The sequence below is a fragment of the Arthrobacter sp. Y81 genome (assembly GCF_002929335.1).
Classification (GTDB): domain Bacteria; phylum Actinomycetota; class Actinomycetes; order Actinomycetales; family Micrococcaceae; genus Arthrobacter.
This window is the reverse complement of sequence record NZ_PJIL01000023.1, coordinates 1-57,671: the sequence shown is the minus strand read 5'-3', so window position 1 is coordinate 57,671 and position 57,671 is coordinate 1. Positions and strand designations below refer to the sequence as shown.

The 57,671-nt window shown below is 62.4% G+C and carries 50 protein-coding genes (1 of these 50 running past the window's edge); 19 read left to right on the top strand and 31 right to left on the bottom strand.

What is annotated here, in order from left to right:
- The 12 genes from CXQ91_RS21600 to CXQ91_RS21545 form a co-directional block, all read right to left on the bottom strand.
- Window positions 1-1,321: the 5' portion of an aldehyde dehydrogenase family protein gene (locus tag CXQ91_RS21600; RefSeq protein WP_104175929.1), read on the bottom strand. The gene continues 188 nt to the left of window position 1, outside the view; the window shows 1,321 of its 1,509 coding nt (coding positions 1-1,321); the start codon lies at window positions 1,319-1,321; the stop codon falls past the left edge of the window.
- A complete protein-coding gene (locus tag CXQ91_RS21595) occupies window positions 1,318-2,106 on the bottom strand; it encodes an HD domain-containing protein (protein ID WP_104175928.1) in 789 nt (262 codons plus the stop codon). Before CXQ91_RS21595 ends, CXQ91_RS21600 begins: the two co-directional genes overlap by 4 nt.
- Before the next feature lie 30 nt (window positions 2,107-2,136).
- The gene (locus tag CXQ91_RS21590; RefSeq protein WP_104175927.1) at window positions 2,137-3,444 is read right to left on the bottom strand and encodes an NAD(P)/FAD-dependent oxidoreductase; all 1,308 of its coding nucleotides are present in this window, start codon (window positions 3,442-3,444) and stop codon (window positions 2,137-2,139) included.
- A 2-nt stretch (window positions 3,445-3,446) separates the two neighbouring features.
- Window positions 3,447-3,767, bottom strand: a complete 321-nt coding sequence (locus CXQ91_RS21585) for a 2Fe-2S iron-sulfur cluster-binding protein (protein ID WP_024367748.1) — start codon at window positions 3,765-3,767, stop codon at window positions 3,447-3,449.
- Between the two features lie 61 nt (window positions 3,768-3,828).
- Entirely contained in the window at window positions 3,829-4,626 is a 798-nt protein-coding gene (locus CXQ91_RS21580; protein WP_258074205.1) for an SDR family NAD(P)-dependent oxidoreductase, read from the bottom strand.
- Entirely contained in the window at window positions 4,619-6,487 is a 1,869-nt protein-coding gene (locus CXQ91_RS21575) for a PEP-utilizing enzyme (protein WP_104175926.1), read from the bottom strand. Before CXQ91_RS21575 ends, CXQ91_RS21580 begins: the two co-directional genes overlap by 8 nt.
- 69 nt (window positions 6,488-6,556) lie before the next feature.
- Entirely contained in the window at window positions 6,557-7,636 is a 1,080-nt protein-coding gene (locus tag CXQ91_RS21570) for a PEP/pyruvate-binding domain-containing protein (RefSeq protein ID WP_104175925.1), read from the bottom strand.
- A 5-nt stretch (window positions 7,637-7,641) separates the two neighbouring features.
- Window positions 7,642-8,919, bottom strand: coding sequence for a cytochrome P450 (locus CXQ91_RS21565; protein ID WP_104175924.1), 1,278 nt, complete (start codon window positions 8,917-8,919; stop codon window positions 7,642-7,644).
- Window positions 8,920-9,072: 153 nt separating this feature from the next.
- A complete protein-coding gene (locus tag CXQ91_RS21560) occupies window positions 9,073-9,867 on the bottom strand; it encodes an IclR family transcriptional regulator (protein WP_104175923.1) in 795 nt (264 codons plus the stop codon).
- Window positions 9,868-9,995: 128 nt separating this feature from the next.
- Entirely contained in the window at window positions 9,996-10,919 is a 924-nt protein-coding gene (locus CXQ91_RS21555; protein ID WP_104175922.1) for a DUF6282 family protein, read from the bottom strand.
- Window positions 10,920-10,955: 36 nt separating this feature from the next.
- Window positions 10,956-12,341, bottom strand: a complete 1,386-nt coding sequence (locus tag CXQ91_RS21550) for an MFS transporter (RefSeq protein ID WP_104175921.1) — start codon at window positions 12,339-12,341, stop codon at window positions 10,956-10,958.
- A 44-nt stretch (window positions 12,342-12,385) separates the two neighbouring features.
- Window positions 12,386-13,192: an IclR family transcriptional regulator gene (locus CXQ91_RS21545; RefSeq protein ID WP_104175920.1), complete on the bottom strand. Its 807-nt coding sequence runs from the start codon at window positions 13,190-13,192 to the stop codon at window positions 12,386-12,388.
- Window positions 13,193-13,394: 202 nt separating this feature from the next.
- Between CXQ91_RS21545 and CXQ91_RS21540 the strand changes: the two genes are divergently transcribed.
- Window positions 13,395-14,306, top strand: a complete 912-nt coding sequence (locus CXQ91_RS21540) for a hypothetical protein (protein ID WP_104175919.1) — start codon at window positions 13,395-13,397, stop codon at window positions 14,304-14,306.
- A 37-nt stretch (window positions 14,307-14,343) separates the two neighbouring features.
- The gene (locus tag CXQ91_RS21535; RefSeq protein ID WP_104175918.1) at window positions 14,344-15,111 is read left to right on the top strand and encodes an HpcH/HpaI aldolase/citrate lyase family protein; all 768 of its coding nucleotides are present in this window, start codon (window positions 14,344-14,346) and stop codon (window positions 15,109-15,111) included.
- A gap of 227 nt (window positions 15,112-15,338) precedes the next feature.
- On the opposite strand, the gene CXQ91_RS21530 is transcribed toward CXQ91_RS21535, so the two are convergent.
- Together CXQ91_RS21530 and CXQ91_RS21525 are read right to left on the bottom strand one after the other, a co-directional pair.
- Window positions 15,339-16,520, bottom strand: a complete 1,182-nt coding sequence (locus tag CXQ91_RS21530) for a cation:proton antiporter (protein WP_104175917.1) — start codon at window positions 16,518-16,520, stop codon at window positions 15,339-15,341.
- Between the two features lie 39 nt (window positions 16,521-16,559).
- On the bottom strand, window positions 16,560-16,868 hold the full coding sequence (locus tag CXQ91_RS21525; protein WP_219816570.1) for a hypothetical protein: 309 nt from the start codon (window positions 16,866-16,868) through the stop codon (window positions 16,560-16,562).
- 1,038 nt (window positions 16,869-17,906) lie between these two features.
- Between CXQ91_RS21525 and CXQ91_RS21520 the strand changes: the two genes are divergently transcribed.
- The 5 genes from CXQ91_RS21520 to CXQ91_RS21490 all read left to right on the top strand — a co-directional run bounded on the left by CXQ91_RS21520 (window position 17,907) and on the right by CXQ91_RS21490 (window position 24,865).
- The gene (locus tag CXQ91_RS21520; protein WP_104175916.1) at window positions 17,907-18,599 is read left to right on the top strand and encodes a histidine phosphatase family protein; all 693 of its coding nucleotides are present in this window, start codon (window positions 17,907-17,909) and stop codon (window positions 18,597-18,599) included.
- A 24-nt stretch (window positions 18,600-18,623) separates the two neighbouring features.
- Entirely contained in the window at window positions 18,624-19,178 is a 555-nt protein-coding gene (locus tag CXQ91_RS21515; RefSeq protein WP_104175915.1) for a DUF3090 domain-containing protein, read from the top strand.
- Window positions 19,178-19,945 (top strand): SCO1664 family protein, encoded by a 768-nt coding sequence (locus CXQ91_RS21510; RefSeq protein WP_104175914.1) that lies wholly within the window; start codon window positions 19,178-19,180, stop codon window positions 19,943-19,945. Before CXQ91_RS21515 ends, CXQ91_RS21510 begins: the two co-directional genes overlap by 1 nt.
- Window positions 19,946-22,311: 2,366 nt before the next feature.
- A complete protein-coding gene (locus tag CXQ91_RS24600) occupies window positions 22,312-22,653 on the top strand; it encodes a hypothetical protein (protein ID WP_146072408.1) in 342 nt (113 codons plus the stop codon).
- Window positions 22,654-23,638: 985 nt separating this feature from the next.
- A complete protein-coding gene (locus tag CXQ91_RS21490) occupies window positions 23,639-24,865 on the top strand; it encodes a S8 family serine peptidase (RefSeq protein ID WP_104175910.1) in 1,227 nt (408 codons plus the stop codon).
- 379 nt (window positions 24,866-25,244) lie between these two features.
- On the opposite strand, the gene CXQ91_RS21485 is transcribed toward CXQ91_RS21490, so the two are convergent.
- The 3 genes from CXQ91_RS21485 to CXQ91_RS25835 form a co-directional block, all read right to left on the bottom strand.
- Window positions 25,245-25,802, bottom strand: a complete 558-nt coding sequence (locus CXQ91_RS21485) for an adenylate kinase (RefSeq protein ID WP_181038997.1) — start codon at window positions 25,800-25,802, stop codon at window positions 25,245-25,247.
- A 102-nt stretch (window positions 25,803-25,904) separates the two neighbouring features.
- Window positions 25,905-26,573, bottom strand: coding sequence for an NIPSNAP family protein (locus CXQ91_RS21480; RefSeq protein WP_104175908.1), 669 nt, complete (start codon window positions 26,571-26,573; stop codon window positions 25,905-25,907).
- A 643-nt stretch (window positions 26,574-27,216) separates the two neighbouring features.
- Entirely contained in the window at window positions 27,217-28,155 is a 939-nt protein-coding gene (locus tag CXQ91_RS25835; RefSeq protein ID WP_374953693.1) for an alcohol dehydrogenase catalytic domain-containing protein, read from the bottom strand.
- 540 nt (window positions 28,156-28,695) lie between these two features.
- Here CXQ91_RS25835 and CXQ91_RS21470 point away from each other — a divergent pair.
- Window positions 28,696-30,036 (top strand): MFS transporter, encoded by a 1,341-nt coding sequence (locus CXQ91_RS21470; RefSeq protein ID WP_104175906.1) that lies wholly within the window; start codon window positions 28,696-28,698, stop codon window positions 30,034-30,036.
- 73 nt (window positions 30,037-30,109) lie between these two features.
- Window positions 30,110-30,850 carry a GntR family transcriptional regulator gene (locus CXQ91_RS21465; protein ID WP_219816569.1) on the top strand — a complete coding sequence of 247 codons (741 nt, stop codon included), beginning with the start codon at window positions 30,110-30,112 and terminating at the stop codon, window positions 30,848-30,850.
- Window positions 30,851-31,423: 573 nt separating this feature from the next.
- On the opposite strand, the gene CXQ91_RS25830 is transcribed toward CXQ91_RS21465, so the two are convergent.
- The 8 genes from CXQ91_RS25830 to CXQ91_RS25825 all read right to left on the bottom strand — a co-directional run bounded on the left by CXQ91_RS25830 (window position 31,424) and on the right by CXQ91_RS25825 (window position 38,136).
- On the bottom strand, window positions 31,424-31,753 hold the full coding sequence (locus CXQ91_RS25830) for a YciI family protein (RefSeq protein WP_104175904.1): 330 nt from the start codon (window positions 31,751-31,753) through the stop codon (window positions 31,424-31,426).
- Between the two features lie 62 nt (window positions 31,754-31,815).
- Complete coding sequence (locus tag CXQ91_RS21455) at window positions 31,816-32,571, bottom strand: carboxymuconolactone decarboxylase family protein (RefSeq protein ID WP_104175903.1); 756 nt, start codon at window positions 32,569-32,571, stop codon at window positions 31,816-31,818.
- Window positions 32,568-33,545, bottom strand: coding sequence for an SMP-30/gluconolactonase/LRE family protein (locus tag CXQ91_RS21450; RefSeq protein WP_219816567.1), 978 nt, complete (start codon window positions 33,543-33,545; stop codon window positions 32,568-32,570). The genes CXQ91_RS21455 and CXQ91_RS21450 overlap by 4 nt, the downstream gene beginning before the upstream one ends.
- Entirely contained in the window at window positions 33,542-35,173 is a 1,632-nt protein-coding gene (locus CXQ91_RS21445; protein WP_104175902.1) for a class I adenylate-forming enzyme family protein, read from the bottom strand. Before CXQ91_RS21445 ends, CXQ91_RS21450 begins: the two co-directional genes overlap by 4 nt.
- Complete coding sequence (locus CXQ91_RS21440) at window positions 35,170-35,943, bottom strand: SDR family NAD(P)-dependent oxidoreductase (RefSeq protein WP_104175901.1); 774 nt, start codon at window positions 35,941-35,943, stop codon at window positions 35,170-35,172. The genes CXQ91_RS21445 and CXQ91_RS21440 overlap by 4 nt, the downstream gene beginning before the upstream one ends.
- The gene (locus CXQ91_RS21435; protein ID WP_146072407.1) at window positions 35,940-36,554 is read right to left on the bottom strand and encodes a hypothetical protein; all 615 of its coding nucleotides are present in this window, start codon (window positions 36,552-36,554) and stop codon (window positions 35,940-35,942) included. Before CXQ91_RS21435 ends, CXQ91_RS21440 begins: the two co-directional genes overlap by 4 nt.
- A complete protein-coding gene (locus CXQ91_RS21430) occupies window positions 36,551-37,708 on the bottom strand; it encodes a thiolase family protein (protein WP_104175899.1) in 1,158 nt (385 codons plus the stop codon). Before CXQ91_RS21430 ends, CXQ91_RS21435 begins: the two co-directional genes overlap by 4 nt.
- The gene (locus CXQ91_RS25825) at window positions 37,705-38,136 is read right to left on the bottom strand and encodes a Zn-ribbon domain-containing OB-fold protein (RefSeq protein WP_104175898.1); all 432 of its coding nucleotides are present in this window, start codon (window positions 38,134-38,136) and stop codon (window positions 37,705-37,707) included. The genes CXQ91_RS21430 and CXQ91_RS25825 overlap by 4 nt, the downstream gene beginning before the upstream one ends.
- Window positions 38,137-38,230: 94 nt before the next feature.
- Here CXQ91_RS25825 and CXQ91_RS21420 point away from each other — a divergent pair, with 94 nt between their 5' ends.
- The 3 genes from CXQ91_RS21420 to CXQ91_RS21410 all read left to right on the top strand — a co-directional run bounded on the left by CXQ91_RS21420 (window position 38,231) and on the right by CXQ91_RS21410 (window position 41,740).
- Window positions 38,231-39,364: a CaiB/BaiF CoA-transferase family protein gene (locus tag CXQ91_RS21420; protein ID WP_104175897.1), complete on the top strand. Its 1,134-nt coding sequence runs from the start codon at window positions 38,231-38,233 to the stop codon at window positions 39,362-39,364.
- A 79-nt stretch (window positions 39,365-39,443) separates the two neighbouring features.
- A complete protein-coding gene (locus CXQ91_RS21415; protein WP_181038995.1) occupies window positions 39,444-40,499 on the top strand; it encodes an MBL fold metallo-hydrolase in 1,056 nt (351 codons plus the stop codon).
- 29 nt (window positions 40,500-40,528) lie between these two features.
- The gene (locus CXQ91_RS21410) at window positions 40,529-41,740 is read left to right on the top strand and encodes an MFS transporter (RefSeq protein ID WP_181038994.1); all 1,212 of its coding nucleotides are present in this window, start codon (window positions 40,529-40,531) and stop codon (window positions 41,738-41,740) included.
- A gap of 85 nt (window positions 41,741-41,825) precedes the next feature.
- On the opposite strand, the gene CXQ91_RS21405 is transcribed toward CXQ91_RS21410, so the two are convergent.
- From CXQ91_RS21405 to CXQ91_RS21395, 3 genes are all read right to left on the bottom strand, one after another.
- Complete coding sequence (locus tag CXQ91_RS21405; RefSeq protein WP_104175894.1) at window positions 41,826-42,524, bottom strand: GntR family transcriptional regulator; 699 nt, start codon at window positions 42,522-42,524, stop codon at window positions 41,826-41,828.
- Window positions 42,525-42,621: 97 nt separating this feature from the next.
- Complete coding sequence (locus CXQ91_RS21400; protein WP_104175893.1) at window positions 42,622-43,494, bottom strand: CoA ester lyase; 873 nt, start codon at window positions 43,492-43,494, stop codon at window positions 42,622-42,624.
- Window positions 43,491-44,057 carry a MaoC family dehydratase gene (locus CXQ91_RS21395; protein ID WP_104175892.1) on the bottom strand — a complete coding sequence of 189 codons (567 nt, stop codon included), beginning with the start codon at window positions 44,055-44,057 and terminating at the stop codon, window positions 43,491-43,493. The genes CXQ91_RS21400 and CXQ91_RS21395 overlap by 4 nt, the downstream gene beginning before the upstream one ends.
- A 219-nt stretch (window positions 44,058-44,276) precedes the next feature.
- Here CXQ91_RS21395 and CXQ91_RS21390 point away from each other — a divergent pair, with 219 nt between their 5' ends.
- The gene (locus CXQ91_RS21390; protein WP_104175891.1) at window positions 44,277-45,452 is read left to right on the top strand and encodes an acyl-CoA dehydrogenase family protein; all 1,176 of its coding nucleotides are present in this window, start codon (window positions 44,277-44,279) and stop codon (window positions 45,450-45,452) included.
- A 730-nt stretch (window positions 45,453-46,182) separates the two neighbouring features.
- On the opposite strand, the gene CXQ91_RS21380 is transcribed toward CXQ91_RS21390, so the two are convergent.
- Window positions 46,183-46,710: an ester cyclase gene (locus CXQ91_RS21380; RefSeq protein WP_104175890.1), complete on the bottom strand. Its 528-nt coding sequence runs from the start codon at window positions 46,708-46,710 to the stop codon at window positions 46,183-46,185.
- Window positions 46,711-47,738: 1,028 nt separating this feature from the next.
- Here CXQ91_RS21380 and CXQ91_RS25480 point away from each other — a divergent pair.
- The 6 genes from CXQ91_RS25480 (at window position 47,739) to CXQ91_RS21345 (ending at window position 53,740) form a co-directional block, all read left to right on the top strand.
- Entirely contained in the window at window positions 47,739-47,957 is a 219-nt protein-coding gene (locus CXQ91_RS25480; RefSeq protein ID WP_308471424.1) for a hypothetical protein, read from the top strand.
- Between the two features lie 465 nt (window positions 47,958-48,422).
- Complete coding sequence (locus tag CXQ91_RS21365) at window positions 48,423-49,754, top strand: MFS transporter (RefSeq protein WP_104175889.1); 1,332 nt, start codon at window positions 48,423-48,425, stop codon at window positions 49,752-49,754.
- Between the two features lie 53 nt (window positions 49,755-49,807).
- Window positions 49,808-50,719: an oxaloacetate decarboxylase gene (locus CXQ91_RS21360; RefSeq protein ID WP_104175888.1), complete on the top strand. Its 912-nt coding sequence runs from the start codon at window positions 49,808-49,810 to the stop codon at window positions 50,717-50,719.
- Complete coding sequence (locus tag CXQ91_RS21355) at window positions 50,716-52,008, top strand: amidohydrolase family protein (protein WP_104175887.1); 1,293 nt, start codon at window positions 50,716-50,718, stop codon at window positions 52,006-52,008. The genes CXQ91_RS21360 and CXQ91_RS21355 overlap by 4 nt, the downstream gene beginning before the upstream one ends.
- Before the next feature lie 25 nt (window positions 52,009-52,033).
- Window positions 52,034-52,684 carry a GntR family transcriptional regulator gene (locus CXQ91_RS21350; protein WP_104175886.1) on the top strand — a complete coding sequence of 217 codons (651 nt, stop codon included), beginning with the start codon at window positions 52,034-52,036 and terminating at the stop codon, window positions 52,682-52,684.
- A 768-nt stretch (window positions 52,685-53,452) separates the two neighbouring features.
- Entirely contained in the window at window positions 53,453-53,740 is a 288-nt protein-coding gene (locus tag CXQ91_RS21345) for a hypothetical protein (RefSeq protein ID WP_104175885.1), read from the top strand.
- 875 nt (window positions 53,741-54,615) lie between these two features.
- On the opposite strand, the gene CXQ91_RS21340 is transcribed toward CXQ91_RS21345, so the two are convergent.
- Window positions 54,616-56,067, bottom strand: a complete 1,452-nt coding sequence (locus tag CXQ91_RS21340) for an FAD-binding protein (RefSeq protein WP_104175884.1) — start codon at window positions 56,065-56,067, stop codon at window positions 54,616-54,618.
- Window positions 56,068-56,126: 59 nt separating this feature from the next.
- A partial coding sequence (locus CXQ91_RS21335) for an aldehyde dehydrogenase (protein ID WP_219816565.1) occupies window positions 56,127-57,671 on the bottom strand: 1,545 nt, incomplete at its 5' end.

The window sequence follows — 57,671 nt, the reverse complement described above, 5'->3', positions numbered from 1 at the left end:
CGAACACCAGACCGCCCAGCCCGAACTCGGTGTTGTTCGCCAGCGCTACGGCCTCGTCGACATCGTCGTATTTCAGAATGCACAGGACCGGACCGAAGATCTCCTCGCGTGAGATCCGCATCTCCGGAGTGACGTCGGCGAACACTGTGGGCTCCACGAAGTAGCCGCCTTCAAGGCCACCGCCTAACGACGCCGCACGCCCGCCTGTGGTGGCCCGCGCGCCTTCAGCCAGGCCGGAGTCCACGTATTCCAGCACGGTGCGGTACTGGGATTCCGTGGCGCACGGTCCAAACACGGTGTCCGGATCGAGCGGGTCACCCTGCTTCCCGGCGGCAATCGTGGCCGTGACCATGTCCACGACCTCGTCATAGCGGCTCGCCGGGGCGAGGATGCGGGTGGAGATGTAGCAGGTCTGGCCGGTGTTGCGCATGGAGGACCGGATCAGCACCTTGGACATGGCGTCCAGGTCCGCGTCCGGCAGCACAACGGCACTGGACTTCCCGCCCAGCTCCAGCGTCACTGGGCGCAGCAGCTCACCGCAGGCCGCGGCAATTTTCCGGCCCACCGGCGTCGAACCTGTGAAAGCCACCTTGTCAACGCCCGGGTGCTTCACCAGCACATCCCCCAGCCTGCCGGAACCGGTGACGAGGTTGACCACGCCGGCCGGGACTCCCGCAGCGGCGACGGCATCGATGATCACCCGGAGCGAGAGCGGCGTTGGCGACGCCGGCTTGATCACCACGGTGCAGCCGGCCAGCAGCGCCGGGGCCAGCTTGATCACGACGAGGTTGATCGGGAAGTTCCAGGGCGCGATCAGCGCGCACACACCGATTGGTTCGCGTCGGACCACGGACTCGCCGCCGCCGTTGGGGAAAGCCCGCACGTCCTCGCGTTCAAGATAGCCGGCGAGGGTGGCGAAGTACCGGAAAATGCCCGCGGCGTTGGCCGCGGCCCCCGCGGATTCCGAGACCGGCGAGCCGTTCTCCCGGGTGTTCGTCAGCGAGAGCTCCTCGGCGCGCTTCTCCACTTCCTCGGCGATGCGCAGCAGGTACGCCGCCCGCTCGGACGGCGTCAGCCGCGGCCACTTGCCGTCGTCGAAAGCCCTGCGGGCGGAGCCGACAGCGGCGTCGACGTCTTCGGGGGTTCCGTCCGGAACGGAGCCCCAGACTTCGCCCGTGGCGGGATCGGTGACCGGGTTGCGGCCGGTGCCGCGTGCCGGGGTCCAGGCACCGTGGACGAAGATGTCCTCCACGTGCGTGTACGGCAGCTTGAGCCCGGCACGGGCGGCCACAGCGGGAGCGTCGTGCGTGGCCGCGGTCATCGGATCACTGCCGTCTTGAGCAGGGCGGTGGAGCGGTTCAGATCGGCCGCCGCCATGTCGTGGGCGGCCTGGGTGATGAGCTCGGGCACGATTTCCGCGGTTAGGCGGTCCGTGTAGGTGGCCGGGTCCATCTTGAACCAGGAGGAGGCCAGGGCAATCCCCGCCTGGTCGAAGCGCCACAGCCGGTCGGCGTCGCGCATCAGTGCGTCTTCCAGCGACTGTGCCACCGGGCGGGTGTCGTGGCCGTCGATGATCTCGCAGACGCGCTCAATGAATTCCTCGGAATAGCCAAGGCCCGGCAGCACCCGGCGGGCGACGTCGCAGCCCTGCTTCTCGTGTTCGAAGCGGATGGCGGCCTTGCGCCAGTCCCCCGCAAAGCCCTCGGAGATGATGCGGGATTCATCTACATGGGCCCAGCCGGTGTCGTGCAGCAGCGTGGCCACCCGGACCAGCCCGGCGTCGGCCTCGGGGTAGGCACGGCAGAGCCGCTCGGCGAAAGCGAGGGAGATCGGCAGGTGGATGTCGTTGCCGCGGGTGCGGGTCTCGTGCGCCACGGCCTTCCAGAGCCCGTCGAGTTCCTGGAGCGCTGCCGGTGTGGTGGCGATCGGGGCGGTGTCCACCGGTCCCGGTGCCGGAACGGGGCGGACCGGGTACGCGGCGGCGAAGCGGGCAGCAGCGGGACTGACTGCCGCCGGATTGGCTGCTGCCGGGTCGCCGGACACGATGTGGCCGGAATCCTGGCTCGCGGTGCCGGGGTCGGCAACCGGGGTCTTGGGGGTGGTCATAATGCTCCTTCGGGTGGGCCGGCCGGCTGGCTAGCTGTCCGTGGTGATCGTTTTGAGGGGGGTGGCCGGGTCCGCGGCGGCGTCGGCGGGGATGTTCTGCCCCTTGGCCAGGGCGTTTTTCACGGCCATGAAGTCCAGCGGCGCATTGACGCAGTCCGCGGCGATGACCTGGCCCTGGCGGTAGTAGAGGACGCTGAATTTCCCGCGTTCCTCGTCGCGCCGGAGCACGGTCCGGTCATAGCCGTTGCAGAGTCCGGCGATCTGGAGTTTGAGGTCGGCCTGGTTGGACCAGAACCACGGGATGCCGGCGTATTCCTCGCGCCGGCCGGTGAGTGAGTAGGCGGCCACCTTGGCGTGTTCGATGGCGTTGTTCACGCTTTCCAGCCGGATCCGCTCGCCAGGTTCTGATCCGGGCACGGGATTGGGCATGTTGGCGCAGTCGCCAATGGCCACCGTGGTGCCGTCCGAGGCCAGCGCGAAGCGGTCTACGACGATCCCGTTGTCCACGGTCAGGCCGATCTGTTCGGCGAGTTGGGTGTTGGGGATGACGCCGATGCCCACCAGCACTATCTGCGCGGGCAGCACAGTGCCATCCTGGAGTTCGACGGCGGCAACTGAAGTTCCGCCGTCGGCCCCGGTGAAGCGCGTGGCGCTGGTGTTCAGCCGGATGTCCAGGCCGCGGGCCCGGTGTGCCTGCAGGAAGTACTCGGCAGTCTCCTCGCCCACGGCCCGGCCAACGAGCCGGGGGCCGAATTCCAGCACGGTGACGTTCTTGCCCATCTTCTGCAGGCTGGACGCAGCTTCGAGGCCGATGAACCCGCCGCCGATCACCACAACGTCCTGCGCGTCCCCCACCCTGGCCTTCAGCGCCAGGGCGTCGTCGGCGTTTCGCAGGTAGAGCACGCCGTCGAGGTCCCCGCCCTCGATCTCCAGTTTCCGGGCGCGGGCGCCCACGGTGAGGGCCAGCCGTTTGAAGGGGAACTGCTGGCCGGAGGATGAGTGCGCCACGCCGGAGCCGTCGGCCTCCTTGTCGATCCTGACGATGTATTCGCCCTTGATCAGGTCCACGTTGTGTTCGGCCCAGTACTCGTTGGAGCGGAAGATCAGGGATTCGCTCTCCACCGTGCCCTGCAGGAACTCCTTGGACAGGGCCGGGCGCTGGTAGGGGCGGTGGTCCTCGTCGCCGAGCAGGGTGATGTGCTCGTCGAAGCCGAGCGCACGGAGGGAAACCGCGAGCTGGACACCGGACTGGCTCGCGCCGATGATCAGCAGGCCGGTGCGGGTGGGTACGCTTTGGTCCGCGACGGGAGCCGGCTGCTCGGCAGTGTGGGCGCCCATCGCTACACCTGGGTTTCCGGCGTGGTGACGAACAGTTCGAGCTCGTCGGTCAGCCGGAGCTGGCAGGACAGCCGCGAGTTGTCCTCGCGGTCCACGGCGGTGCCGTAGAGCATCTCGTCCTCCATATCCTCCATCGGCGGGAGCTGCGGGAGGCAGTCCTCGCGGACGAACACATGGCAGGTGGCGCAGGACAGCGATCCGCCGCATTCGGCCACGATGCCGGGGACGCCGTTGCGCACCGCGGTTTCCATGACGGAATCGCCGGGATTGCCCTGGACGTCGCGGACAGCGCCTTCGGCGTCGGTGAAATGGACCGTTGGCATTGGTCCTCCTTAGGGTTGGACTTGGGGTTGAAGTCGGGAAGTGGAGCGGGAAGTGGAGCTGTCAGATGAACTGGCGGCCGCCGTCGACCACCATGGTCTGCCCCGTGTAATAGGAACTGTCCGGCCCGGCCAGGAAGAGCGCCGCGCCCACAATGTCCTCCGGCTGGCTGGCCCGCTTGATCGCACCGCGGTCCACGCCATAGTTTTCGGCGTTCTCCATCAGCCCGTAGCTGGCCTCGGTGAGGGTGAACCCGGGGGCGATCGCATTGACCGTGATCCCCCGGCGGCCCAGTTCCTTGGCCATCACCCGGGTCAGGGCCACCACCCCGCCCTTGGAGGCGACGTAGTGCAGCCACTGCTCCGAGCCGCTGAAGATCGTGGCGCTGGAGAGGTTGATGACGCGCCCGCCCTCGGCCAGAAACGGGCTCGCGGCGCGGGTCACGAGCCAGGGGCCCTTGAGGTTCACGTTCATCACCAGATCCCATTCCGCCGGATCGATGTCCTCGAACGGGCTACGGGTCACCCCCGCATATACCGCGGCGTTGTTAAGCACGACGTCGATGCTTCCGTTGCCGAACTCCGCGCAGCTTTTCGCGAGGGCCTCGGTGGAGTCGACGCTGGTGACGTCGGCGTGGAAGGCTGCCGCGTCGGCCCCGGTGTCCAGGACCAGCTTGGCCGTTTCCTCCGCGCCGTCGAGGTTCACGTCCGCCACCGCGACGCGGTAGCCGCGGCGGCCGAAGCCGAGCGCGAACGCCCGGCCCAGACCGCCGGCGGCACCGGTGATCAGGACGGTGCGGGCAGGCTGCCCGCTTTGGCCCGAACTCGCATCGTCTGCAGGGGTCATCGATGCATCAGACATGGCTGTGACTGTGCGCGCCCGGTCCTGCGACGACCAATTCGTCTTCGGCGTCGAGGATCTGGACCGTGCCCTTGGTGCCGTCCACCCGCAGCCGCTGGCCGGTCTTGATGGTGGTGGACGCCGAGCCGGTCCCGGTGACGGCCGGGAGGCCGTATTCCCGGCACACGATCGCCGCGTGGCTCATCATGCCGCCAATGTCCGTAACCGTGGCCTTGATCTTGCCGAAGATCGGGCCCCAGGACGGTGCCGTGACGGTGGCCACCAGGATTTCGCCCTGCTGCACCTCGGAGAGCTGGTCCGCATCGGTGACCACGCGGGCCAGGCCTTCGACGACACCGGGCGAGGCGGCCATGCCGCGCAGGCCGCCGCCTTCCACCGCCTCGCCGGCGCCCAGCCACTGCTGGACCTGTTCCGTGGTGATACCCCAAAGCATCCGGGTGAAGGGTTCGGTGATGATTTCCGGGGGCGTGTTCAGAGCCGGGGCCGGGCGGGCGGTCTTGAGCGCATCCACGATCCCGCGGCGGCGCTCAATCTCCTCCGGCCAGTAGTCCGGGCCGATCGGTTTGGCGCCGACGCCCCAGCCGGTGACCAGGTCGAAGAGCGCGTCGCGGACCTCGTTGCGGCCCAGGTACAGCAGGTCGTCCGGTTCAGTCCAGAAGCCCTCGGCCTGCATCATGCGGCTGAGCTCACGGATCTTGCGCCAGAAGACGCCCATGGTCCAGTGCTCGATATAGAAGTTGTGGTTCTCCACGTACGGGTAGGCGGTGGCGGCAAGCCCGCGCTTGGCGTCGAAGAGCGCCTGGTTTTCGCCTTCCAGCAGATCCCGGTATTCCTCGATGATGCGGTCACGTTCGATGATCAGGGCCTCGATCGGGCGCATGATCTCCTGGCCCTCGTCCACCCGGCGGATGTAGTCCGCAATATAGCCGAGCGGGATTTCCTGGTGTTCGTTCCAGTACTTGTCGTGGCCGTAGAAGCCGTTGCCCACGGTGAAGTTGAACCACGGGTCCTTGGCGGCCTCGTACTGGGCCGTCCAGCGGTCCCCGCCCGGGGCCGCCGCGATGGCTGCCAGGGTGGCCTCGACGTCGTCCGTATTCCCGAAGTGGGCCTGCAGTCCGAGCTCAACGGCGAGTTTGGCGAGCTGCTTGAGCTCGTCATCGGGGCGGAAGAGTTCCATGTCCACACCCTGCACCATGGTGGCGATGGACTGGTCCGGGATGTTGGGAAAGACCTGCTTGCAGAAGTTGAAGAAGTCCAGGTAGGCGATGTAGCCGAGGTTGAGGAACTCGAAGTGGTACTGCCAGTTCTGATAGGCCAGCTGGATCAGCCGGTCGTAGCTCTCCAGCAGCTTCTCGGAGCCGTCCTTGCCCTTTCCGGAGAGGATGTCCTCCATCGGGACCATGTCCGGGAGTCCGGGGAAGGAGATGGTTTCCATCTCGTCGATGGTGCCCTTGACCTTGACGTGCCACTGCTTGAGGAGCTGGTCCCAGTTCTGGAAGTAGTGGCCCACGCGCTGTTCGAACAGGGGCACGCGGGCGGCGATCTGGTCCTCCGGCACGGGAATGGGCGACATGTAGAGGTATCCCAGGTGCACCCGGAATTCGATGCCGTTGGCGTTGGGGATCATCAGGTGCCGGGCGTTGTACTGGCCCAGGCACTTGACAGCGAATTCGCCGCCGATGGTCTCGAAGGGCTTGAAGACGGTGGGCCAGTGCTGGCTATCGCAGAACCAGAACTTGGCGTCTTCCTGTTCCTTGAGATTGTCCTGGAAGACCAGGTAATAGGGGTAGATCTTTTCCCAGCCCTCGGCGCCGGCGGGGACCGCAAGCTCGGAGGGTTTGGGGAAGGACTTCAGGGACATGGCGGTCCTTTCAATACGGGCTCGGCGTTGAGCCTGGGTGATGGAGCAGACGAACGGCAAAATCGGGTGTTAGGCGGACGGCTTGAGCGTGCCGGCACTGAATCCGCTGAAGTAGCCGCCGGAGACCACCGGCTGCGGGGCAGTGTGCGTGGATGCCTTGGAGGAGTGCACGGTTTCGGGGCGGGACTGCAGCAGCAGGAGGTTTTCGCCGTCGGGCAGGTCCGCGTCGAGGGCCCACTCGATGTCCTGCGGGCACTTGTAGTGCTTCTCCGCACGCTTGGCCATCTGCGCGACGGCGGTGAGCTCGGCGTCGCTGAGGCTGCGGCGGCCGCGGCGTTCGGCGTCGACCTCCTGCTCCACCAGCCGTCCCGCAACGGCATCCGGGACGAGTTCGGCGTGCTTGTCGCCGAGGTGCTCGGAGGTGACGGCCAGGGTGACCTTGTCCAGCATGATGTTGTCCGGGGTGACCTGGCCGGAGACCACCATCTCGCCGACCCCGTAGGAGGAGTCGATGGTGATCTTGGACCGGTCGCCGTTGGTGGGGTCCATGGTGATGGCGACGCCGGAGACACGGGCGTTGACCATCTTCTGCACCACGACGGCCATGGAGAGGCCTTCGTTGGGGATGTTGTTCTTGAGCCGGTAGATGATGGCGCGGGAGGTGAAGAGCGAGGCCCAACACTGCCGGATGTGCTCGGTGACGGCCTTGACGCCGGCGAGCCAGAGGTAGGTGTCCTGTTGGCCTGCGAACGAGGCATCCGGGAGGTCTTCCGCGGTGGCGCTGGAACGCACGGCCACCGGGACGGGTGCGTCAAAGCGGGACATCAGGGCCTCGTAGGCACCGACGGTCAGCGCCCGCATCGCTTGCGGTACCGGACGCGAGCAGATGTCCTCGCGGATGGCGGCAGAGACCTTGTCCACCTGGCCCATATCCTCGGGGTCCAGGTCGGCGAGGAGCTGGTGGATGTGCCGGGTGATGCCGGCTTCCTCCATAAAGGTGTCGAACTGGGCCGTCGTGACCACAAAGCCGGGCGGGACGGGCATGCCGGCGGAGGTCATGGTGACCAGGGAGGCTCCCTTGCCGCCAAGGTTTTCGAGCTTCGGTTCCAGGCCGCCGTCGAAGAACTGGATGAATTCGTTGCTTTGCATATTTCTCAGGCCTTCCAGCTGACGGGGACGGACTCAGGGACGCGGAACGAGAGGTTTTCCCGGAAGGTGATGGCTTCCGCGTTCTCCAGCTGCAGCGCCGGGGCGAGCCGGGCCACTTCCTCGAGCGCGATTTTGGCCTGGAGTTTGGCGAGCATGTTGCCCAGGCAGTAGTGGATGCCGAACCCGAAGGAGAGGTGCTCGCGAGCGTTGGGGCGGGTGATGTCGAAGTCTTCGCCGGCGTTGAATTTGTTCTCGTCGCGGTTGGCGGAGCCCATCAGGAGCAGCAGCTGCGCGCCCTCCTCAATGGCGACGCCGCCAACCTCGGTGTCCTTGAGGGCCTTGCGGCGCCAGCCGACGATCGAGCCGGCGTAGCGCAGGACCTCGTCAACGGCGGCGGGGATCTTCTTGGGGTCCTCGACGAGCTGCTGCCACTGCTCGGGCCGGGACAGAAGCTCGCGCAGGGCGTTGGAGATCAGCGTGGTGGTGGTTTCGTGCCCGGCGAAGAGCAGGCTGTAGAGGACGGAGGCGATCTCGTGGTCGGAGATCTCGGCACCTCCCTGCTGCGACTTCACCAGGTCCGCAGTGAGGTTGTCGCCGCCTTGCTCGTGGGCCAGCTTGACCAGCCGGAGGCATTCCTGCCAGTACTCCACGAGGTTGTGGGCGTGCGGAATTTGTTCCTCGTCGCTGAGGTCGCCCCAGGTCATGGCCGCGCGGGAGTCGCTCCAACGCTTGAAGGTGTCCACCTGGGAGACGTCCGCACCGATGAGGGTGAGGATGGTGATAGTGGGGACGTCGTAGGCGAGGTCCTTGACCATGTCGCCGCGGTGTTCCGGGCGCGCCAGCATCTTCTCGATCAGTTCGACGACGTTCTGCCGGATGAAGGGCTCCAGCGCCTTGTAGCGGCGCGGCGTAAAGGCCTTTTGGACCACGGCGCGGATGCGGGTGTGCTCCGGAGGGCGGCGGGCGGACAGGCCCGAGTAGGCGGTGAAGCCGCCGTCTTCCATGATTTTCGTCGCGGCGGGGCCGCGTTCGCGGACGGAGGCCTGGGCGTTTTCGCTGGAGAAGGTCTCCCAGTCCTCGAAGACGGCCTTGATGTCGTCATAGCGGGAGACGACGTAGAGGCCGACCCGCTCGTCGAACATCACGGGCTGCTCGGCCCGGAGTTCGGCGTACGCCGGGAAGGGGTCCTTCATCTGGAACGGCTCGTAGCCGTGGTGCCCTGCGGGTGCTTCGGCGCCGTGTCCAAAGGGACAGCGGCCGGCCGTTTCCGTCGAGGGTGACATCTAAGCTCCTTGGTTTTCGGTCCCGCCGGCAGCGCCAGTGCATGCCGGGGTTCTTATTCACCAGTGTGGCCCGCATTACCCGCCTCGGGCCGAACTTCTTCCACTGAGCGGAAGCGAGTTAGTCTGCGTGCCCGGCGGGGCGGGAAACGCGGCTCAGTCGGTAAGCGCGGCGTGGCTGCCCAACAGTGTTTCCAGCGGAATCCGGGCCGTGGCGCGCTCAATCTGGGCGGCGATCCCCCGCAGGACAGGAAGGTGCCGGGTCATCGTGGCAGCCTGGTCGGTGGGCAGCACGAGGCCAATCGACGCTCCGATCCTGCCAGTATGGAACACCGGGACGGCAATCGAGCAGGATCCCAGCCGTACTTCCTCCAAGGTGGTGGCGTAGCCCTGCTCACGGATCCGGGTCAGCTCTGCGGCCAGCTGCTTGGGGTCCACGTGGGTGTGCGCTGTGTGCCGCTCCAGCTGCCGGTTCAGGTAGGCGTCACGGACCCAGTCCTCTTCGAAGGCGAGGATGACCTTTCCGACGGCGGTCGCGTGCATGGGAAGCCGGCCGCCGATCCGACCGGCGCGGGGCACCCGCCTGGAGCCGTAGACCCTGTCGATGTAGAGCACCTCGTGGCCGGCCCTGACCGCCAGGTGCGCGGTTTCGCCGGTGAGCGAAAACAGGTCCTGGACAAAGGGCCGGGCCGCGTCGCGGAGCTGCCGCCCGGTGTTCTGGGCGAGCTCCCAGAGCCGGATGCCCAGCTGGTAGCGGCCGTTGGGTTCGCGGGACAGGAGTCCCCAGTCGGTGAGCTCGGTGACCAGCCGGTGGGCGGTGCTCAGCGGCAGCCCCGATTTTTCGGCAATGTCGGTCAGGCTGAGGGCGCCCCGGGACTGTTCAAAGGCCTCCAGAATGGCCAGCACCTTGGACGTCACCGTCCGGCCTGGTTCGCGGCTCCCGCCCGCCATCGCGACTCCTTGTCCGGTATGCGCCCATTGCAGACGGTCGCCGGGCCGTCCGATCAGAGTCTAGTTCGCGGGAGGGCGGCCGGATATCAGCAGCCCTCCTCCCCTGACGTGCATTTTCTGGGCCCGATTTATCCGTCCAGAACGCGTCCGGTGTTCACGGCAACGAGTTTTCGGACGTCTTCCCGGCTCACGCCGGCGTCGAGGAGTTGGCCCAGGACGCGCTCGTAGGCGTTGATGGGGAACGGGTTGTTTTTCTGGCCGAGGTCTGAACCGATGATGGTGTTGTCGATTCCCACGGCGTTGATGAAGCTGAGCATGGTATCCACGTTCCACTGGAAGAACGTTGTTCTGTCGTCGTACTGAACCAGTCCGTGCTCTACAACGGCGCCGAGCTCGACCCATTCCCTGGCCTGGGCGGGGTTGGCCTCAATTACGAAGTTCGGGTGGTTCACCACCATCCGACGCAGGCCCATCTTGTTTGCCGCGCGGAGCACGGCCGTGATTTCGAACGGGGACATGTGACCCGTGGAGAGGATTGCGTCCGCGTCCTTAACCAGCTGGAGGACTTCGAGCGTTTCCGGGAGCAGGGTTCCAGCGTCGTCGAGAACGGCGATGGGTGTGGTTTTACGCAGGGTGATGCTGGTGGAGGGGAATTTCAGGTGTTCTTCGCGTTCGTGGACGCAGATGTGCTGTTCAGAGGACACGGTGGGCATCCAGACCATGCGACCGCCCATTTGGAGGCTGAGTTCGACTGCGTAGGGGTTGATGCCGCCGACGTAGTTGTTCAGTGCCACGCCGCTGTAAACGGGGATGGGCAGGCCGCCGATTGCGTCGTCGACGGCGGCAATGTCGGTGACCATGCTGTGGTGGTGGGACTTGACCAGGATGGCCCTGAATCCCGCTGCGTGGGCCTGGTCGGCTACACCGCGGATGCCGATGTTGCGGGGGAAGGGCGAGGGCGCGGGGTGCACGTGGAGGTCGACGGCGCCGACGAGGAGTTCGGGGATTCTTTCGTCGGTGAAGACGTGTTCGTCAGTTGCAAGGGTGGTCATGGATTCTCTCCTTGGATGCGGGTGGAGGTTTGGCGTCTAGACCGGGGAGCTGGCCGCTTCGTCAGCTGGTGAGCCCATGTCGACGTCGCGGGTTTCGGGGCCGAGGTAGGCGCCGGCCGCGAGCAGCAGGCCGCCGATGACGATGAGGACTACCGGTGTGTATGCGATAGGCATGAAAGCGGTCAGCCCGCTGAGGTAGAAGGTGTAGAAGGCCGGGATGATCAGGGCGAAGCTGTAGCCGATGCCGTAGCCGCTTGCCCGGATTGCCGCGGGGAACCGCTCGGTGAGGTAGGCCGCGATCGGGCCGAAGGCCGAGATGGTGAAGACGTCGATCACGACGGCGAGGATGGTTACGGCCACGAGGTTCTCGGCCGGGGTGTTCAGCAGGACGATGAACGCGGCGGAGGCGACGGAAAGGGCTGTGAGGCCGAAACCGATGTAAAATCGCCGGCGGCCGAGTTTCTGGGAGAGCGCCGCGGCGCCCAGGAAGCCGCCGATGGTGATCACGGACGCGATCAGCATGATGACGCTGACGGTTTTGTCCGGCACGCCGACGGCGTTCTTCAGTGTTGCGGGGAGGATGGCGGCCGCGACGTTTGTGAGGAACCACAGGCCGGTCATGAGGATGAAGACCTGCATGAGGCTGCGGCGGTGTCGGCCCAGGAAGAGGGCCCGAACAGGCGATTCTTTCGCTGCCGATGCTTCAAAGTCCGGGGCCTCTTCGACGTGGCGGACGTAGTAGACGAAGACAGCGGCCGCGAGGAGTCCGCCGATGATGAAGGGGATGCGCCAGCCCCACTGGACGTAGGGCGAGTCGACGCTTCCTGCAGGGAGCACCATGAGCAGTACGAAGGTCAGCACGGCAATAGTGGCGTTGGCGAGGGGGTTGGTGGCCGTGATCAGGCCGCTGGCGAGACCGCGGCGTTTCTTGGGTGTCCATTCCATGGCCAGCGGGACGGCGGTGCTGTATTCACCGCCGAGGAAAACTCCACCGATGAAGCGCAGGAGGACAAGGAGCACGACCGACCAGATGCCGACGCTTTGGTAGCCGGGAAGGAACGCGATGCCCAGGGTGGCCAGTCCGAAGCCGGCCAGCGCTACGAGAGTGAGCTTGTGCCGTCCGAATTTATCCGCGAAGTGGCCGAAGATGGCCGAACCCAGCGGACGGGCGATCAGGGTGGAGGCAAAGACGAGGGCAGCGATCGTGGCCGCGGTTCCCTTGTCCATTTCCGGGGGTTGGAAGTAGATCATGGCCGGGGCCAGGGTGATGATGGGCAGGTAGATGTCGAACTGGTCCGCGTAGTAGCCAAAGATCCCGCCTTTGAGCGCGGACCGTCCGGGATTGGGTTTGCCGGCGCCAGTGTCCGATGCGTTTGGCAGGGCTTGCGGGGCAGGGGTTTCAAGGGTTTCGTGTGTGGACATCGTCGTCCTCCGTTGGGGTTTTTGGGGATGCATGAGCGTTTGGTTTAGTTGCGGCGTGCTTCAACAGCGGCCGAGCGTGCCGTGGTGGTGTTGCGCCTGGTTCCGCCGCCCAGCGCGGCCGACAGTTCCGCGGCCACTGTGGCCACGTCCCACGCCGCCTGCGAATCGCGTTCCAGGCCAAGGACGTGGTTGGTGGCGACAAGGGCGAGCGAGGCGCAGATGCCATGCTCATCGAAGGTCGGCGCCGAGACTGCGTTGACGCCGCCCAGGTCAGGGCTGGTGGCCACGCCCGTTTCCCGGGTCCGTTCGATTTCTGCCCGAAGAGCCTCCTGCTGTTCCGGCGGCAGGGCCGAGAGCATCCGTTCGGTCCGGAGCTGGTCCGAGGTGAATGCGAGGAACACCTTGGCCTGGGCCGAGCTCAACGGCAGCTGGGAACCCACCCGGACGGAGACCACCACGTTGCGGCTGGTGTCTTCTTCCACCCGAGAGACCACCGGTCCGGCGGAACCCCACAGGCTCAGGACGGCCGTCATATGTGCGCCTGAACTGAGGTCGCGCATCAGGGCCGGAGCTAGGTCAAGGACCTTGCGCTGGCTCAGTGCGAAGGTGCCAAGCTGGAGGAGCAGGCCGCCCGGAGCGAAGGAGCCGATGGCATGCCCGCGCTCCAGCAGACCGGCCGCAACAAGAGAGTTGCAGTAACGGTAGACCGTGGACCGGTTCATCCCCAGGAGCTCGGCAGCCTCGGCAGCCGTCAGCTGGGGCCGATTCGGACCAAACAGCTGCAGGATCTGCGCGGCCCGCGTGACGGCTTGGATATCCGACGCGGAGCCGGAGGTGGTTTCTTCAGACATGGGATGCTCTGTTCATTTTGTTCGTATTGATAATTTAAGGTTCGCCATGCGGGCCCATTAGTTGATACTCTAAGTGAACTGCACCACAAGTACAAGCACCTTCGCAGGTAGCAAGCCGTCGGCCCTCGGCCCGATGCGAACATCAAGTTCGCAATGTGATGGCGAAACAGTCAACCCGAACTGAACAAGGGAGAGATCCACCATGTTTGATAAGTCAGATCCACGCGCCGGTTTGGGACGCCCCCCGGCAACAACGAACTCCCTGGCGCCGGACGCCGCCATTGCGGCCGCCCACTACGCAGAGTTCGACGGCGAACCAAGCCAGGTCAGTCCCCTGGGCAGCCCCACTTGGATCGTTCGCGGCCAGAACTTCATCGTGGCCTACTCCCGCCTGTCGGCCGGGGACGAGTTGCACCGGCCGGCAGGCCAGAACGAATACGTCGTGATCCTGCACCAGGACGATGCGATGGTCACCATCGACGCAGCGGGCGCCCCGGCTACGGTCAAAGGCCAAAACCTCGTCGTGGTTCCCGCTGGCGAGTCCGTCATCAGGGCCGACCAGCCCACCGACGTCGTCCGGGTCTTCGACATCAACACCCGCGACCTCGCCGCACACGCAGCCAACGCCGCCGACTACCTTCAGGACCATCCCCGCGTGGCGCCCCTGGAGGCATGGCCTGCCCCTACCGACGGCGACAAACTGCGCATCTACCCGCTCGATGACATCGCACCCGAGCCAGGACGGTTCGGGCGGATCTTCCGCACCCGCACCCTCATGATCAACTACATGTACCCCACCGACGGACCGCGCGACATCTCGAAGCTCTCCCCGCACCACCACGACGACTTCGAACAAGGCTCACTCGCTGTCCGCGGGAAATTCACCCACCACATCCGCACACCCTGGACCCCGGACATGAACCAGTGGCGCGAGGACGAACACACCCCCGTCGGCAGCCCCTCACTCGCCATCATCCCGCCGCCGACGGTCCATACCACCCGGGCCACCGGCGCCGGAACGAACATCCTCATCGACATCTTCAGCCCGCCCCGGGAAGACTTCTCCGACCAGCCCGGCTGGGTACTCAACGCCAACGAATACCCACGCAAGTAGAATCCCCGCCGCTCACTACGTTCGAAGAAGGGCCCCTATGTCCATCCTCAACACACCCGGGTCGGTCGGCACCTGGGTCAAACTACCAACCATCGAAACGGTGCAGATCCTCGCCCACGCCGACTACGACTTCGTGGTCATCGACCAGGAACACGCCCCGATCGATATCCGCACCGCCTACCAGCTCATCAACACAGCAACATCCGAAGGCCTGCTCGCCCTGGTACGCGTCCAAGAGCTCAAGCCCTCGACCATCCAACGGATCCTTGACGCGGGGGCGGCCGGCGTTCTAATCCCGCACATCGACACCCCCGAGCAGGCCGAACTGGCCGCCCGGTCCGTCCGCTTCCCACCCAGGGGCATCAGAGGAGCAGGAAGCACCAGCCGCGCCGGACGATGGGGCACCCTCCCCACAACGGAATACCTCGCATCGGGCAACGAGACCGCACTCTGTATCCCCCAACTCGAAAGCAAACTCGCCATCGACAACGTCGAGAAGATCGCGGCAACCGACGGCGTCGACGCCCTGTTCATCGGCGTCGCCGACCTCAGCATGGACATGGGAACAACACCCACCGACCCCGAAGTCATCCGACTCTACCTCCACGCTTTGGACGCCGCCCACCAAGCCGGAAAACCATGCGGCTTCGCATCCGGAACCGCTGCCGGCGCCCGCGCCGCACTGGACCAGGGATTCGACTTCGTCATGGCCAGCAGCGACACCGCCATGCTCGTGACTCAAGCCTTGGATATTGCCAGAACAATCAAGAACAACAGGCCTAGTCAGGCTCCGCGGCGCCGGTGACTTTCCGTGGCGTATCCGGTGCGCTGCATTTTCATGCCGGCGAGGCTGCTTCCTGGGCATGGCCGGACCAAATTTGTTCCGCACACCCCAGAATTCCTTTCCTACAACTTCCAGGCCGGGGAATTTCTGAGATTCTGATAAGGGTCCCCGGACGATGGCTTCACGGGACCGGCCACAGCATGCAGCTCAGAGACTGGCGGAAGTTGCGCTGCCGCTTAGGCGAACTACTAAGCCAAGGTCGGGCCGTCCCCGGATGGGTTGCCCGCCGGCGCCGGGGCGGGCTGTGTAAACGAGCGGGCGGCCCGTGAGCCCGCGGCGGTGCTCGCCCCGATAGTGATCAGGGCGCCGAAGATCATGGCCGCGGCCTCTCCCGGTTCCAGGAGATGCAATTGTGAGCCGATAGTGGCGGCGGCAACGGGCACTCCTAACTGGGACGCTGCAAGCACCGCGAGCGGCAGAGGCTGGCCCAGTAGCCTCAGGCTTCCATGGACCAGCAACGTTCCCACACCAAGGCAAATCCCGAGGAGAACCATTTTGGGGCTTCCCGCAACGGCGCGCAGATCCAGCGATGCGCCCAGCCAGACGAAGAACACTGGCCCTAGAAAGCCATCGCTGACGGCGAAGAGTTGATGAGCCAATCGCCGCGGTTCGCCCACCGCTGCCACCACCAGACCGAAGGAGAACCCAGCCAGCATGATGGACACGTGGCCCGCCACAGCAAGACCGGAGAGCGCGAACAGCAAGGCAAGTTGGATCCTCAGCTCCAGGGCGAACTTCCGATCCTCGGACACGTCATGCATCCGTCCGCGCGTGCCGCTGCGCTCCAGCCAGCGAAGCACAAAAAACAAAACCGCGGCGCACGCCGCGACGACGGCTGCCCCTACGGCAGCCCTCGGCGCATTGGGTGGGTCGACGGCAAGCGGAAGCGCCACAATGCAGGCGATGTCCGCCACCGCCACTTGCGCCGTCGTCGTCAGGACCTTTGGCCCCCTCAGCCGCAGCGAATCGACGATCGGCAGGACCAAGGCAGCCGAAGAGGAAGCGAGCAGAACGATGTAAAGGGGAGCATGGCCGGTGCCGAAGGCAAAGGCAATGCCAATTCCGACGGCGGCCGCCAGCACTCCGGCGATGCCGGCACGCAGCACGCCCGCGCCCAGTGCCGGGCGGATGGCTTCGTCCCTCACTGGGACATGCGTTCCGGCGACGAACATGATGAGGGCGAACCCGACGTCCGCCACAAAAGTGAACGCGGGATCCGAGGAGTCCACCAGACCCAAACCCGTGCGCCCGACGGCGATACCAGCCAGCAACTGCCCGAGAACCACGGGAAGGTGCCATTTCCGGGAAAGTGCCAGCAGCGGCCCGAGTAGCGCGACCGCGGCGATCAGCGAAAGCTGAAAGAACGACACTTTCCTCCTTCCACCGGCATTGCGGCTGGCTTGCGGTAGTTACCGCGGCGCATCAGCCAGTTTGAGTGGAATGTCGGTGTTTTCGTCCGTGTAGTAGCTTGCGCATACCCGATGGTAGCCATCGGCCACCATTGCGGGAATCCCTCGGGCCAGGTCGCCCCTGACCATCAGGATGGGCGAGAGCTTCTTGCCTTCCTTGATCTTCTTCAGGTCCGAGGCGACGTGGGCGTTGTCCTCGGGCAGCAGCACCAGCCTCGCGGCCCGGAGAATGTCCTTGGCCTTGCGATGCTGGATGGGGGCGACCTTGAGCGACGCGACAATGGCGGCAACGACGTCGGCGGATTCCACTAAGGAAAGATAGTCCGCCGCGCCCGGATAATCTTGCTCCTCAGGCTGCGGTCATAGCCCGCCGCGGCCTCGCCCCGCGTACAGAATGTTCCGTCATCACGGCTTCATCATGCTGGGCAGGTGATCCGCAGTCCACCCCGACGCCTCAAAATGCACCAAACAGCCACTCCACGCCCCTGAGTGCCAGGCGCACCGAAGCTGGATCAGCGCCGGGGCGGCGCCAACGTGCTTCCGGCGGTAAAGACACGAGGGAAAAGCTCGTGCCGCACAGGCGCAGAGCGGCCGCGCATCAAGTCCCCCCAGGACTTCCAAGGCACGGCGGGCCACGGCTTCCACCGGGATACGGAGCGTTGCCAGCCCCAGAAGGTCCAAACCCATGCCCACCCCCACAGCCGGTGACCGACACATCGTTCGGCACGTCCAGGGACGCGGCCCGTGCCTGGCGCACGAAGGTCAAGGCCCGCACGTCGTTCGGGAACATCGCAGCGGTGACCTGGCCAACGCTCCCCCCAACGCTTTATGACCCACGGCTGCCTCGCGGACATGAAGTCCATTGGGACTTCCCTTCGCCAGGCGTGCGAGCAGTTCGAGTAGTTCCGAACCAAGATGGGCGCTGCGCTGGCGCAAGCCGCCATTTAGTAGGCGTTGAGGCGGGCCGTTCGGGCCGCGTCGTCGCCCGCCGTCGTCTCCAAAGAGTGCCCGCGCCCTGGTTCTGGGCGCACAGCGCGGGGTCGGTGTGGTCCACCACAATTAATGGCACACGACCCGCTCTGAGAGTGCGGGAACTACTGGATCCGACGCGGAGCGGGTACAGGACGTCCTCCATGCGGGGGTCGACTTCAACCGGGGGTTCTGGCAGTGCCGGTTCTTCCGGTTTTGCTGCGGCAGCCATGGGCTGGTCAATGCGTGCCGAGCCCGTCTGGGCGGCTCTAAGCGCGTCGGCGTGCTTGAAGGGTTCCCCCAGTGCTTTATCTGCCTGTTCGACGCGCGACCCGGTACGGTTCACACCGCCATCGAGCGGGTGGTTAGGCTGGGTGGATGGCGACAGTTATTCTCGTGCGGCACGGCCGCACCACAGCCAATGCCACTGGACTGCTGGCCGGTCGGGCCGTCGGCGTCAGCCTCGATCAGATCGGGCGCGACCAGGCGGCTCTGACCGGAGACCGGCTCGCGGCCGTGCCCGTAGTCGCGGTGGTGTCGAGCCCTCTTGAGCGTTGTCAGCAGACCGCCCAGCTCATCCTCGATCGCCAGGCTGGCTCGCCGTACGCGCCGGTCGATCTCGATCTCACCGAGTGCGATTACGGCCAGTGGCAGGGCCGCACGCTCAGTGATCTCGCGACCGAGGATTTGTGGCCGGTTGTGCAGTCCCAACCGTCGGCCGTCGTCTTTCCCGGCGGTGAATCCATGGCCGCGATGCAGGCTCGGTCGGTGGCAGCGATTCGACGCCACGATGCAGCCTTCGAAGCCGAGTACGGGCCAGGGGCCGTGTGGGTGGCGGTGAGTCACGGTGACATCATCAAGTCAATCATTGCCGACGCGCTCGGCATGCACCTTGACCTGTTCCAGCGTATTAACGTGGGCCCCGCCTCCGTATCGATCGTGCGCTACGGCGCTAGCCGGCCGAGCGTTTACGCGACCAACACCGACGCGGGTGATCTGTCGTGGCTGTCGAACGGCATCCATTCTGGCGATGCGCCGGTGGGCGGCGGTGCAGGGCAAAAGGCGCCATGAACCTCATGTGCCTAGAATACTGACATGCCTACACGTGTTCACGAGTTTGCCTGGCCTGATCGGGTCGTCGTTGGCACCATTGGACTTCCGGGGGCGCGCACTTTCTACCTGCAGGTGCGGGCAGGGACGCAGATCGTGAGTATTGCCCTGGAGAAGCAGCAGTCGGCTCTGCTCGCGGAGAAGATCGACGAAATTCTCGACCAGCTCATCACCGTCGAGGGCAACCCCTTCAGCGTTCCCACGAGCACTCCCATTGAACTTGTCGACAATGATCAGCTCGAGGCCGTTCAGGAGCAGTTTCGCGCCGGAGCCATGAGCTTAGGTTGGGACCCAACCACGGCCCAGGTCGTAGTAGAGGCCTACCCCATCACCGATGTCGAGGCTGATGACAACGACGAATCGCTTGATGAGGACGGCGCTAACGAGCCCGAAATGCTGCTGGTGCGAATGCCGGTCGGCGCCGCCCGCGCATTCGCCAAGCGCACCCGTGAGATCGTGGGCGCCGGGCGTCCGACGTGCTCGCTCTGCGGTTACCCCATAGACGCCGACGGGCACATCTGCACCCTTCCCGAGGCCTGATGCCAGCACCGGACCTAGTGACCGCCGAGCTGACGCTCACCGGCCGCATCACGACGGCTTCAAACGCTACATTTCTGGGCAGCATCGGCGACGTGGTGGTCGTCTATAAGCCGATAGCAGGCGAAAGTCCGCTGTGGGATTTTCCGCACGGCACCCTGGCTCAGCGGGAGGTGGCCGCCTACCTGGTCTCACAGGTCCTCGGCTGGGACGTCGTGCCGCAGACCTGGCTGCGCGATGGTCCGCTGGGCGAAGGAATGGTGCAGCTCTGGCAGGAGCAGGACCCCGCCCAAAGCGCCGTGAACCTGATCGCGGCGGACCACGTGCCGGAGACGGGCTGGAAACACGTTCTCGAGGGACGAGATGAGAACGGACGGATGCTCGCCCTCGTTCACGAAGACTCGCCAGCGCTCAGACGCCTGGCGGTGTTCGACATGGTCGTCAACAACGCCGACCGAAAAGGCGACCACATTCTGGCCATGACGGACGGACACCGGCACGGTGTGGACCATGGGCTCACCTTCCACCGTGACCACAAGCTGCGCACGGTGTTGTGGGGATGGCTGGGAGACGCTCTGACCACCGAGGAACACGACGGCATCGATCGTGTCAGCGAAGGACTGCGCGGTGGGCTGGGCCGAGACCTGGCGGACTTGCTCAGCGCCGAAGAAATCGCATCGCTCGCCGCGCGCTGCACCCGGTTGCGCTTGGCAGGGCGGTTTCCGGCTCCGAGCGGTGAGATGTCGGCGGTGCCCTGGCCGCTGTTCTAAGGGAATTACGGCTACGGGCTTCGCAGGCTGTGTCACGTTGATGGCATGGATCTTGACGTAGCGACGGAGCTCATCATCACTCAGCCCGGAGAATTGTTGGCGTAGCTGGACAGCTCGAAATGAACAGCCGGACTGTACACAGGACGCTTCAGAAATGCATCTGGGCGGGCGCGGACACGATGACCAAGGACTCCTTGGGGCCAGGCGAGACCTACCCGGATAGCCCAACAGCTTGCGGTGTCCCTCCCCCAGGCAGCGCCTTCTGGTGACCAATCATCGCTGGGCGGTGCCTGCACGCAACCCGGGCACTCATACCCAGCACGGATCTCCTCTAGCAAAGACACCACAAGAGCAGACGGCTAATTCGGACACGCTACATAAGTAAGAGCAGATGACCACGAAAACGCTCACGTCACCGCCACAGCCGATCTGATCAGCCTGATTGGCCGCAGCGTCCGGCCAGAAGCACGTGCCCGATTGTGACGGCGGCAGTCCGTCCGGAACTGGCCACGGCTTCATTCCCCGCCGGCAGACGGACTGGTGCCCATCAGTCGGGGCATGGCTTCAACCGATTCTCGCGGCTGATCACAATCGGAACAGAAATCGGAACTCATGCCGTCCCGCTCCCCCACCTCCACGAACCAGCAGAAGCAACTTCGCTGTTTGTCATTCTGATCCCCATCCTCGCTGGGCGGGTCCTCCTGCAACCAGGGCGCTGCGCACCGCTCACGATCCAAAGTTTCGTTCGGCGCTCCTCCGTCGCTTATTTCCTCGCGAAACTCTGAACGGTCCCCGGTTCCCCAAGTTTGCACTTCGGACCCTCAAACCCAGCGGTGACTCCGCTATTAGAACAACGCACAAATCTGACAGACACACCCGGTGCCCGCCAGCCGCCGACTACCTGTCCATGCCATTGCCGCCAGCGTGCTCGTCGCCGTGTTCCGGAATGACGGTCCGTGACGGTCCCGTGACTGAGAGGCGCGGCAGCCGCCTCGTCTACCGCTGGCCCGTGCGGGACGCCTTTCTTAGCGGTGCCATGTCCCTGGGAGGAAACGATAGGCGCTTGTCCACCTATGGACAGGTATTACGGATGAACCAAACCCGTACCGCCCCCGGAAGAAGAGTCCGGATCCCACACACCTCCGCGCTGTCTGCGGATCGTGCGCCAGCCACAGATCACCCCAAAGACGTTCCCGCTGAACCCGGAACGTCCTAGGAAACTACGGTCCTGGCCACAAAGTCATGTCGCCTGAAACAGAAAACTTCATGACGAGGTGAAGACAGAACCATGAGGAAGGACCAAAATGCAGGTCGAACAGCCGCCCGTGGACAGTGTGTGGACAATGTCCACACACTCTTTGGCCGGACAAACACGCAGTGAGTGGACTCTGTCTGGTTCGGAGAAGCAGCTGTCCGAGGCAGACCGTCGGCGAGACCTCGGCTTCATCATGTCGTCACCACAACTCCTGGCCATGAATGAGTGAGGGCCAACAACTGGCCACCGGAACAGCCAGATAGGACGACCCGCAACCCTAGATTCCAGCAGGCGGAAGGCCCACCAGCCAGGACCCTGACCCCGCCGCCCCACACAACCGAACAGGCTACCGCGGCGCCAGGCACAGACCGCGGACAGCGTCAGAGGGACCCGCGGAGGGTCAATGTCCGCACATTAAAGCAAAAACCCCTCTGACGAGGGGTTATGCGTGCCCGAGGTGGGACTCGAACCAGACTCCCACCCTCGCAAATCCGCCACTCCCCCGAAAACATCCCGAATCCGGCCCGATCCGACCCCTGTACGGCCGAGTCCGCAGCCCAAGGTGTGCACAATGTGCACACCCTTTTTCTTGACAGATTTTGAGCACTCACAACCAGCTGCCGCCCTCCCCACCACGGAGCTCGCAGTGCCGGTTTCCCCGGCCACGGACTAGCTCCGGGGTCCTCCACGGCCCTTTCGACTCCCGTCCCAGTCCAGGCAACACCGCGCGTTAGCCCGTCTTCAGCTTGCTGAGAAGAGCAACACGCACGGCGGGATTGTCTTGCCCTAGATCAATCGATCCCGCCATCGCGTCCCCTATGCGCTCCATTGCGTCGCGGGCCGTACGCATGTGCACCCCGTGGGCCGAAATGCTGCAGGACCCAACGGACGTGCTGCGCCCGTGGATCACGACCATGGGAATCACTTCCACCTCGGGCCCGAGCAGGGACCGGTACCCAAAGGCGGCGGCGTGCATCCAGTTCGCCTTGCCTTGACCGTACCCGTCAGAGCGTACAATCAGATCCTTTTCCCCGGCCGGGCGCCATTCGTACTGGCCCCAGCGATAGAGCTTAGAGTCCAGCAGGTAGACAACGTTCCCGAACGCAACCGCATGGTCAACATCAGCGTCCTGGCGTCCCGGGAACTGCAGCCCGTGGAATACGGCGGTTCCCGGGATTCGCAGCAGAAGTTCCAGCAGAAGCGCTGTACTTCCCTCGCCCCCGCCTCAACCCTGCCCCGACCGAACTTTTCCGCCGCGGCCAGGACACCGCCCGGGCTACCAAAGATGCGGCCACGGTTGGCCTCCCGCCTCGCATCTTCCCGCGCCTCCCGTACGGCACCGGACCACGCGACGAAGATCGCGAAGATCAGTGCCACTCCCGCCAAGAGGACACCCAGAGTCACGGGCGCGATCTGGTACAAGCTCACGTGCACGAGGACGGCGGTCCAGTAAATCACCGGCATGGCCACCACGACAGCTATCACGACCAACGCGATCAGTAGCACGGACCTACGAGCGGCCCGCCGCGTCGCAGCACGGTACTGCGGCGTCGGGTCCGGGCGTACCCGGCCGTGTGCCCGGTACCAATGCCAGACCTCGGGCCGGACAGTTCATGTCTCAGGACTTCGTGGACAGTTGATGTCTCGGGACGTCAAGGCTCACCATCACACGCAGTAGGGAAAATTCTGGTTCTCTTCGCTTTCCGAGCTCCTCGAATCGGCCGCGTGACGCTGGATGAAACTCCTGGAATAGGCTACGAAATAGACCGGTCCCCCGCTTGTTTCGATTAGCCGATAGCAGCGCATATGTCCCCCTCGGGCTTCAGGGACGCGCGGATAAACGGGCGGAAATGGACTAACGCGGGCTTCATTCGGCCTGCGTGCGCATATTGTCGGCAGCCTGGCGATGGCCCCGACGGCACTACCTTTAGGCGGGATGGGGCACGTTTAAGAACGGCAGGCCTACCACCACTTCGTCAGCGCCCAGCCGTTAGTGGCGCCATTCCCGTTGTCACCATCCTTACCGCAGCGCAGACAACGCGTGTATAGCCCTCCGTCCTCGGCAGGTTCAACGTGCCAGTCGTGGCGGATATTCAGCTTGCACATCGTCAGTCCCATCCCTCAAGGATGTCTGCGCCAGGAACTTCCCGGACCTTTTCAGATGAGGCAACGTATCGGCCTCCGCGGACCTTTCCCATGAGTCAACGCGACCCATTGACAGCACTTTGGGTCCTGACTAACCTTTAGCACGTTTACTTGAAAAATGTTGATCGGTTGCCCCGTCAAGCATCCAGGGTCTCTGCCGTTCGCTGCGCAGTTCCACGTCTGGGAGTCCTCCCGTTCCTTTGTCCGGCCGATTCGCCGGATCCTGCAAACACCCACACAGCAGCCCGGGCCCCAACGGCCTGCGTTTCTGTGAAGCGGCCGAGGAGCACACGATGTCCAAACTACTCAACCAAAAAATCGTCATTCTACGCGCCCCTGCCCTGCGCGCCACCCGCGACCCCTTCGACGGGCCAGGAGCCCGAGGATACGACACCGCTGACCAGAACCTCGCGGAACGGGCTGTGGGAATGACCATAGAGAGGACCGACAACCCCTCAAGTTCCACTATCAACGCGCTGCAAAACGATCCCACCGTCCTCGGCTTCGCCCCCGCCATGCCGATGAAACTCATCGAACCCCTGGCAGCACCTGCTGCCCCCGCCTCTACCGTGACATGGGGCGTCAGTGCCGTGGGCGCAGATACCTCCCCCTACACAGGCGCAGGGGTGACCGTCTCAGTTCTGGATACCGGCATCGACGCTGACCACCCGGCCTTCGCCGGCGTCAACCTTGTCACGAAAGATTTCACAGGCGCCGGCAGCGCCGAGGACGACAACGGCCACGGCACGCACTGCGCGGGCACGATCTTCGGCCGCGACCTCGCTGGCCAGCGGATCGGCGTCGCCCGCGGCGTCCAGAAAGCCCTGATCGGCAAGGTCCTCGGAGGCCCGAACGGCGGCAGCAGCGACATTCTTGCCACGTCAATGCTGTGGGCTGCCGACAACGGCGCCCACGTCATCTCCATGTCGTTGGGCATGGACTTCCCCGGCTGGGTTGACGAACTGGTCAAGGTGAACGGACTATCCATCCCCGCCGCCACCTCGATCGCCCTCGAAGGCTACCGCGCCAACATCCGGCTTTTCGAACAGCTAGCCAACCTTCTCAACGCCCGCGCCTCCGTCGCCCAGACCACAGTAGTCATCGCAGCCGCAGGCAACGAAAGCAAACGCACCGGCAATCCCGCCTACGAGATCAACGTTGCCCCGCCGGCTGCAGCGTACGGCATCACGTCTGTGGCAGCCCTAGCCGACGGTGTCGGCGGACTCACCGTGGCACCGTTCTCCAATACGATGGCAACTGTCGCCGGTCCCGGAGTCGGGGTCTTCAGCGCGTGGCTCAACGGCGGCACCAAAACCATTAGCGGAACCAGTATGGCCACCCCACACGTGGCCGGGGTAACCGCGCTGTGGGCGGAACGGCTTCTTGCGCAGGGGCCGCTCAGTCCGGTCCTCCTGCAGTCCAAAATGATCGCGTCAGGAACGTTCAGCCCACTCAAGGCCGGAACGGACCCGTGGGACGTCGGCGCGGGCCTGGTCCAGGCACCAACGACCACTAACTAGGTTCATCGAAACCTCGGCCGAAGACCTCGTCGCGGTAGCCCTCCCGGCGCTATAACGACAACCTCACCCGTCAAGGGCTCAGCAGCACCGGGTGCCGCGGCCGTTTCGCGACCTCCTTCCAAATGTGGCGTGCATGCATTCTTCAACCACTGTTTGTCAGTTCTGGCGCTCCTCGACAAAGCTTAGAGCCTATGCATTTAATTGGGGCAACAAACCCCAGCCGACGTAGCGGAATGAGCCAATGATGGCCAACGAAGTCAGCTTCATCTACAGATTGCCTCTGACTTACATGAACGTTCCGCGCAGCAGCGATTAGCTGTCCACGGCCTGCGAGAGCCACCTGCTGATGCGGGCTTCGGGTCTTCGACAAGTACTGAGGTTAGGCTTCGATGGCTGCAATCAGCCGGCCAGCGACTTCGTCTACCGCGCCGATGCCGTCAACCTGGGTGAGGATCCCTCGCTCGGCGTACTTTGCAACGACTGCCTCAGTCTGCTCGTGGTACAGGTCCAAGCGGTGGCGGATGACGGCTTCGTTGTCGTCGCTCCGGCCGGTCTCCTTGGCCCGACCCAACAGGCGGTGGACCAGTTCCTCGTCGTCGGCGGTCAGCTGCAGGACGAGGTCGAGCTTCTCCTCGCCGGTGGCGAGGATCTCGTCGAGGTGGTCCACCTGTGCGATGGTGCGGGGGTAACCGTCCAGCAGAAAGCCGGTTCCGAGGTCGTCCTCGCTGAGGCGATCCCGGACCATCTTGTTGGTGACGCTGTCAGGAACAAAGTCCCCGGCATCCATGTACTTCTTGGCTTCGACGCCCAGAGCAGTCTCGCCTTTCACGTTGGCCCGGAAGATGTCACCGGTGGAAATCGCAACGACGTCAAGGCGTTCGGAAATGCGTTCCGCCTGCGTTCCTTTTCCGGAACCGGGCGGTCCAATGAACAGCATTCTCTTCATAGCAAGCCCTTTTCATACTCGTAGGAGTTCTTCAATTCAGCTCACCCCTTTAAGCTGGGACGAGCCCCAGGGTTCGTGTGGTCCCCCTGCACCTCACCTCAGCGGCGAAAATGGCGTTGGCCATGCCATTATCGATTGCCCCTCGAGGATTTGTTCAGGCCCTCCAGGGGGCGGCCAGATGCCCTGCTCGACTAGTCCCTTGCGGATAGCGACACGCTCGTCCAAGCCGGGAAAGGGAACGATATGGACGATCCTGGCCGGCCCGTCGAGGGCATACATCACAACGGTGACGGGGCTGATGGGATCGCGATTCGGGAGCGCTTTCCTCCAGCCTTCAATAGTTGCCGGGAGGCCTCCAGGGCGCAGGTGATAATCGCGGATCTCGTATATAGATCCAAACTGGCCCGGCTCCACGGGCGGCATGAACGGGAAGGGCGCAAAGCCGTTAAGGGTGAGATCCGTGAGATGGTCCCTGGCTCCAAACGGGTTGGACGCAAGCCGCGCCCGCTTGCGCTCATCATCAAGCTGCTCCTGATCCGAAAAAGAACGAAGGACAAAGATCTTCCCTAGGGTTCCATGCTCTGTTGTCCAGGCTCCGAGGAGCTGACCCTGGGCGTCCGGACTGTCCACCCATGGTTTCACGCCTTCTTCCGCTCGTGCTGCATCAGTCAGTCCGAAGGATAGAACAGCTAACTCGTAACGAATAGCCTGCAGTTCGGTGCTGACATCTTCGCCGCTGATGCGGGGTTGAACTTCACTCATGCCTTGGTCCTTTTCGTTGTCCCGAGTAACAGCAGTGATTACTACCGGGGTGCGTGCATAGATGTTTATGGGGCTGACCCACTTGAGCGAAACCGGTTCACAGCCGGCGACGGGCGAACGGCAGTCACCTTTGACCAGGATCGCTCGAGGGTTTGAATTTCCCACTTGTACTCAATCCACACCTCATAGCCTTCGGATCGTTCAAACATCCCGCGGGTATGAGGTCCGTCGGCAGCGAGCCAGAGGACGGCGCCGTCTGGGGTGACTGTTTCAACCCGTCCCCTTCTCACCGTTTTTCCGTGACGACGGATCTCCACGATTTCTCGGCTTACGGGGAGCCAATCGTGCTGGATGTGAAGTCCCATCAGAACCTCCTGTTTTAGGTGCGGCGGTGTTCGGTGTGAGGCTTCTCGCTCTCGAGACACTTCAGTAGGACCCAGGGGATCTAGGGCCTCGGTGCACACGAAGGTGTGTCTGCCGGTTTTTTCGTTCGACGTCACACTTTCCACGAAGCGGCAACCAACGTGCGTAAGGTTGCCCGCAGCGCAGGTGGACTCCGAGGCAGATGCTTCACCATGTTCGCTTCCCTGCCGGTTAGTTGACCTTGTCAGGGAGTTGCTATTGCTGGCATCCGAAGGCGCACCTACAGGTTGGGTAAAACGACTACGCGTCCGAAACTCTTTCCGGATTCAACGAGTCTGTGCGCTTCAGCAACGTCGGCCAGCGGGAGTTCATGGCTGACGATGGGTTTGACCTGACCGCGCTCAACCAGGGAAAGGGCTGCCCTGAGTTGATCTCGCGAGGTACTGAGCGCAGACATGAGATGAATGCCCCGCAGGAACAGCTGAGCGGGGTTGAATTGAATGAATTCTCCTGTGAGCTGACCGACCAGCACCCACCTGCCTCCCCGCGCCATGCTCCGCCGGATATCAGTAAAGATTGCACTTCCTACGTTATCGATGGCGACGTCCACGCCTTCTCCGTTCGTGGCCTCCAGTACAAGCGGAGAGAAGTCGACGCCCCGCTCCGCAAGGATGACTTCGGCACCGAGCTCCTGAAGCCGGGACACCTTATCGGCAGCCGTGGTGACCGCCAAGGTACGCGCTCCGCAAGCAGCTGCTACCTGAATGCCGTGGATCCCCAGCCCTCCCCCGGCCCCGGTCACTAGAACGGTCTCACCTACTCGGACCTGCGCCACATCGCGGAGGGCATTCAACTCCGTTCCGACAGCGCTGGCCACAATGCATGCCTCTGCGTGGGAAAGAGCACGCGGTTTGGCCACAAGGTTGTCTTCCTCTATCAGGACCAACTCCGCGTACCCGCCATTGAGTCCGACGTCACCAAGGAACTCCTGGTCGGGGCAGAGGGTCTCCCTACCCGTGCGGCACCATCGGCAGCGGCCGCATACTCGTCGCCGTTGAGTGCTTACGACTTGGTCGCCGACCCGCCATTCAGTTACATCCGGCCCGACGTCGACTACTTCCCCGGAAATTTCGTGACCGCAAATCACGGGCATCACCACACCGCGGCGCAAGGTGCCGTTCCGGGTCGCAATATCGTGAGAGGTAACGCCGCAGGCCATGACTCGAACGAGGCATTCTCGACCGAGCGGTACCGGATCCGGTATGGATTTCATCTGCAGGACATCGGGAGATCCCGGGGCTTCGACAACGATGGCTTTCAAGGGGTCTCAATTCAGTTGACTGTACAGGGCAATGTCGGCCTTTTTGATACATTATCAAGTCTCTGAGCGCGGCGCCAGCCCTAGGTCTCTTGCAATGGCATAGGGGTGGTCACGCCAAATCCGCCGAAACACCAGCATCTGGGGTTGACGGCGTGACCTGTGCCACTCTAATATTTGATAAATGATCAATCACGCGTAGGGCTGCATCTCACGTCCCGCGTCATCAGCGTCAACCGGGCAACGCCGCCCGCGAAAACTTTTGATCCATAACTAGACAGGAACGGATCCAGTGGCAATGGACAATCCGAACCTTGCCGGCCCGGTCTTCGCAGTTGACCACACTCGAGGCTGAATCCAAGCCCGGCTCAATAGAATGAGATGGCCCGGTAGACGTAGACCGCCCACCAGCTCATCGTTAGCTTCGACAGGAAGTATCCGATGTCTTCACAATCAATAAAGCGCACTGGTCACGTCAAACTGGGAGCCGCCGCAGTAGCCGGCACCACGCTTGAGTACTACGACTTCTTCATCTACGGCACGTCCGCCGCACTGGTGTTTGGCAAGCTCTTTTTCCCTAGCTACAGCCCCCTCGCCGGTACCTTGGCAGCATTTGCAACCTTTGCGGTCGGCTTTTTCGCCAGGCCCGTCGGTGCCTTTATATTCGGCCACATGGGCGACCGCCTCGGCCGACGCGCCACCCTCATTTGGTCCCTGGCCTTGATGGGAGGTGCAACCGTTCTGATCGGCTGCCTTCCGACCGAGGCACAAATAGGCTGGCTCGCCCCGGCGCTGCTGGTATTTCTGCGGTTTCTGCAAGGTATCTCCCTCGGCGGTGAGTGGGGCGGAGCCGCCCTTATGCTCGTCGAGCACGCTCCGGACAAGAGACGGGGCTTCTACGGAAGTCTTGTTTACGTCGGCGCGCCCGGTGGGCTTCTGCTGGCGACCGCAGCAGTGAACATCAGCACCGCCATCTCAGGAGACGCCTTCACGACGTGGGGGTGGAGACTGCCGTTCCTCATGAGCTCGGTACTCTTCATCGTCACCCTGATCATTCGTCTCAGTCTTGAAGAGAGCCCAGTCTTCGCCGCTTTAGCCAAAAGCGATAAAAAGGAGCGTGCACCGATCGGCAAACTGTTCAAGACGCAATGGCGCGACATCCTGCTTGCCATTGGTGTGGTCGCGCCCGGGGCAGTACTTTTCTACGTGGTGAGCACGTACGCAGTATCGTACGGAACGACAGTCGCATCGATGACAAGCAGCTCCGTGCTCAACTCCCTGCTATTGGCTGCGTCCGTCTACTTCTTTGCAATCCCGCTGTTCGGCTGGCTCAGCGATGTCTTCTCCTACAAGGCGATCATTCTCATTGGGTGCGCGATAACCGTCCCCTCCTGCTTCCTGCTCTTCACCACGATGGACTCCAAGTCCCCCCTGCTGACTTTCATGGGCTTTACCGTGGCTCTCGCCGGCGCCCACGCCGCACTTCTTGCCCCCCAGGCCGCGTTGCTTGCCAGCCGTTTTGACCCTCGCGTGAGGTTCACTGGAATTGCAGTGAGCCAGGCTCTGTCCGTAAGTGTCCTTGCCGGCACCACACCGTTCCTTGCCACGCTGCTGTACGGTTTGACCGGCTCCACGCTGCTGGTGAGTATCTGGGTGGCATTCTGGGCAGTAGTAGGTGCGGCAGCGGTTGTGATGCTGGCTAAGCGCCCCGTGTACGTGGATGCCGAAGTCGTCAAGGCAGTCTTGCACAGCAACGGCGACCCCTCGTTGCCTGTGCGCTAACCCTCACGTGAGGACTTGGATTTGATGTAATATCAAATCCAGGTCCTCACTCATCTTAAGGGAAGGAAAAATAGTGGCTAAGCCATCTACCAAGGAGGCAGACGTCTCGCTGACTGATCCCCGTAATTCCTTCCGTCTGATCTCTGAAGATGCTCCCAATCCCAAGGCTCCTCGAATCGCAATGAGCGCACACGTCGCTGCGAGGATTCGAGAGCTCATTTTTGATGGGACGCTGAAAAGCGGCCAGCGGATTCCGCAGGACGCTCTGGCTGCGGACCTTGGGGTGAGCAGGCTGCCAGTGCGTGAAGCACTGATCACTTTGGAGACGGAGGGACTAGTTACCTCAGAACCCCACCGCGGAACATTCGTTGTGCCCATCATGCAGGAAGACATCGATGATCATTACCGCATGTACGGAATGATCCAGGGCTTGGCGGCGAACCGGGCGGCTCGGCGGCTGAACGACATAACGCTCGCTCGGCTGTGGGAGCTGCACAAAACCATGTGCGAAACCCAGAGCAAGGAAGAATTCCATAATCTCAATTGGGAGTTCCACGCCCTGATTACCCAAGCGGGTGGAAGCCGTCGGCTCCTGTCCGTACTACGACAGCTCGGGCACAACCTCCCAAGAACCGTATACGAAAACCCTTCGGGCTCCATCGATGAGGCAAACACGAGCCACGCCCGAATCATGGAGGCGCTGCAGAGCCGCGACGGTGCTGCCGCAGATCAGGCGTCCGTGGAGCACACCGTTGCCGAAGGCCGTCACGTCGTCGAAAAACTTCGGGAAGCCGGCGTACTCACCGACACGTAACCCCTGGGGTCACTACGGACCCAACAGTTGAGTTAACGTCCGTATCGGTTCGAAAACTAGGTTTCTGTGACCGTTGCAACTGAGCGACTCTGTTCATAACAACGACCGGATGGCTGGTTCCGTGGTGGACGCATGTCCCCGGGCACATCGTGTTAAAGGTTTAGCCAAAGGGGATCGATAGCGGAGCGGCCGGATATTTCCCCGGATCGCGATTGCACGAGCGATCAAACCGGAGGGGCCACCGAGATTCGAACGGGCACCGAAGGACTCACGGGTCAAGGCTCTGGAGCCGGCGATCCTGCACTTGAGGGGACCGCACAGATGCAGGCAACCGCCTGGTAGCCTTCCCTGGGAGGTTCAAGGGGGCGACCTGTGGTTCCCTGAAGTGCCGAGGCCCGTTAAGACCAGACAAGTCCCGATTCTTTCAATGCCAGCCCGCGCAGGGCCTGCCGTTCCCGGTCCCTGGATTGAGGCGCCCGATAAGAACAACGCTGTCTCTCCTGACGGGTCCCCCGTGCCCGGTTTCGCCGGAATGGCGCTGCGTCGGAAGCCCCGCTAATTCCTGAGCGTGTCTTACGTGAAGGTTTCCAGCAGGTCTGTGTAAGTGAGGCCACTTGAATCCGGCTGGAACGCACCAAATATCGGGTCCCACTCCAGAATCATGACGTCAGCGACCAGGCCTTCAATGAAAAATGGGTCAGCATCCAAAATATCCTGAAGTGATCGGAGGTCCTCTGTCCTGAAAATTAGTGCGCCGCCTCGGGGAACTGTACCGACAGTAGGTCCTGACGCCAGAAGACAACCGGACTCGACCTGGGCAAGTATCCAGTCCAGATGCGGTTTAAGATGTCGCACCCAGCCAACTCGATCCGGGTGGCCGAATGTAACAAGAAAATGCGCCATCTTGCTGTTTTCTCTCTCGGTAACTTGTTTCAGGCATGCGACGAGAATGTGGACTGGCTGTCCTACTCGGCTACGTGGTGTGCTTTCTCTTCCCGATGCTGGGCCAGACCATCCTGGAGAGCGAGGAAGCCGACATCAATGCTGCGGATGATGCTGGGAACGGTCAGGAAGACTGCGTCCACCACTTGTTGGCCGGTCGCGCCGTAGTGGAGCGCATTCCTGATGTGGAAAGCTGCTCCGTCCGTAAAGAGGTGTGTATTGGACAGGTCGGCCACCACAAAAACGAGCTCCGCCCAGACTGGCTCCAGCCCTCCCTTGCGCCACAGCGCGGCACCCATTCGCTGATACGAAGTGAATGCCGCCGGGTTCGCTTCCTCCAACCTCTGGTGGAAAGCAGGGAACGCCTCCTCGAAGGCATCCCAATAGCCTCCGCGGCTGGAGGCCACGGGACCCGGCCCGGTGGCAAGCCCTGGGACCATGGGTAGTCCTCTGGTTAGTCCATGAAGCGACAGCATTGTCACCAGTTCGATGACATGACGAATCTCGCCTTCAGTCGCCCCGGCGTCTAATGCCTTCACGACGCGTCGCTGCGCACCGTCACGATCGAGGTTGGTGATGGATACATCGTGCGCCAGCAAGAGAAGCTCACGAATCTTCGGCTCAAGTGAACCCGCCTCCGAAGACGCTGCAACGTAGTCTCCGAGCGCACCTGCGAATTCAGGATCGGACTCTATCAGGAGTCTTAAGCCGTCACCGACATGGCCGTAGCGCGCGGCATATTGTTGGATCAAATGCTCCGATTCGTCTGCCATGGTCATGCCCAAGCAACTTTCTTTGGATCGGACGAAGCGTGGCTGCGGAACGCTGGAAGAGGAAGCCCAGGGCGGAGTGCCGGTATTTCGATGACGCAGCCGCCTTTGGGTGTGGTCACATAAAGTTTCATCCGGTCCTGACCCCCAAAGCAGAGGCTCGTCACGAGAACGCCTTCACCGAGGTGCACCTCCTGGCGCAGGGTACCGGTGGCGTCAAAGGCCATAATGTTGTGGCCCGTACTGCCAGCTACCCAGAGCCACCCGGCAGCGTCCAGCGCGATTCCGTCAGGATGGCCAGTCTCGACCTTCGCTATCCATCCGTCAGCTTCCAGGCCCTTATCCGTGAGCTGATAGCGCGAGACTGTCCTGGCAGATGTCTCAGCAACGTAAATCTCGGATCCTGTGGGTCCGAAAGCCAGGCCATTTGGAAAAGCCAATCCATCAAGTAGCGTCCGCACTTCCCCTGTCGTGGGATCAAAAGCTCGAAGTGAGCCAGGCTTGCCCCTCTGAAAGATCTCGTGGTCGGCCGGATCAGTAAACCAGAGCATGCCGTCCGGTCCGATGACACAGTCGCTCGGAGCGGTTACACCGGTGCAGAGCGCCGGGCTGAGCGTCTGCCCTTCCCACTTCTGAATGGTGGGCGCTGTCGGCAGCTTCGACCGGGACGTCATGACGCTCCCACCGTTCTGAGCTACATAGACTGATCCATCCGGGGCGGTGGCGAGCCCGTTGGGTCCTCCCCCGGCCTCGAACACCAGCTCAGGCTCATTCGGGGCGTCCAACGAGATCCGGTACACCACGCCCCGATTGATGCTCGCCACCAATAGGTGATTTGCTCCCTCTGCGCACGGTCCTTCCACAAACCCAAGCCCGGAGGCAACGATTCGAGCGTTCGGAGGCAGCTTGATCGCTTCGACCTTTGAACGCTGACTAGAAGCCGCTGCAGGTCTGTGTTCGGTCAAGGCTGCGTCGTTGTTCACTTCGCTCCCGCCTTCTCCTTGGCAAGGTCAGCTGCCTCTTGCTTCAGCGCGGGAAGCGAGATTTTGCCGCTCGCCAGCCGCGGCAGGGACTCGTCGGACTTGTAAAAGAAGTACTTGGGAACCTTGTAGCTTGCGGCTCTGGCTTTGAGAAAAGTGCGGATCGTCTCCGGTGTCACGTCAGCATCTGTTTCGATGAATGCTGCGATGGCCTCGCCCTGTTCCTCATCCTTGACAGCGCAGACATGGGCTTGCTTGATTCCCGGGACAGTGTCCAGGAGCTTCTCCACCTCCTGCGGGGAAACGTTGACGCCACCGGTCTTGATCATGTCGCCTTGACGGCCCTGGTAGACCAGCCGTCCGTTTTCATCCAGGCTGGCCAGATCTCCGGTACGGAAGTATCCGTCCTTCGTGAAGGCTTCGGCTGTCCGCGCGTCGTCCTTGTAGTAACCGGAGGTAGTTCTGCCCTTAATGACAAGCTCACCGACAATATTCGGGCCAACAGGATCACCCGAATCGACATCCAAAATTCTGATTTCCACCCCGGGCAAAGGCTTACCCTGGGTAGTCATGACCACATCCAGGGGGTCGCGGTAGTCAGTCAAAGCGGCGAGGCCGTACAGCTCAGTCATTCCGAAAACGCTGACTCCATGCACGACTCCAAGGTCCTCAATTGCCAGTCGCCGGTCCTCTTCGGAGAATCCGATCATGCCTTTTCGCAGGTGGACTTTCGATTTGTCGAAGCTGGGATGTGAGAGCAACTTGCGGGTGAGATTGCCGAAGCCGTAGTAGACAGTGCACCTTTGCTGATCAAGGAGAGTGATGGCTTCTGCCGGGTCAAAGGCTTCCTGCAAAACCAGGCGGGCATAGTGCGTCCACGTTGAAAACAACGCCTGCAACGCGCCTACCCCGTAAAAGAGCGGGGTGGCGAGCCAGGACCGGTCCCTTTCATCAATACCCTGCCGTTCGCCCATGTGGAAGCCGTTCTCCAGTAGATTTCCCTGATGGATCATGACGGATTTTGGCTTCGATGTGCTGCCCGAGGTGTACAGCAGATACATAAGATCTGACGAGGTGTTTTGGAGCTCACGCGCCGCCAACTGTGAATCTGTGATGTTCTTGGCGCCTTCAAGGAAGGCCTCGAGACTTTGCATCCCGGGCAAGCCCTCGCCCAGAGAGACGACGTTACGCAGAATCGGTGCGGCTTTGAATTCAGGACGGGGGGCCAGGTCGTTCAGCTCCGGCAAAAATCCCGCGAACACAGTGTTGAAGTTGTGCGCACGTAAGGCGTCCACGGTGAACAATACGACAGCGTCCGAGTGCTGCAGCGTGTACTGGAGTTCGTCGGCTTTATGCCAGGTGTTCAGGGGGGCCAGATGTGCGCCGATCCGGGCAGCTGCGAATGCCAGGCGAAGAAAATGGGGGTGATTTCCGGCCAGTATGGAAACTGCTTCGCCGCGTTCGACTCCCAGGTTCATCAGGGCCTTGGCCCAGTGGGTGACCTCATGGTCAAATTCGGCGAACGTAGTGTGCCGGTTCTGGAACGTGTAAGCCACGTTGTTGGGATGATTTTTGGCTGCTTCCCGGATAAGGGCGCTGGCCGTGACCGCTTCAGGTTGGTTGCTGCTCACTGGTGTTCCTTAAGTTCTTCGTTGACGGAAAGTTCAGGGACCCCAATGCTTCGTCCTCCGCAGACGGGCAGCACCTGTCCCGTGCAATATGGGGCCTCTGCCAGAAAGGCAACGGCTCGGGCAATGTCGTCTGGCTGCCCGATGTGGCGTACAGCGATGGATGCAAATATCTGTTGCCGAACATGTTCAGGAAGCGCCGCTGTCATCTCGGTTTCGATGAAGCCGGGAGCGATGCAGTTGACCGTGATCCCATATCGGCCCAATTCCAAGGCCAGAGAGCGGCTGGCCCCGACTAGTCCGCCCTTTGAGGTTGAGTATGCTGTGGACCCGAACGTGCCGAGCCATGCACGCGACGAGATGTTGACTATCGCTCCTCCCCCGCTGCGTCGCATGAGGTCCACGGAGGCTCCAATGAGGGCCAGGGGGCCGATGAGGTTAACCGCCATCAGGCTCGAAAAGAGAGTGAGGGGCATGCGTTCAATGAGCACATCCTTTAGGACGCCGGCGCAGTTGACCAACACATCCAGTCGTCCTAACTTTTCAGAGCAAAGACGCAGTGTCGCCTCTCTGGAGTCCTTGGCAGTAACGTCAAGCTGAACGGCCGTCGACTTGCCCCCGCCCTGTTCGATCTCTTCCTGGACCCTCAGGACTGCGGCGTGATCCAGGTCGCCGACAACCACGTGATAGGAGGAGGACGCGAGCCGGAGGGCGATCGCCCGTCCAATGCCGCGGGCAGCACCCGTGACCAGTGCTACTTTGATGTCGGTCATGGTCGTTTCCTTCCCAGCTCAGAACCGTCAGCGACCCAGATTTCCTGACCAGTCATCCAGGAATCGAGATCCAGCAATAGCGCCAACTGTTGGCGAAGCGATGCGGCTACGTCCGGAAGCTCGAGGCAGGCATCCGTGTCGACCAGTAGGACGTTCACGGCTATGGATTTGCGTTTGAGCTCCATGGACAAAGTGCGGCACATGGAGAGAATTCCTCCGCAAACCGTTCCTGCTGCGGCGTTACCGTCAACGCCCATCGCATGATCGGACGGGAGCGCCACAACCAGCCGGCCAGGCTTCTCGGCTTCGATGAGTCGGCTGATTACCGTTTGAAGTTCCGTGACTGTCCACAGCAGCGGCTGCTCAACGGAGGCCTCCAGGGTTTCGGCGGTCCATTGGTCTGCCGGCAAAGGCTCAGGGATCGAGGGAACAACACATACGCACTGGAGGGCAGCGACCGGCGTGGTTTCTGTGGCATCACTCGTCTGAAGGGTCGGAACCAATTTATGCAGCGTGCGTGCGTTTTCGCATGAGCCGACGAGCCAGGCAGGGTTGGATGGAGAATCCCGCAACGGAGTGATATCGCTATCCGGAAGTGCACTGATGTTCATTGCGCCATCACCACGGTTGTGACCGATCCACCGTCGGTGCCGTTAACGGTTCCGCCCTTGCAGTAGGCAAGGCCGACGCGGGCTGACTCGATCTGGCGCCCCCCGGCTGTACCGCGGAGCTGCCAGGTGAGTTCGCAGGCCTGCGCAACGCCTGTTGCGCCTACCGGATGGCCCCTGGACAACAGTCCCCCGCTGGGATTCACCGGCAATTTGCCGCCAATGCTGGTCAGTCCGTCCTGTGTCCACCGTCCGCCTTGACCGACGGGTATGAGACCGAGCCCTTCCATGCGGACGATTTCTGCGATGGTGAAGCAATCATGCATTTCAACGAAGTCGATTTCGCTCGGGCCCACTCCAGACAGTTCCCATGCAGCGGCCCCCGCCCTTCGGGAAACATCCTCGTCGTTCAGATCATCGGAACCCAACTGAAGGCTTCCGCTGACCAGGCCACAGCCTAGAATGCGAGGGGTGCTGCCGGCCGCGATTCCAAGGCGTTTCAATCCATTCGAACTGCACAGAATCATCGCGGCCGCACCGTCGGAGATCGGGCTGCAGTCCAACAATCCAAGTGGATCTGCTATGGGTCGGGCAGACAGAACGTCATTGAGGCTGATCGCGTGCTGGTACTGGGCATACGGGTTATGCACGGAATGCGCATGGTTTTTAACAGCAACTGAGGCAATCTGTTCCCGGGTTGCTCCATGATCCGCCATGTAGCGGCGGGCGCTCATGGCGTGGCCTGCGGCCATGACATAGCCCACGGCCGCGTCAAGGTCGCCTGGATCAGGTTTGACTCCTCCGGCGACCCGGTCGGTCATTTTCTCGACGCCAATGACGAGTATGACATCATGCAGGCCAGCTGCCAGTGCCACCCAAGCTTCACGGATGGCTGTGGCCCCGCTGGCACAGTAATTCTCCAAGTTTGTAATCGGCAAACCATCGAGACCAAGATTGACTGCGATTCGCTGCCCGGCAACGGGTCCTCCGAAGACATGACCGACATACAAGGCGTCGATATCCGTCACCTTCGCACCAGCGTCGCTTATGGCCTCGCGCGATGCTGCTGCGGCCATATGTTCAAGGGTCACTGACGCGGGAAACTTTCCGAACCTAATCATTCCGACGCCTGCAACGTTGGCGGGATCAATACTCATGCTATTTCCTCACTTATCAGGCGGAACTTGTACCCAAGCACGGCTTCATTCCCGCGCGAACGAAACTCTGCCGGCATGACCTCGACCCGATCGTTAATGGCCAGTTCGTCTGGGCTCTCAGTGGCGCATTGGGCCATGACGCGGCAGCCATCGTCCAGGTCCACCTGAGCGAGTGCATAAGGGACCGGGGTGCCTGGCGGGGCCTGCCGAATCACAGTGAACGTATGGAGGCGCCCGTAGGGAGACAGGCGCACTACTTCCATTTCGGCCTCTGGTTTGCGACACCGCGGGCAGAAGGCGCGCTGTGGAAAAGTAACGTATCCGCAATCGCTGCACCGAGAACCCAACAGTCCGAAAGGCTCCCGAGCGACGTACTCGGGGTTGAAGGGCTCAAGTTTGAGCAAATCCTCAAAAGTCTGCTGACTCATATCATCTCCTTCGATGTGACATCACTCTCATCATATCCTGATATTTGATACAATATCAATGAACGTCTGAGCTCGACGAGGAGAAGAGGATCAAATGGGAACACTAGATGGAGTGCGCGTGGTGGAGATGGCGGGCCTGGGGCCAGTGCCTTTTGCAGCCATGATGCTTGCCGATATGGGGGCCGACGTGGTCCGTATCGACTCTCCGGTCCGCAATCCGGAGGATCCGCATGACCGCACAGGCCCCATTTGGCGGGGGCGGTCAGGAATTTCTTTGGACTTGAAGGACCCTCTTGATCTAAGCCGGGCGAAGGAACTGCTCGAATCCGCTGACGTGGTCTTGGAAGGCTACCGGCCCGGCGTGATGGAGCGGCTTGGTTTGTCGCCCTCAGAGCTGATCGCCGCTAATCCTCGGCTCATCGTTGGGCGAATGACGGGATGGGGTCAGGACGGGCCGTTGGCTCGGGAAGCGGGGCACGACATCAACTATCTGGCCATGTCCGGCATACTCCGCCAAATCGGGCGCGAGGGTGAGCGGCCGCTCCCGCCGCTCAATCTGGTCGGTGATTATGGTGGCGGCGGCATGCTGTTGACGGTTGGAGTGTTAGCGGCGCTGGTCGAACGCGCGACCTCGAAACGGGGTCAGGTCGTCGACGCGGCCATGATTGACGGAGCTGCCCTACTCATGGTCTCGGTCATGGGCTGGATTGCGAAGGGCACCTGGCAGGAACCGCCCGGAACAAATGCCATCGATACAGGCTCCCCGTTCTATGAGGTATACCGGACAGCGGATAATCGTGACCTTGCTGTCGGCGCTGTTGAGCCGCGGTTCTACGAACGGCTGCTTGAGGTCCTCGGGCTGGATCCAACGCTGCTAGCCCACCAATACGATCGCGCGAGCTGGCCGGCCACCAAGAAAATGTTTGCGGACACAGTCTCTCAGCGCACCCTGACAGAGTGGACGGAGGCATTCGACACGGCGGATGCCTGTGTGAGCCCCGTTTTGACAATTAGGGAGGCTTACAGCCACCCGCATTTTGACGCTCGGGGCACATGGACCAGCTTCGGAGACGCCATCCAGCCAGCCGCGGCACCCCGGTTCAGCCGGACCCCAAGCGTCACAGCCGAAATGTCGTCTGGGGAATCTCTGGAATCCGTCGTAGAACGTTGGAGCACGCCACGCTTGGCCGTGACTGAAGATCTAACGACCAGCAGGCCCATACGATGAGCCCTTCTATCCATTTTCGGCCATTTGCCTATTTTGGTGCGATCTTGGGTTCCGACGTCGGTCACCGCAGGGAGCGAGGTTGAAGGCAACGAGTGCCGGACAACTGAGAGCACTCACAGCCGACACCGTGCCGGACACGGAGGAAATCCGCCCGGGAATTTGGGCCGTTCCCCTCAGAATTCCCCATGGCCGGATCCGATACATACTGACGTATCTGATTCTGGACACCAGAGACGATGTGCACATCATCGACGCCGGGTGGGATTCAGTCTTGAACCTGGCAACGTTATCCGATGCCCTCAATGACATCGGCCGTGCAGTTACCGATATTTCTTCCGTCACGGTGACGCACATGCATCCGGATCATATCGGCATGGCGTCACGACTCCGCGATTACTCGGGTGCGGAGATACGAATAGGTCGCAACGAGCAGCAAGCTATGATCCTGATGGCCGAGGGTGTTGAACCGACGCTCACACCGGCGCACTTGGAGATGTGGGGTGTTCCCGGACATCGACAAGAAGAATTAACCGGGCCCATCAGCATTACCAACGAGTTTTACTCGCTGCAGGCGGACGTACTTCTCGGGGACGCTGAGGCCCTCAACATTCCAGGACGTCACCTGACCGTTGTAGACACACCAGGACACACCACAGGACATATCTGCCTGGCCGATTCGTCATCGGGCATCCTCTTTTCGGGGGACCATGTTCTGCCCACCACGCACTCCGGGCTCGGACTTGGAGGGCTGCGCTCAAAAAACCCTGTTTCCGACTACCTGGCTTCCCTGGAACGGCTTGCGGCCTTTGATGCGTACGAGGTCTGCCCGGGACATGGATTCCGATTCGTGGGCCTTGCCCAGCGCCGACAGGATCTGGCGCAGCATCACCTCCGTCGCTTGAACGAAACGTCAGTCGCGCTGGCCAAGAACCCGACAGCGACAGTCTGGGAGGTTGCCGAGCAACTGTCCTGGGGAAGCGGCTGGCATCAACTAAAGGGCTATCACCTCCAATCTGCAATTGCTCAGACAGCCATGCATCTTGACCACATCCGCTCTTCGGACGGCAGCTACAGGCGCGGGAACCCCGCTCCGCTCCACGCCATATTTGATCCCACTGCTGCTGCGGCCCGATGAAGCTCCTTCTATCCGCAAGCACCCTCCGAATGCCCACTTCCAAGGCATTGATGGCGATGTCCTTGCTGTTCTTTGCGATGTTCGTGGCCGCAGGAGCACCCTCGCCTTTGTACGCGAGGATGCAAGCTGATTGGGCGTTCCCCTCGTGGGTGCTGACACTGGCTTTCTCTGCCTACGTCGTAACAATGATGCTCGCCATTCTCGTTGTCGGCGCGCTGTCCGACTTCGTCGGGCGACGGCCTGTCCTGGCTTGTGCACTGGGTGTCGAAATTTCGGCCATGCTCGTACTCTGTTTCGCCACGAATGTGCAGTGGGTCATCGCCGGAAGGGCCCTTCAAGGACTTGCGACAGGCACAGCAACAGCCACTCTCAGCGCAATGCTCACCGAACTCGCCTCGCCGCAGCGACCAGCAACAGGGCCCATCATTGCCAGCTTTGCCACCCAAGGAGGGATGGGAACTGGGGCTCTGATGGCCGGACTGTTGGCGCACACCATGACGACTCCCGGACCCATGGTCTTTTCCTTACTGGCTGGGACCTTCGTGGCAGGAATCGTCTTCGTCCAGCTGACACCGGAGACTACCGCAAGGAAGCCTGGCGCCAGGAAATCGTTGCTCCCACACGTCCGGGTTCCCGTACAGGCCCGGACCAGTTTTTGGGGCGTAGTCCCCGTGGTGAGCGCGGTATGGATGACCGGAAGCTACTTCATGAGCCTGCTCCCCAGTGTGATGCTGTTGTCATTCGAGGGTGCCTCGGACCTGGCGGGTGCCGCGGCCATCGCCCTTTTAGCTGGAACGGGCGCGGTATGTTCGATCCCAAGTCTGGCTGCGCCGGCCCGGACTACAGCCATAGCGGGATGTTGCTTCCTCATTGGAGGAATGGCCATTTTGCTAACAGCTGTGTCCCTCAGGTCCTTGAGCTGGTGCTTGGTGGCTGCAGCAGTCAGCGGCATTGGATTCGGTCTTGCCAATTCAGGAGCTTTTCGTCTCGTTGAGAGGATGGCGCCCTCGTTGGACAAGGCTCAGACATTCTCGGGCATCTACATGGCTTGCTACGTGGCGGGCTCGGTACCTGTAATCTGCGCCGGATTCCTGGCAGATATGACCGGCCTGAAGACTACGAGCTACATCTACGGCGTAGCGGTGATTGTAGTTGCTGTCCTTGGGGCGGTCGCACAACTAAGGCCTCGGCGGGGGACCTGTATCCCGACGCCGGACATACGGACACCCGGGCAACAATAGGATGACCGTGGTGGGAAGATGTCCAGCCTTACCATTTATCCGCCGATCCAAGGTGCTCAGTCCTCTCGAATCAGGCGTGATTTGCTCAGTCGCCCTTTTCCGTTTCAGCCGTCGCCGCGGCGACGCGCGCGTCGAAGTGGGCGGCCAGCAGTTCGCCTGAGTGGACGATGTGCCGCTGCATGGCGGACCGGGTTGCCTCCGGGTCCTGTGCCTGGATGCCCTTGAGTAGTTCGGCGTGGTCGTTCATGGTGGCCTGCGGCCAGCCGGGGATAGCGGAGTAGAACTGCCGGGGGACGTATCGTGTGACCAGTCCCAGGACCCAGACGGTTTTCCGGGAATCGGCCAGCAGGTTGATCTCGCGGTGGAAGGCGTGGTTCTTTTCTTCGAGGCGGTCGTGGTCGTTCCGGGCGGCGGCCGCGATCAGCTCGTGGTGCAGTGCCTCGAGTTCGGCCACGTCCTGCTCGCTCGCGTTGGCGGCGGCGCGGGCGGCAAGTTCGCCGCCGATGAGTGCCTGGACCTGAAATAGGTCGCGGATGTCCTGTCCGGTCAGCGGCGCCACCACGAATCCATGCCGTGGCACGAGTTCCAGAAAGCCCTCCACGCGCAGGGCCTGCAGGGCCTCGCGGGCCGGCGTCGTGGAAATGCCCAGGTCCTCACCGATGGTCTCTGGCCGGACAAGGGTCCCAGGCTGCAGTTCGCCTGACATGATGAGGCCTCGGATATGGGCGGTGGCCTTCTCGCTCAGTTGCGGGCGTGCACTGCTGCGGGGACGGCGGCTAGTCATGGTCTCCGGACTCTTTCTCATCATTTTTCCCGTTCTAACTTACGTCATGAGCCACGCCCGGGCCCGGATCCGAGTCCTGCAGGAGCAGGGGCGGCTGTTACTGCTCCTTCCCTGCGCGCTGCAGGATGCGTTTGGCCCGCTCGGTGACGGGGCGGTCGATCATCTGGCCGTCCACTTGGGCGGCGCCGCCTTCGGCGCCGATGACGGACTGCGCCCACTCTACGTCGACCTGTGTGGGTGCGAATGCCCCGTGCACAGTGGCCAGCTGGGCGGGGTGGATGCAGAGCTTGCCCCCGAAGCCGAAGTTCCGGGCGAGCCGGGCAGAGTCGGCCACTTTGCCGGCGTCCTTGATATCAGTGGAGGGTGAATCGAGCGGCGCGGCGATGCCGGCGGCGCGGGAGGCCAGGACCAGCTCGGACCGGGCGTGGTCCAGGAAGCGGTCCCCGCCTTCGGCATCGATGTCCAGGGCGAAGTCGATGGCGCCGAAGGCTAGTCGGGTCACGCCAGGCACGCGGGCCAGTTTCAGTGCGTTGACCACGCCGAGGGCGGATTCAATGAGTGGGACCAGAGCAAGGTGATTTGGCATGTCGGCACGGAGTTGGCGCAATGCGCCGGCGTCTTCCGCCTTCGGCACCATGATGCCGAGCAGACCCGAGCCCGGCGTCCGGGCGGCGGAGAGCAGCATGGTGATGTCGGCGTCGTACTGGCGGGAACCTTGGGGGTTCACCCGCACCAGCGCACGCACGCGGGCACCGCCGCCGTCGGGCGCCACTGCCTCCAGCGTCGCGGTCAGCGCAGCGGACTTCGCGGCCGGCGCGACGGCGTCCTCGAGGTCGATGATCACGACGCCGGCGCCTGCCGCGGCGGCCTTGGCGAACCGTTCGGGGCGGTCACCGGGAACGAACAGCGCGGTGACTGCCTGTGCGACGGTGTCGGCGCCGGAAACGGCGAGGCTTCCTGCCGCCGTCACTGGAAGTCTCCGATCGAGGGCAGGCTGGACTCGTTGGGGCGGGCGGATTCGACGCCGGGAAGGTGCCCCTGCCGGTAGACCATAAACGTCCGGCGGTAGCTGATCACGATCTTGCTGTCCTGATTGAAGCCCTCGGTCGCGACGGTGACAAGGCCGAGGTTGGGGCGGGACTTGGACTCCCGGATGGAGAGGACCTTGGAGCGAGAGTAGATAGTGTCGCCTTCATAGACGGGGTTCGGCATGCGGACCTCGTCCCAGCCCATGTTCGCGAAGACGTTCATGGACAGGTCGATGGTGGACTGGCCGGTGACCAGCGCGAGCGTGAACGTGGAGTTGACCAGCGGCAGGCCAAACTCGGTGGCCTTGGCGAAATTACGGTCGACGTGGGTCTTCGCCACATTCTGCGTCATCAGGGTGAAGGACTGGTTGTCCGCCTCGGTCACTGTCTTGCCGAAGGGGTGGTAGTAGATGTCCCCGGGCGAGAAGTCCTCAAACAGGCGGCCTGTCCAGCCTTCTACTACGCGGCCTTCCCCGACTGGCGCCTGGGCTGCTTCTTTGGTCATCGATGGTCTCCTTGGTTCGCTGCATCCGGCGGCGATAGTGCTCCGTGAACGCCCAATATATTAGATCTCCACGCCAGTCTGACGGAATAATTCGCTATATGTCAAGGATTTTTGGTTCGCGTGATTACCCCGGGTACCTCTTGTGAGATGCCAATATATTGCGTAGTGTCATTTGCAGAGGTGACGGAAGGTCGCCAGCAACGTTTCGAAGGAGCACCGATGCACACCCTGACTGCCGGACTGGACCAGCTGCGCGAGCAGACCCGTCTCCTGTGCGAAGGCTTTCCGGACGAGTACTGGCGCGAGACGGACCGCAACCGCCGCTACCCGCAGGAGTTCGTAAATACCCTCACCGAGGCGGGCCTGCTTTCGGCGCTGATCCCGGCCGAGTACGGCGGCCTGGGCCTGGGCCTGACCGAGGCCAGCGTCATCATGGAGGAAATCAACAAGTCCGGCGGCCACTCAGCGGCATGCCACGCACAGATGTACACCATGGGTGCCCTGCTGCGGCACGGCAACACCGCCCAGAAGCAGGAATACCTGACGCAGATCGCCGCCGGCGAACTGCGGCTCCAGGCCTTCTCCATCACCGAGGACAAGGCGGGCTCGGACACCACCAGCATCGAGACTGCGGCCGTCCGCGATGGCGACGATTTCGTCATCACCGGCCACAAGAGCTGGACCAGCCGCATTGATGAGTCCGATCTTCTCTTTGTCCTGGCGCGCACCTCCGAGAAGCCCGAGGGCAAGGGTGCCGACAAGACCCACGGCCTGACGCTTTTCCTGGTGGACCTGCGCCAGGTCCGGGCCGAACAGCCTGAGTCGCTTGAGGTCGTCAAGGTCCGCACCATGTTCAACTACGCCACCAACCAGGTCTTCTACCGCGGCATGCGCGTGCCGGCATCGGCCGTGATCGGCGAGGTGGGCAAGGGCTTCCGCTACGTCATCGACGGCTGGAACGCCGAGCGCATCCTGCTGGCCTCCGAAGCGATCGGCGACGGCTACTGGTTCACGAAGCGGGGCGTGGAATACGCCAACAGCCGTGAGGTCTTCGGCCGCAAGATCGGCACCAACCAGGGCGTGCAGTTCCCCATCACCGACGCGTACATGAAGGTCCGGGCCGCAGACATGATGCGCTACGAGGCCGCCCGGCTCTTCGACGCCGGCGAACCCTGCGGCGCCGAGGCGAACATGGCCAAGCACCTCGCCTCCGAAGCCAGTTGGGCCGCCGCCAACGCCTGCCTCGATACCCACGGCGGATACGGCTTCGTGGACGAGTACGACGTCGAACGCAAGTTCCGCGAAACCCGCATGTTCCAGGTGGCCCCGATCAACAACAACATGATCAAGAGCTTCGTGGCCACCAAGGTCCTGGGCCTGCCCCGCTCCTACTGACCGTGTCAGCAGGAAGCACAGGAAGCAACTGTTATGGCCGTCTCTGAAGCCTGCTGGATGTCCCAAACAGACGGTGAGATGAAGCCACAGGCTCATATGGAGACCAACCGTCCAGCACGAGCGTCAAGTTGACGCTGGAGAACGGCGATGTCACAACCGTCCGGATGACCCGGAATGCTACAGCTCCCACCTCTTTGGACTACCACCAGAGGTTCACAGATGCTGTCCGGGCAGTTGTTGTTGACCGCAGGATTGATGACCTCCTCGTCCAGAAGATCGCCGGGTCCAGCGGCACCCCGCGACGGTTTCAATGCCGCTGTCGACAAGATCAAAGAAGCCGCCCGAGAAGGCTGAAAGCCCTACCTATCCCGCAAGTCCCGCGGAGGCGCTAGTAGTATCCGCGGGACTTGCGGGATTCATGCCTAGTGTCGGCACGGCTGCTTATTCGTTGGCTACTGCCTGCCTCGACGATGTTCTGCACCACGCACTGCCATCACACGCAGCAAGGCACGACACATTTACGGTGCTAGAGCAAAGATAGACATATGGTCCATTATCGGCGTTAAAAGCACGGGAGTAGAAATAGCTGCGAGAACTGGGGTCCAGCAGGGCGAGGTCTTCGACAATCGCCGGCCGTCACTGTAATGAAGCGACGAGTCGGCAGAGCGCTTCAATGCCAGGTATCTGATCTGGGGAGACGAGAAGTGCTTAGCGGTGAGGATCTCGTTGATCAAGTTCCTACTTGAACTGTCGTACCAACGACGGCGACGCTTGCCCCGTTTGTGTTCTCCTGCTGCTCCTCGTTCACGACTATGTCCGTTCCGCGATGTCGGCCGTCATCCGCGGCGGTGCCGGTGAGGTGGCGAAACACCTCGTGTGCGTTGCGGTGTACGCGGTTGCGCAACAACTTGCCGTCCTCGCGGACGTCCAAAACCGCAGTGCCGTGCATGTGGATGGGTTGGCCATCCGGCTGGGTCCCCAACGCGCCGTTGTTGCGCCCCTTGAACTCCCACATGGCGCAGACGCGAGAACCGTCGTGGTTCTCGAACGTCTCAACCGTGCGAAACTCAAAGTCCTCGATCTGCCCCAGGAAGGTTCGGATCCAGTCCTTAAAGCGTTCTCTGCCATGGATTTCGTGGCCGGCGTTGTCGATGACAAAGTCTTCAACAACGAACTCGTCGGCCGCCTCAGGATCCTTGGCTTGCCATACATGCGAGAAGAAGCTCTCGACTATCTGGCTGCTGTTAGGCCGGCTCATGCTCCTCCTCGGTAAGTTCTGGTCCGCTGGACACGGGCAACGGGATCAATTGCTGAGTTGCAAACTCTAACTCAGGTCCGTAGGCGCGGCAACCTCGGACATTTGCGACTCCATTCTGCGTTGCAGTCACTGACGCTTCACGCAATTAATCAAGTGCCCACTGCTGGGTGAGCGCGGTGTCAGCGAGGGGGTTGCCTGGCGGAAACCGCTCTTCGTTTTTGTAGGGTTAGGCGGGGAGTGTTTTTCCGACGAACTCTATTATGTTTCTCCAGGGCGGGGGCGACGTGCTGCTCTTGGTCGTAGAGCTCGACGTGGCTGGCGTCCTCGATCCAGACGAGTTCCTAGGGGCCGGCTTGGTGTCCAAGCTTCGATGCTCATCCATGCGGTGATGGCACGGGTGCCGACGATCATGAGCGCGGGACGCTGGCCGATGAGAGGCCAGGCGTCGAAGAGGCCATCTTGTCGAAGCTGGTCCAGTCGAAGAACGCCGCTGCGCTCGTGCTGGGCCCGGAGTGCGGTAGGCGCCGTGCTCGCCGCCGAGTTCGCGGGTTTGTTCGATCGTTTCGGGGAACAGGGTGAGCGCGCCGGGGTCTTCGCCGGCGGCGGCTGCGGTCCGCGCGGCCGCCGCAGCGTCGAGTATCCCTAGGCGTGGCATCAGATCACGCAGTGGTGCTGGTGATTAGCCACGCCATGGCTTCTGCCCGGGAATGGAAAAAGCGTTTGCGACGGGGTGTCTCGTTCATCTCCAAAACGAAGTTGGCGATCACTATGTCTACTGGTGAAGCGCCCAGCATCGCCACATGTGATGCCTGTCAGGTCCGGGCGAATACTGCGCGGGCCCCGCGACTGACCTCGAAGATTGTGCCCATGTCCACAAGCAGTGGGCGTTCAGTTTCCGCAATCTCCTGACCGGATGACGGCTTTGTACATCCACTTAAGCTGAAAAATTCCGTGCTCATCCAAAAACCTCGTCGGTCAGCTCTCCGTCCAGGGACTCCGACTTCCGGACCTGGTGGGCCGAGCATCGCATCACATCAACAGGATACGAAATCAAGTATTACCGGCACCCACTCGTCGGCGAGCACGCCTTCGACTGCCACACCTGGAACAGTTCCGACGGCAGCGGACAGCGCCATCATGGTGCTCACGGCCGAGCCCGGAAGCCCATCCGACGACGTGCTGCGCATTTACTGTCATGGCAGGATCAGCAGGCTTCCGCAGCCAGGACGTTTCACCGACCCTCCTGACCACGGCTGCTCTTGTACGTATCTACGCGAGCAGGAAATGAAGGGGCGCTGTTCCTGCGGTAGGCAAGATAGCCATGACATTCTGATGCCCAGCAGCCTGCTATTCAGATATTGCGTGGTTGGCCAACGACCCACAGCGTGAGCCCGTGAAAGCGGCGTTGGCTGATCCGTTCACCCGCCGCTGTAAGCGCATGGAGAAGTGTGTCCAACCTGCGAACGCCGGTTTGACGAAATCGCAGGCGTTATGTGCGAGAAGACTCCGCAGCAGCTGCCAGCGAGCCGATGGCGCAGAGTTTCCTCACGTCATGCGGATGGATAAATCTCGGACTGCATTGTTGACAACGCAGTCCGAGATAGCGCAGAATCGGGTTGGCCGCAACGACGCGGACCATATTCGAGGAGTGATCATGAATGAAACTCAACGTTTGACTAGGCCGACGGCCGCTGGCCGGAGGGAGTTCTCCCATGTCCGTTGAACAAACGCAGACCCATGTCTCGCCCACGCGCGTGGCGTTCGCGAGCGCCGTAGGTACTGCGATCGAGTGGTATGACTTCTTTATCTTCAACACGGCTGCCGCGCTTGTGTTCGGCCGGCTCTTCTTTCCGACGGTGAGCCCGACGGCCGGGACGTTGGCGGCGTTCGCGACATTCGGCGTGGCGTTCCTCGCGAGACCAGTTGGCGGGGTCGTCTTCGGGCATTTTGGGGATCGTCTCGGCCGGAAGAAGATGCTGGTCCTCTCGTTGCTTATCATGGGCGTGAGCACCTTTGCGGTCGGTCTGCTGCCCACATACGAGGCAATCGGCATCTGGGCACCCATCTTGCTGGTGACTCTTCGGTTCCTGCAGGGTTTCGCGGTCGGCGGGGAATGGGGCGGCGCTGTGCTCATGGCCGCCGAACACGCCCCGAAGAATAAGCGCGGGTTCTATGCGAGCTGGCCGCAGGCCGGCGTTCCGGCCGGGCTCGTGCTCGCCAGCGTCGCCTTCATCGTCCTCGGCTGGATGCTGTCCGACGAGCAGTTCCTCGCCTGGGGATGGCGGGTACCGTTCCTCATCAGCGCCGTGCTCATTTTGATCGGCATGTACATCCGGTTCAAGGTCGTCGAGTCGCCTGCCTTCCGCGCCGTTCAGGAGAACGACAACACAGCAAAGCTACCCGTCGTCGAGGTGTTGCAGACCGAGCGCCGGAGTCTCATGCTTGGGATGGGCGCCCTGTTCGCATCCGGAGTGCCCTTCTACGTAGCCACCGTCCTGTCACTCACGTACGTCACGGAGAGGACGGGTCTGTCACGTGAGACCGTCCTGTTCTGCCTGCTCGGCGCCGCGCTGCTCCAGGTGTTTACGATGCCCGCGGCTTCGCTCCTGTCCGACCGGATCGGGCGTCGCCCGGTGCTCATCACAGGCGCGGTCCTCTCCATCGTTCTCGCGTTTCCGTTCTTCTGGCTGCTCGACACCGGCTCGGTGCCTCTGGTGTTTCTCGCGCTTGTCTTGGCCATTTCCGTCGTGCACGCCCTCACCTACGGCCCAGTGGCCGGCTTCATCGCCGAGCTCTTCCCGACCCGCGTGCGCTACACAGGCTCGTCGATCAGCTTCCAGTTCGGCGCCATGCTCGCCAGCGCCCCGACACCGTTCGTCGCTGGGGCGCTGCTCGTGTGGGCAGGAGGGCCCTGGGCGATCTCGCTCTATATCGTCGCAGCGGCCGTGATAACGATTTTCGTCGTCAAGGCCGCCCCGGAGACCTTCCGCCAGGAGACCGATGCGAGCCCGGGACAGCCCGCGGAAAGCGCGGCCCTCAGATGACCGTCACGGCGGCACAGGCGGCTGCCACGATCATACGAAGAGAAGGAAATCCAATGCCGAAATCACCGAACTCACGCAGGAAAGCGCTGAAGGTGCTTCTCGATGCGCCAGGTCCGCTGGTGCTTCCCGGTGCGTACGACGCCCTGAGCGCACGGCTAGTCGAGCGAGCGGGCTACGGCGCCACGTACCTCGGGAGTTACGCCGCAGCGGCGTCCGCGTTCGGGCTCCCCGATGTCGGTCTGCTCACGCTCGATGAGATCGCCGAGCAGACCAAGCGCATCGTCGACGCCGTGGACATTCCAGTGCTCGCGGATGCCGAGAATGGCTTCTACGACTTTGCCAACATCTGGCGTGCGGTCAAGGTTTTCGAAGACACCGGTGTCGCAGGCGTGCACATCGAAGACAACCTTGGGGGTAAGCACACGTCGACACCGCTGGGACTGCTTCCGACCGAGCGGATGGCGAGCAAGATCCGGGCGGCAGTCGACGCCAGGACCGACCCCGATTTTATCGTGATCGCCCGGTCGGACGCGGCATGGGTCGAGCACGACATCGACGGGTGCGTCCGTCGTCTCGAGGCGTATGCCGCGGCGGGAGCGGATATGGTGTTCGCCCCGGCGATCTCTGCGGTCGAGCTTCGCCGAGTGCGCGACCGTATTCCCGTTCCCGTCATGGTGGCGGGCGACCTGCTCGATGTCCCCGGCTCCGATGAACCCTCGAGCACGATCGCGGAGTACGGCGATGCCGGGGCGGACGTGGTCCTGTTGTGGTACAGCGTCATCGGCGCCGCGTCGAAAAACGTCGCCGCCGTACTCGACGCGTTGCGCGGAGGCAAGGAGGTCGCGGACGTCAAAACCCTCGTGACCGATCAGCGAGCGTTCGAAAATAGCATGGGGTACGCCGAGTACGAACTGCGCAGCGCCCGTTACGCGACTGCGCTCGGAACGAAGGAGCCGAAGGCATGAGTGGCAAGACTGTCTACACGGGAGCGCGCCTCATCAGCGGCGAGCATGTCATTGAGGACGCGGCTATCGCCGTCCGTAACGGCGTGATCGAGCACATCGGCGCGACATCGGAAGTCGCGCCGGGCGACACCTTAGTGTCCTTGGCAGGCAAGACTGTCATTCCCGCGATTGTGAACCCCCACGGCCATATCGGTTACATGCGCGGGACCACGACGGACGCCACCTTCTACTCGCGTTCGAACGTAATTGACCACCTGCACCGATTGGCCTACTACGGGGTTAGCACTTTCCAGTCGCTAGGCACCGATCGCGATGACACGGAAATTGGCGTCCGCGACGACCAGCGCAGGGGCGCACTCGGGGAGCGTGACGTCGCCCAGCTCCTCACCGCAGGCTCTGGCATCGTCGCACCGACTCCTGGTGAAACTAACGGCGGCCCGTTTTTCGCAACCGATGTCGTCTACGAGGCGACGAGCGTAAAGGGCGCCCGCGAGCACGTCCGCCGGCTGGCGGCGAAGAAGGTGGACGCCGTGAAGCTCTGGCTCGACGACCGCAGCGGCACGAAGGCAAAGCTTCCCCCGGAGATCTTCGCGGCCGTGATCGAGGAGGCTCACAGTCACGCGCTACCCGTCGCAGCGCACATCTATACGCTCGACGAGGCGAAGGCTGCGGTGCGTGCCGGGGTGGATATCCTCGCCCATCTGCCGCGAACCGGTACGGATGACGAGTTAATTGCCATGCTCAAGGACCGCAATGTCGCCGTGTTCACGTCGATGTCTATCCAACGTCCCCCTGGTGAGGATTGGCTCGACGAGCCGGCGATTACAGACGTCCTGCCGTGCGATGCCGTCGAGGGACTTCGCGCGACCATCAGGGAGCGTGGGCCGGTGCCGCTCTACGACACTGTCGATGTCTACCGGCGCATGGAGGAGACGCTCGTGACCTCGGCGGAGGCAGGGGTGCGGCTGGTGTTCTCGGCCGATTCCGGTTTGCTTGCGCAGATCATCGGCGTCGCCGAACACCGCGAACTCGAGGCGCTCGTCGCTGCGGGTCTGTCACCGCTGGCGGCGCTCAGGATGGCCACGGAGACGTCGGCCGAGCTGCTGGGGCTGTCCGATCGCGGCGTGCTTCGCGAGAACCGACGTGCTGACTTCATCGTGCTCGATGACGACCCGCGGCACGACATCACGGCGACCCGCCGCATCACCGACGTCTATCTCGCGGGCACGCGCGTCGATCGGGACGGGCTGCGCGCAAGATGGCAGGAGAGCAACGGTAAGCTGGATTGAACCTAAATACGGAGGCGACGCATCGATGAGTACGGTGAAGACGAGTACCGAGGTGGAACTCGAGCTGCGTGAGCGGATTCTTCGTCGGGATTATGTACCGGGGACGCAACTGGTCGAGGAGCGCCTGGCGCGCGAGCTCGGGACGTCCCGGAACATCGTCCGAACTGCCTTGTTGGCGCTCGAGTCGAAACACCTCGTCCAGAGGATTCCGAACCGCGGCGCGATCGTCGCCAAGTTGGACAGCGAGCGGCTCTTCGAGCTTTACGACGTCTTCGAACTGCTCGAGGGACTTGCCGCACGTCTGGCCGCCGCGCACTCAAAGCCAGAGGACTGGGACGAGCTAATCGCCCTCTTCGGCGAGCCGCTCGAGGCCGCGGTCGACCGGGGAGACTACGAGTGTTATTTCGACGCGGTCAAGCAGTATCGGCGTACTGTCATTGAGCACGCGGCGAATTCGTATCTCGATGAGGTGCTGTCCGGCATCCACGACCAGGCGCATTCGATCATCCGCCGCATCCTCATCATCCCCGGGCGGGCACACGACAGTCTCCTCGAGCATCGGAGGATCATCCAGGCGCTTCATGCGGGCGACGAGGAAGGAGCCGAGCGGCTGAAGCGAGAGAACATGCGTGCAGCCCGAAAGGCTCTCGAGGCCTACCGGGACTTCTTGATTTGAGCTCGTTTCAGGCGATGCAGGGGTAGCAACTTCGGCCGGCAGTTTCGATGGACAGCCTGTCACCTATCTCTGCACAGGCGTTCGCCGGGTCCTTTCTCGTGGCGAAGCCGGGGCACGCCTCGTTATCTGCGAGTTCGGACGCCCGCCGGTCGGACTCTTGGCTAATCTCGGTGACCTTGGGGCGCGGGTGTCGTTACGGCTGAAACCAACCGCAGGATGCCTGTCCAGGGGCTGGAGACGCCGAATCCATCGCCGACGCTTCAAACCGGCTTATTGAAGGGACGGCCCGGCATCTCACAGGCCCGACGACCTGCGGGCCAAGACGCTCGGCTCCAACTAGAGTCGACAGCGTCAATCCCAGGGGCCGTGAGCGTTTCGAGTTCACGGTCCCTGAGGGTTTCGATCCTTCTCCCCCGATGGGACCGGGCCGGTTCAACCGGGGGCCTTCGACGCGGCATGAAGATCCGACCCGTTTGACAACGCCAGGACTGCATCAAGGTTCGACGAACGGACTCTTCCGCCCGCAGCCAGCCGGCTGACATGCTCACCGGGGCGTCGCGTCTCGGCCTGGAAGACTGGACGCCAGCCAAGTCATACACCTTCGGCACCCCTTCGGAAACGACATCTTGGGTCGTCCCGCTTCGGGCCATCACGGCTAAGATACCCCCGCTCTTGGCAGGTTCCAGCTCCATCACTCCTGCAGTGGAGCTGGAACCCGGCCGCAGTACACGCAAAATTCCGCCAGGATTTCAAGCACTAAGGGAACACATGAAGTACCACCGGCAGTACGAATGGCTGCCCGTCCGCGGAGAAGCCGTGCCAATCCAGAACAACGGAATAGTCATCCATGAAGGCATTGTCGACGCGGTCACCGCGGATGATTCCATACTCTGGATTGCAGCTCAAAGCGCCAACACCCGGAAGATGGTCTGCAAGGCAGAAGGCGATGAAGTCTGGATCACCTACAAGTGGGACACCACTGCAGCCAGCGATTACCCATCCCTGCCCCGACCGGTTGTAGGCAGTCCGCGGGAATTTCTCACCATTGCGCGATGAGCCTGGGGACGTTTTCAACGACTGCGGCACGATGTGCGGCGGCGTTAGGTAGTTGAGCCCGGCTCATTCAGGTATAAGCGTGTGCCAGGTCATCCCCAAGGCACGCACGCTGTGAGGTTTTTACCCGCCTGCGCGTCGCCCTCCTTCTCCAATTGTATGCAGACGGATCACCTGCCTGGGATGGTGATTAGAGCCACCTCAGGGTGGTCCTCCTGTAGGAGGACCACCCTGATTCCGTGCACTGCTCGCGGGCCAAGAGATAGCGCCACTGGCTTGCCGGGCCGAGCTGCTGTGCAAGGAGGGTCGCCCGATGAAACTACGGGGCTATAACCATCCAGGAATCCGGAGCACTGTCCTCGCCTGGGCTGAACCCTGCGGACACCTGCACTCGTCGCCCGGTCCTGACGCCACCTCCGGCGGGCGACGTCAGGACCCCAGGACCCGATCCTCAAAAGGTCGGCGTAAAGACTTGGCCTCCGCAGGCACGTAGCCGCCTATGAAGGCCTTGGGCGGCGGCTTCGAGATCAATAACATCCCTTCCGCGGCGATCAGCTGTGCCGGGCTAGGTAACAACCTGAAAAGGGCCCTGTTCCTCCCCGCGTCCGGCGCCCCTGAGACTCCCGCGATCCGGCCCTGCTTCCCACCGGAAACGAGCAGCAGAAAACGCGGGTGCCCCCTACTCGACGCTCCTGGGCGGCACCGGCAACGAAAAACTCGAGTTCTCAACCGCTGTGGACAAACATCAAAAAGGTCCTCCAGTGCCAACCCACAGGCACTGCGGGCATCAGAATTGATTACCCTTACGGATAACTTGTCGTCCGCGGATCCGGCAATATGGAGGCCTTTTCCACGAAATGTCAGCGTCCGTCTCGGACCTACCGCACCGACTGGATGCTTTCCGCAAAAGCAGAAGCATCGCGCACGGCAAACGCGTGCTGAGCTGCAAGGCGTCCGAACGTCAGGCATCGCAGGACGGAGGTCGCAACCGGGTATGCATGATAGAAAGCACCCGTCAATTCACCTGCCGCGTAAAGGCCTGGGATGGCAACTCCGGAAGGGGTGACGACCCGGGAGTCAGTATCCGTTCGAAGGCCACCGAAAGTGAAGCAAATGACTCCCGTCAGCGGAAAGCCGACAAACGGACCTTCATCCAGGGGAACCGCCCAATTGGATTTAGGTGGCCTAATTCCTTCAGTATGTTTGCCATCAAGTCGGCGCCAGTCAAACGCATCGTCCGTCACAGCCGCGTTGAACTCCTCGATTGTTTTACTCACGGGTTCAAAGTCGAGCCCTAACTTCTCAGCGAGTTCCTCAATGGTGTCAGCCTTTTCCGGTGCAAGGTCACTCAGCCAGCCTTGTTCGATGTTCGGAATTGCCAGCGTCTTCGCGTCAGCAATCCAGTAGGCCTTTTGGTTCTGATGCTTCCAAATTTCGTAGCCGATTTTCTCGAAAGAATTGTCCCAAGTCTCTGCGCCTTCGTCATAGAACCGTTGGCCCTGCTCATTGACAAAGATTCCGGTTGTAAAGGTATAAATAACCGAGTCGGCCGCTTGGCTTCTGGTGTCAGAAGGTTCGGCATGGATCATGTCGAACTGTCCTGCCGTGTCTGCCCCAAGTTCAAGTGCCATGCGCAGTCCGTCGCCTCGATTGCCCTGAGTGCCGGGGGCTATTTGGGGAAGATCACATGCACGGTCCCCCAAGTATCGGGTGAGCATTTCCGGGTTGCCCTGAAAACCACCCGAGGCCAACACGACTGAGGGCGCGGAAAGCGTCCTCAGCAGGCCTTCGTTGTTTCTGACGATGACACCGTTAACTTGTCCATCCCCAGTGGTTGTCAGGCGTACTGCTTCGGTTTCATACAGGAAGTCAACGTTCTGGTATTGCTCCAGCGAGGTCGAGAGTGCGTCAACGATTGCCACCCCACCGCCCTCAGGGCGCCCGGGAGGTATGATTCCGGCAACACCGTTGTCGAAGGTGTGGGCGAGAGGAAACTCTTCGAACAAGAGCTTGACTCCATGATCCCTCAGGAATTTCACCGTGGTCGGCGTTTCGGCTTCGAGTTTCCGGCAGTACTCTCGATCAGAAAGCCCGCCCGAAACCTCAGCCATGAAGTCGACCCAGTTAGGGTCCAGGTTGCCTTCCGGGTCGATCCTTAGGAATGCTCCCGTCCAGCGTGTAGCGCCGCCACGCTGTTCGCGTGGTCCACGGTCCAGAATCGCAATGCGACCTGGGTGAGGATCAGAGGCCGTAAGTTCTGCATAAGACAGCGCTGCGGCCAACCCTGCGGCGCCGTGACCGACGACGATGAAGTTGTATTCGTTTGACATGAGGGCTCCTAAATCTCCATTGATTTGTGAACTGCGCCTTTGAATCTGTATTTCTGTGCTTATCGAAGAGAGAACGGATCAGTGATTGCGTTCTCGTTTGACTCGAACCAGATCGATTTGGGCTGCGTGAACTCTGCGAATCCATCCAGTCCATTTTCCCGGCCGTGTCCGCTGTCTTTCAGCCCTCCAAAGGGGGTTGCGTACTGAAGTGTGCGGTAGGTATTCACCCATACAGTTCCAGCTTCCAACTCCCTGGATACATGGTGGGCCCGCCGGAAGTCGTTCGTCCACACTCCTGCTGCGAGGCCAAATGGAGAATCATTGGCGATGGCTATGGCTTCATCATCGTCGCTGAAGCGGATTACGGAGAGCACCGGGCCGAAGAGTTCCGTCCTTGCAACCTCCATATCGTTCGTGACCCCGTCAAGGACGGTCGGTGGGAAGAACAGGCCCTTTGGGGGAACGGGTGCATCCACACCGCCGGCCCGAACCTCTGCACCATTTGCTATCGCCCCCTTGACGCGTTGGACCACCCCGTCAATGATTTTCGGCTGGGACATCGGTCCCATCTCCGTGTCTGACTTGGATGGATCACCCAGACGGATTGAACGGGCACGTTGGGATACCAACTGAACCAACTCGTCCGCGATGCTTTGGTGAACGAGCAGCCGCGAGCCAGCGATACAGGTTTGTCCGGCAGCAGCGAAGATTCCTGTGACCACGCCGTCGACTGCTCGGTGAAGATCGACATCTCCGAAGAAGATATTCGCGGATTTGCCGCCCAGCTCAAGGACCGTTTGCTTGAGACCTTCCGCCGCCCGCGCGGCTACAAATCCCGCGGAGTCAACGCCTCCCGTAAAGCAGACCTTGCGGACGAGAGGATGGCCGACCAGGGCGTCTCCAGCTTCGGCTCCATATCCGTGGACTATGTTCAGAACTCCGTCCGGCAGGCCGGCCTCCTTGGCAAGCCGCGCCAACAGTAACAAGGACTGTGAGTTGACTTCCGGTGGTTTGACAACCACGGTGTTACCTGCCGCGATGGCCGGGGCGAGACTCATTGACCCCAGCATCATCGGGGAGTTGAACGCAGGGATCACACCGATGACGCCGTAGGGCTCGCGGATGGTTACCGCCAAAAGCGTTCCGCTGTCGTGCGGAATCTGACGCCCCTCCATCTGGTAGGACAGCGACGCGTAATAGTGATACCAGTTGCGAAGCATGAGTTGCTGGGTTTTCACTTCGCGGATGACTTTGCCAGCGTCCCTTGACTCAAGTTGAGCCAACTGGTCCGAGTGTTCACCGATAAGGTCTCCGAGTTTCCACAATATTTCGGCCCTTTGAGTCGGCCCCGTCCGACGCCAAGTCAGGAAAGCGCGCTGTGCACTCTGGACAGCATCGTCGATGTCCGCAGCGTCCCCCCGGGCTATTTCAGCCCAAGGCTCCTCCGTCATCGGATCGAAGCTCGGTAGATACTGACCGGAGGCTGGCCTGGAGAGGGCGCCGTTGATCCAGTGATCATGTTGGCCGATCATACGGAAACAACGCCTCCCAGCCGTCCTTCGATTTTGCGCGGGCGAGGTTTGAAGGCCAGCTCTTTTTCGCTC

Bases quoted from the DNA above. Each gene is read 5' to 3' on its own strand.
- CXQ91_RS25825 (WP_104175898.1), bottom strand. From the start codon at position 38,136: ATGAGTCAGCAGACTTTTGAGGATTTGCTCAAACTTGAGCCCTTCAAC.
- CXQ91_RS21490 (WP_104175910.1), top strand. From the start codon at position 23,639: ATGTCCAAACTACTCAACCAAAAAATCGTCATTCTACGCGCCCCTGCC.
- CXQ91_RS21555 (WP_104175922.1), bottom strand. From the start codon at position 10,919: ATGACCACCCTTGCAACTGACGAACACGTCTTCACCGACGAAAGAATC.
- CXQ91_RS21550 (WP_104175921.1), bottom strand. From the start codon at position 12,341: ATGTCCACACACGAAACCCTTGAAACCCCTGCCCCGCAAGCCCTGCCA.
- CXQ91_RS21390 (WP_104175891.1), top strand. From the start codon at position 44,277: ATGCACACCCTGACTGCCGGACTGGACCAGCTGCGCGAGCAGACCCGT.
- CXQ91_RS21535 (WP_104175918.1), top strand. From the start codon at position 14,344: ATGTCCATCCTCAACACACCCGGGTCGGTCGGCACCTGGGTCAAACTA.
- CXQ91_RS21510 (WP_104175914.1), top strand. From the start codon at position 19,178: ATGCCAGCACCGGACCTAGTGACCGCCGAGCTGACGCTCACCGGCCGC.
- CXQ91_RS21540 (WP_104175919.1), top strand. From the start codon at position 13,395: ATGTTTGATAAGTCAGATCCACGCGCCGGTTTGGGACGCCCCCCGGCA.
- CXQ91_RS21355 (WP_104175887.1), top strand. From the start codon at position 50,716: ATGAGTGGCAAGACTGTCTACACGGGAGCGCGCCTCATCAGCGGCGAG.
- CXQ91_RS21520 (WP_104175916.1), top strand. From the start codon at position 17,907: ATGGCGACAGTTATTCTCGTGCGGCACGGCCGCACCACAGCCAATGCC.
- CXQ91_RS21575 (WP_104175926.1), bottom strand. From the start codon at position 6,487: ATGTCCCTGAAGTCCTTCCCCAAACCCTCCGAGCTTGCGGTCCCCGCC.
- CXQ91_RS21470 (WP_104175906.1), top strand. From the start codon at position 28,696: ATGTCTTCACAATCAATAAAGCGCACTGGTCACGTCAAACTGGGAGCC.
- CXQ91_RS21455 (WP_104175903.1), bottom strand. From the start codon at position 32,571: ATGACCATGGCAGACGAATCGGAGCATTTGATCCAACAATATGCCGCG.
- CXQ91_RS21565 (WP_104175924.1), bottom strand. From the start codon at position 8,919: ATGTCACCCTCGACGGAAACGGCCGGCCGCTGTCCCTTTGGACACGGC.
- CXQ91_RS21365 (WP_104175889.1), top strand. From the start codon at position 48,423: ATGTCCGTTGAACAAACGCAGACCCATGTCTCGCCCACGCGCGTGGCG.
- CXQ91_RS21420 (WP_104175897.1), top strand. From the start codon at position 38,231: ATGGGAACACTAGATGGAGTGCGCGTGGTGGAGATGGCGGGCCTGGGG.
- CXQ91_RS21485 (WP_181038997.1), bottom strand. From the start codon at position 25,802: ATGCTGTTCATTGGACCGCCCGGTTCCGGAAAAGGAACGCAGGCGGAA.
- CXQ91_RS21340 (WP_104175884.1), bottom strand. From the start codon at position 56,067: ATGTCAAACGAATACAACTTCATCGTCGTCGGTCACGGCGCCGCAGGG.
- CXQ91_RS25830 (WP_104175904.1), bottom strand. From the start codon at position 31,753: ATGGCGCATTTTCTTGTTACATTCGGCCACCCGGATCGAGTTGGCTGG.
- CXQ91_RS21585 (WP_024367748.1), bottom strand. From the start codon at position 3,767: ATGCCAACGGTCCATTTCACCGACGCCGAAGGCGCTGTCCGCGACGTC.
- CXQ91_RS21350 (WP_104175886.1), top strand. From the start codon at position 52,034: ATGAGTACGGTGAAGACGAGTACCGAGGTGGAACTCGAGCTGCGTGAG.
- CXQ91_RS21560 (WP_104175923.1), bottom strand. From the start codon at position 9,867: ATGGCGGGCGGGAGCCGCGAACCAGGCCGGACGGTGACGTCCAAGGTG.
- CXQ91_RS21580 (WP_258074205.1), bottom strand. From the start codon at position 4,626: ATGTCTGATGCATCGATGACCCCTGCAGACGATGCGAGTTCGGGCCAA.
- CXQ91_RS25835 (WP_374953693.1), bottom strand. From the start codon at position 28,155: ATGGCCTGCGGCGTTACCTCTCACGATATTGCGACCCGGAACGGCACC.
- CXQ91_RS24600 (WP_146072408.1), top strand. From the start codon at position 22,312: ATGGTCAACATCAGCGTCCTGGCGTCCCGGGAACTGCAGCCCGTGGAA.
- CXQ91_RS21360 (WP_104175888.1), top strand. From the start codon at position 49,808: ATGCCGAAATCACCGAACTCACGCAGGAAAGCGCTGAAGGTGCTTCTC.
- CXQ91_RS21480 (WP_104175908.1), bottom strand. From the start codon at position 26,573: ATGAGTGAAGTTCAACCCCGCATCAGCGGCGAAGATGTCAGCACCGAA.
- CXQ91_RS21590 (WP_104175927.1), bottom strand. From the start codon at position 3,444: ATGGGCGCCCACACTGCCGAGCAGCCGGCTCCCGTCGCGGACCAAAGC.
- CXQ91_RS21545 (WP_104175920.1), bottom strand. From the start codon at position 13,192: ATGTCTGAAGAAACCACCTCCGGCTCCGCGTCGGATATCCAAGCCGTC.
- CXQ91_RS21405 (WP_104175894.1), bottom strand. From the start codon at position 42,524: ATGACTAGCCGCCGTCCCCGCAGCAGTGCACGCCCGCAACTGAGCGAG.
- CXQ91_RS21595 (WP_104175928.1), bottom strand. From the start codon at position 2,106: ATGACCACCCCCAAGACCCCGGTTGCCGACCCCGGCACCGCGAGCCAG.
- CXQ91_RS21410 (WP_181038994.1), top strand. From the start codon at position 40,529: ATGCCCACTTCCAAGGCATTGATGGCGATGTCCTTGCTGTTCTTTGCG.
- CXQ91_RS21435 (WP_146072407.1), bottom strand. From the start codon at position 36,554: ATGAACATCAGTGCACTTCCGGATAGCGATATCACTCCGTTGCGGGAT.
- CXQ91_RS21380 (WP_104175890.1), bottom strand. From the start codon at position 46,710: ATGAGCCGGCCTAACAGCAGCCAGATAGTCGAGAGCTTCTTCTCGCAT.
- CXQ91_RS21440 (WP_104175901.1), bottom strand. From the start codon at position 35,943: ATGACCGACATCAAAGTAGCACTGGTCACGGGTGCTGCCCGCGGCATT.
- CXQ91_RS21570 (WP_104175925.1), bottom strand. From the start codon at position 7,636: ATGCAAAGCAACGAATTCATCCAGTTCTTCGACGGCGGCCTGGAACCG.
- CXQ91_RS21345 (WP_104175885.1), top strand. From the start codon at position 53,453: ATGAAGTACCACCGGCAGTACGAATGGCTGCCCGTCCGCGGAGAAGCC.
- CXQ91_RS21515 (WP_104175915.1), top strand. From the start codon at position 18,624: ATGCCTACACGTGTTCACGAGTTTGCCTGGCCTGATCGGGTCGTCGTT.
- CXQ91_RS21395 (WP_104175892.1), bottom strand. From the start codon at position 44,057: ATGACCAAAGAAGCAGCCCAGGCGCCAGTCGGGGAAGGCCGCGTAGTA.
- CXQ91_RS21430 (WP_104175899.1), bottom strand. From the start codon at position 37,708: ATGAGTATTGATCCCGCCAACGTTGCAGGCGTCGGAATGATTAGGTTC.